Source organism: Amycolatopsis sp. TNS106 (assembly GCF_019330265.1).
GTDB lineage: Bacteria > Actinomycetota > Actinomycetes > Mycobacteriales > Pseudonocardiaceae > Amycolatopsis > Amycolatopsis lurida.
This window is the reverse complement of record NZ_CP024972.1, coordinates 8429669-8485402: the sequence shown is the minus strand read 5'-3', so window position 1 is coordinate 8485402 and position 55734 is coordinate 8429669. Positions and strand designations below refer to the sequence as shown.

The following is a 55734-nucleotide window of genomic DNA, read 5'->3' as shown; positions in this document are numbered from 1 at the left end:
ATCCTCTGGTGGATCGGGTTCGCCGTGCTGGCGGCCTGGCTGCTCGTGAGGACCCGGTTCGGCAACTGGATCTTCGCCGTCGGCGGGTCCGCGCAGAGCTCGCGCGCGGTCGGGGTCCCGGTGGTGCGCACCAAGATCCTGCTGTTCATGACCACCGCGCTCGCCGCGTGGCTGGTCGGCTCGATCAACATCCTGCGGTTCGCGAGCGTCCAGGCGAACCAGGGCATCGGGCTGGAGTTCCAGTACATCATCGCGGCCGTGATCGGCGGCTGCCTGCTCACCGGCGGATTCGGTTCGGCGATCGGCGCCGCGATCGGCGCGCTGATCTTCGGGATGGCGCGCCAGGGCATCGTGTTCGCCCGCTGGGACAGCGACTGGTTCATGCTGTTCCTCGGGGTCATGCTGCTGTCCGCGGTCCTGGTCAACAACGCCTTCCGGCGGCGCGCGGAAAGGGTGCGGCGATGAGTCGTCTTCTCGAGGTCAAGGACGTCGGCAAGACCTACGGCAGCGTGATCGCGCTCCGCGACGTCTCCACCGTGGTCGGCGCGGGTGAGGTCACCTGCGTGCTCGGCGACAACGGCGCCGGCAAATCCACCCTGATCAAGATCCTCGCCGGGGTCCACCGGCACGACCGGGGCGAGTTCCTGGTGGAGGGCGAGCCGGTCGAGTTCGCTTCGCCGCGTGAGGCGCTCGATCGCGGAATCGCGACGGTGTACCAGGATCTGGCGGTCGTCCCCCTGATGAGCGTGTGGCGGAACTTCTTCCTCGGCTCCGAACCGACGGTCGGTTTCGGCCCGTTCCGCGCGCTGGACCGGAAGAAAGGCCGGGAGACGACCAAGAAGGCGTTGTCCGACATGGGCATCGACCTGCGTGACGTCGAGCAGCCGGTCGGCACGCTGTCCGGCGGGGAGCGGCAGTGCGTCGCCATCGCACGGGCCGTGTACTTCGGGGCGAAGGTCCTGATCCTCGACGAGCCGACGGCCGCGCTGGGTGTCAAACAGGCGGGTGTCGTGCTCAAGTACGTCGCGCAGGCCCGCGACCGCGGGCTCGGCGTCGTGCTGATCACGCACAACCCGCATCACGCGTACCCGGTGGCCGATCGCTTCCTGCTGCTGAAACGAGGCGTGTCGCTCGGCGCGTACGAGAAATCCGAGATCGATCTGGCCGAGCTGACCCGGCAGATGGCGGGCGGCGCGGAACTGGAAGCCCTCGAACACGAATTGCGAGCCGCGGAGTCCCCTTCATGACCGCTCTCGAAGCACTGACCGTCGGCCGGGTCGGGGTGGACCTCTACCCCGAACAGAGCGGCGTGCCGCTGTCCGGGGTCAGCACCTTCGCCAAGTCGCTCGGCGGCACCGCGACCAACGTCGCGGTCGCCGCCGCGCGGCTCGGCCGCTCGACGTCGGTGCTGACGAAGGTCGGCCCGGACGGCTTCGGCGAGTACGTGCGGCAGGCGCTGCGGGAGTTCGGCGTGTCCCCCGAGCACGTCGGGACCTCGGCCGGATTGCAGACGCCGGTGGTGTTCTGCTCGCTGGACCCGCCCGCGGATCCGCCGCTGCTGTTCTACCGGTCCCCCCTCGCCCCGGACCTGACCATCACCGAGAACGACGTGCCCTGGGACGTCGTGGAATCGGTTCCGCTGCTGTGGGTCACCGGCACCGGTGTCTCCGCCGAACCGGCGCGCGGCACCCAGCGCGAGATGCTCCAGCGGCGCGGACGCCGGTCGCATACCGTGCTGGACCTCGACTTCCGGCCGATGTTCTGGCCCGGCACCGAGAGCGCGCGGGAAGAGATCGGCTGGATGCTCGACCACGTCACGGTCGCCGTCGGGAACCGCACCGAGGCGGAGGTCGCCGTCGGCACGGCGGACCCCGACGAGGCCGCGTCCCGCATGCTGGCCAGGGGTGTCGAACTGGCCGTGATCAAGAAGGGCGCGGACGGGGTGCTGGTGGCCACCGCCGAAGGCCGCTGGACCGTGCCGCCCCAGCGGGTCGAGGTCGTCTGCGGGCTCGGCGCCGGGGACGGCTTCGGTGGCGCGCTGATCCACGGCCTGCTGTCCGGCTGGGATCCGGTGCGCATCGCCACCTACGCCAACGCGGCGGGCGCGCTCGTCGCCTCCCGGCTCGCCTGCGCCGACGCCATGCCCACCGCCGACGAGATCGAGGAGTTGCTGTGAGCAAGCTGCACCGTCCACTCGGGACGCTTTCGGACGAGCGCGACCCGGTCCGGCTCACCCCGGACTCGGCGGGCTGGAACTACAGCGGCCTGCGGGTTCTCTCGTTGGCCGCCGGGGAGTCCAGGGTGGTGCGCACGGGCGAGTACGAAGCGTTCGTCCTGCCCCTGTCCGGCGCGTGCACCGTCCGGGTCGACGGGCAGGTCTTCGCACTGGCCGGGCGGGATTCCGTGTTCACCCGCGTCACGGATTTCGCCTATGTGCCCCGGGACGCCGAAGTCGAGTTGTCGACGGTCGCGGGAATCGAGGTCGCACTGCCGATGGCGCGTTGCACCCGCCGCCTCGAACCCCGCTACGGGCCGGCCGAGAACGTGCCGGTCGAGGTGCGCGGGGCGGGACAGGCGACGAGGCAGGTCACCAACTTCGGCGTGCCCGGTGTCTGGGAGCACGCGGACAAACTGAACGCCTGCGAGCTGATCACCCCCGGCGGCAACTGGTCGTCGTATCCGCCGCACAAACACGACGAGGCTTCCGAATGCGAGGTCGTCAACGAGGAGATCTACTACTTCCGCGTCGCGGGCCGCGACGGCGTGACCCCTTCTCGGGAAGGGTTCGGCCTGCACCGGACGTACACCGCCGACGGTGAACTCGACGAGGACGTCGCGGTCCGGGACGGCGACGTCTTCCTGATCCCGCGCGGCTACCACGGTCCCTGTGTCGCCGCGCCCGGTTATCCGCTGTACTACCTGAACGTCCTGGCCGGGCCCGCCGACGAGCGGTCGATGGCCTTCTGTGACGACCCCGCGCACGGCTGGGTCCGCGAGACGTGGAACGACCAGGAGCTGGATCCGCGTTGCCCGGTCACGAGCCACGAAGGGCGGGTCTCATGAAGCTGACCATGGCTCAGGCCCTCGTGCGCTGGCTGCTGGCGCAGCGGTCGGAAACCCTGGATGGCCGGGAAGTCCCGTTGTTCCCCGGGGTGTTCGCGATCTTCGGGCACGGCAACGTCCTCGGTCTCGGCACCGCGCTGGAAGAACACCGCGACGAACTCCCCGTGTGGCGAGGGCAGACCGAGCAGGGCATGGCGCTCGCGGCGGTCGGTTACGCCAAGGCGACGCATCGGCGCCAGGTCGGCGTGGTGACGTCGTCGATCGGGCCCGGCGCGCTGAACATGGTCACCGCGGCCGGGGTCGCGCACGCGAACCGGTTGCCGGTCCTGCTGCTCCCCGGGGACACCTTCGTCGGCCGCGCCCCGGATCCCGTGTTGCAGCAGGTGGAGCATTTCGGCGATCCGACGGTCACGGTCAACGACGCCTTCCGGGCGGTGAGCCGGTATTTCGATCGCATCGTCCGGCCGGAGCAGCTGCTTTCGACACTGCCGCAGGTCGCCAGGGTGCTGACCGATCCGGCGGACGCGGGTCCGGTGACGCTGGCGCTCCCCCAGGACGTCCAGGCGGAGACCTACGACTTCCCGGAGGCGCTGTTCGCGCCGGTGACCCATCGTCCGCAGCGTCCGCGGCCCGATCGCCGGGCGCTCACCGAAGCGGCGGGCCTGCTCCGGGCGGCGCGGAAACCTTTGCTGCTGCTCGGCGGCGGCGTCCGGTATTCCGGCGCGGGTGGGCGCGCGCTCGCCTTCGCCGAACGGCACGGCATCCCGGTCACCGAGACCACGGCGGGGCGCACCCTGGTCCCGCACGGACATCCGCTGCACGCGGGCCCGCTCGGGGTCACCGGCTCGGCCTCGGCGAACGTCCTGGCCGCCGAGGCCGACGTGGTGCTGGCCGTCGGCACCCGCTTGCAGGACTTCACCACGGCGTCCTGGACGGTGTTCTCCCCGGACGTCCGGCTGGTCACCCTGAACGCCGCCCGGTTCGACGCCGTCAAGCACGGCGCGCTGGCCGTCGTGGCCGATGCCGACGCGGGTCTCGTGGATCTGGCCACCCAGCTGGAGAACTGGCGAGCCGATCCACTGTGGACGGAGCGCGCCTCGGCGGAGCGCGGCCGCTGGGACGCGCATATCGACAGCCTGCGTGCCGCTTCCGACGAGGTGCCGACGTACGCCCAGGTCGTCGGCGCGGTCAACGCTCTCTCCGAGCCGCACGATTACGTGATGACCGCGTCCGGCGGGATGCCGGGCGAACTGATCGGCGGCTGGCGCGGATCGGGCTCGATCAGCATGGACGTCGAGTACGGCTTCTCGTGCATGGGCTACGAACTCGCGGGCGCCTGGGGTGCGGCGATGGCGCATACCGAGGGCCTGGTCACCACGATGCTCGGTGACGGGTCGTACCTGATGCTGAACTCCGAGCTGTTCTCGGCCGCCTTCGCCGGACATCCCTTCGTCGCGGTGGTCTGCGACAACGACGGCTACGCGGTCATCGCCCGGCTGCAGGAGGGGCAGGGCGGCAAGCCGTTCAACAACTTCCTCGGTGACTGCCGGAGCGCGCACGCCACTCCCCCTCGGGTCGACTTCGCGCGGCATGCGGAATCGCTGGGTTGCGCGGTGTTCACGGCGTCCACTGTGGACGACATGCGGGCGGCGTACGCGAAGGCCCGGGAAGCCGCGGTGGCCGAACACCGGCCGGCGGTGGTCGTGGTGCGCACCCGGCCGGACTCGTGGACCGAAGCCGGCGCCTGGTGGGAGGTCGGCGTCCCGGAACACCTTTCCGGACGCGGAGACTTCGAGGAGAGCAAAGCCGGACAGGTCAGGTACTTGAAGAGCTGACGAGACGCACCGCCCGCACGAACGCTCCCACCAGCGGGCCGGTGCTCTCCTTCGGCCAAGCCAGCGCGATCCGCAGTGGCTCGATGTCGACGATCGGCCGCCACACCAGATCCGGATGCGCGTAGAACCTCGCCATCGACTCCGGCGAGATGCAGACCGCGTCGGTGGTGGCGACGAGTTCGAGCATCTCCTCCACGTTGCCGTTCTCCGGTCCCCATTTCGGGGCCGAGCCGTCGGGACGCGGGTTGACCGCCCACCAGTCGACCCACTCGGGCGGAGCGTTGCGGGTCCACAGCAAAGGCGCGTCGCGGAGATCGTGGATGACGACTTCTTCCTTGGCCGACAGGGGATGCGACGCATTCATGGCGACCCATCGCCGTTCGGTGGCGACGACTTCGGCGTGCAAACCGGTCAGATCGGCGGGTAGCCAGACGAACGCGATGTCCGCGAGTCCGTCACGCAAGGCCTGCGCCTCACCACCCCAGTCGAACCGCTTCGGTTCGATGGTCGCGTCGGTGTGGCGTTCGGTGAACAGGGTCCGCGCCCGCCGGGCGAGCGGACCGCCGCCGGTCGCGACGAAGCCGACCCGCAGGACGTTGCCCGCGGCCGCGGCGGCCGTGCGCACGAGACGGCCGGCGAGCTGCCAGTCGGCGAGAAGGCGGCGTGCGGCGGGCAGGAGTACCTCACCGGCGGCGGTCAACCGGATCTCCGGGTTCCCCCGGGTGAACAGGTCCGTGCCGAGCCGGGACTCCAGTTGCCGGATCTGGCGGCTCAGCGACGGCTGCGTGACGAACAGGGCTTCGGCGGCCCTGGTGAAGCTCAGATGTTCCGCGACGGCGACGAAATAGCGCAGCACCCTCGTGTCGACATCCATGTCCCGATCCTCCCGATGCCCAGAACGTATGGGTACGGGCATTGGACCGCCGTGAGGTTCCGGTGATTGCGTGGACGGCATCCACTTCTGGAGGGAAAAGACCGTGGAAGACCGAAGGACACCGATCGACCGGGCGACGTTCCTGCGGGCAGGCGGCGCCGGCGCCGCCGCGCTGCTGGCCACGTCCCTGACCGGCGGGACCGCCTCCGCCGTGCCGGAGCGGACCCGGGAGCACCCGAACGTCGCGCTGATCCGCCGTTACTACGAGGCGTACGGGTCCGGCGATCTCAATGCCCTCAAGCAGTTCTTCACACCGGACATCCGGTGGACGATCCCGGGACACCATCCGCTCGCCGGGACCAAGACCGGCGCGGACGAGGTGATCGCCTTCTTCGGCGAGCTCGCCCGTGCGGGATTCCGCGCGGACGTGCTGTACCTCGCCGCGGACGGCGACTGGGTGGTCGACCTGCACCGCGGCTGGAGCACCACGCCCGCCGGGCTGGACATCACCTGGGTGCTCGCCTATCGCATCCAGGGCAAACGGATCGCCGAGGCGATCAACTTCGCCTCCGACCAGCACGCCGCCGACGCGTTCTTCTGGCGGCGGTATCCGCTGGCACGGATTCCCGACCGTCTCGCCAAGGGCTGAGCGATGGACACCTCACGCAGGCGAGTGCTGACCGCGGGTGCCTTGGGGCTCGCGGCGACGGCCATGGCGCCGACCGGCGCGGCCACCGCCGCGGAACGGTCCCGAGGCCGGTTCGACGGCAAAGTCGTGCTGATCACCGGCGCGACCTCGGGTATCGGTGCCGCCACCGCGCGGGCGATGGCGGACGAGGGCGCGAAGGTGTTCTTCTGTGGCCGCCGCGAAAAGCTCGGCCAGGAGGTCGCGGCCGGAATCCGGGCGCGGGGCGGCGAGGCGACCTTCCGCCGCGCGGACGTCCGGGTGGAGGCCGACGTGCGCGGTCTGGTCGACCAGTGCGTGCGCCGTTACGGCCGCTTGGACATCGCCGTCAACAACGCGGGGATCGAAAGCCCGCGCGCGGTACCGCTCGCCGAGCAGACCCTGGCCGAGCTGGAGGACGTCTGGCGCACCAACACGGCCGGGGTCTTCCTCGGGATGAAGTACGAGATCCCGCGGATGCTCGCGCAGGGTGGTGGCGTCATCGTCAACACCGCCTCGATCTCCGCGGAGGTCGGGTTCGCCACCATCGCGCCCTACAACGCGAGCAAGCACGGTGTCACGTCACTGACCAAGGTCGCGGCACTCGAGTACGCGGACAAGAACATCCGGGTCAACGCGTTCGCTCCGGGCGCGGTGGACACCCCGATGCTCCGCCGCGCCGCGGAGGCCTTCGGCCTGACCTACGAACAGATCGCGCAGGACTATCCGATCAAGCGCATCGTACGGCCGGAGGAGATGGTGACCGTGGTGATGTGGCTCAGCTCCCCGGATTCGAGCGCGGTGACCGGGACCGACGTCGACGCGAGCGGCGGTTACCTGACGGGCTGACTCACTTCACGAAGCTGGCGAAGTACCCGGCCGCCATGTCTTCGGCACCGTGTCCGGCCTCGGACGCACGGGCGAAACGGGCTCGCCCGGCTTCGACGACGTCCATCCGGACACCGGCACGGGCCGCGGCTTCCAGAACCAGCCGGGAGTCCTTCTCGGCGTTGTCGACGGAGAAGGCGGTGGTGTAGTCGTTCTTGAGGATCGCCGCGGATTTCGCCTGGAAGTAGCCGTTGTCCATCGGGCCGCCGGTGACGACGTCGACGAACTGCCGCGGGTCGACACCGAGCCCTTCGGCCAGCGCGAGTGCCTCGCCGACACCGTGGGTCAGCGCGATCACCCAGGTGTTCAGCACCAGTTTGAGCCTGCTCGCCGCGCCGGTGCGGCCGTCTTCACCGACCCACAGCGTGCGCTTGCCGATGGCGTCGAACAGCGGCTGGACCGTCTCGCGTGCCTCGGCGGCGCCCGCCGCCAGCACGATCAGCTGGCCGAGCTCGGCGGGCTGACGGGTGCCCTGCACCGGGGCGTCGACGAAGACGAGGCCGTGCTCGCCCGCGTACGCGACCAGTTCGTCGACAGCGTCACCCACGGTGCTGAGCTGGACCCAGATCGTTCCGGCGGCCGGGGCGGCCGCGCGGATCGCCTCCAGCACCGCCGGGCCGTCGGTGAGGACGGTGATCACGACCGGCGCGCCCGCGACGGCTTCCGTGGCGCTCGCCGCGACCTCGACGCCGTCCTCGGACAGGGCTTCGGCCTTGGCCGCGGTGCGGTTCCAGGCACGGACCGCGAACCCTGCCTTGCTCAGGTTGCGCGCGACCGGCGCCCCGATGATTCCGGTGCCGAGCACCGCGACGGTCTTCGTCATGACTTGGTTTGCTCCCTGCCAGTAGTGGAATGGTCGTTAAAGAACGAGGACGCGCCGTCCGGTCACGAAACCTGGAACATCACAACGCCTGGACGGTGGTTTCGACGACCTGGGTGAGCGCCTGCCGGTCCGCGGTCTTTCCCAGCACCCGCAGGCCGTACATCGCGGCGAGCGTGAACCGCGCCAGCGCCCGCGGGTCCCGGTCCGGGCCGATCTCACCCGACTCCCTCGCGGCGGCGAACTCGGCGTGGAAAGCGTTCTCCGCCCGTTCGAAGTTGTGCCGGACGCGGGCGGTGACCTCGTCGTCGATCCCGCCGAGCTCGAGGGCGGCGTTGACGGCGAGACAGCCGCGATGCCCGGCCGAAGTGTCCAGCTCGTCGTCGACGACGTCCATCAGGACACGCCTGACCCGCGCCCGGATGGACCCCGGCGCGGCCAGCATCTCCTCGACGCGGGTCGCGGACGTCTCCTCGTAGCGGCGCAGCGCCTCACCGAACAGCTGCCGCTTGCCCGAAAACGCGTGGTACAGGCTTCCCCGTCCCAGCCCGGTGCCGTCGACGAGGTCCTGGGCCGACGTGGCGGCGTATCCCTTGCGCCAGAACGTGCCGACGGCGGCGTCGAGCACTTCGGTGGGATCGAATCCCTTGGGGCGAGGCATACCGCCAGCATTCCAGATTCTGTAACGATCGGTCAAATACCGACCGGTCGTTCCTACTTCGCCGCCCTTTGGGGCAAGGGCTCTTCCGGAGCCGCCCGGACGCGCCACACTCGGAACCATGGACCCCACTTTCGTCTTCGTGCACGGTTCGGGAAGCTCAGGACACGCCTGGTCGGCCACCCAGCGGGAGATGGCGTCACGCGGACATCGGACGCTCGCGATCGATCTCCCCGGCCGGGGAGCGGGTTTCACCACGGCCTACCACGAACAAGACCTCGAAGCCTTCGCGGCGGAGCCGTCGGTGATGAGCGGCCTGACCGCGGACGACTTCGCCCGGCCGGTGATCGACACGGTCCAGCGCGTGCGCCACCACGGCCCGGTCGTCCTGGTGGCGCACAGTTTCGGCGGGCTCCCGGTCACCGCCGCCGCCAACGCGATCCCGGAGCTGATCGACCGGGTCGTCTACCTCGCCGCGCAGTGCCCGGTGGACCGCGCGCCCGGCGAATACCCTGCGCTGCCCGGGTGGTCGTCGTCCGATCTCTTCCCCGCGACGGCGCCGCTCCTCGTCGGCGATCCGTCGCGCCAGGGTTTCCTCCGGGTCAACTGGCGTGGCGCCGACCGCGCCCAGCGTGACGCGCTGCGGAAGGCCATCGCCGGCGAACTCACCGAGGAGGAGTTCCTCCAGGTCGTCGTGACGAGCCAGCCGGACGAGGTGTTCTGGCTGACCGGGCAGGAATGGGACCTTCGCGCCGACAAGGACTCCTGGGGCCGGATCCCGCGCACGTTCGTCCGGCTGACCGAGGACCGGTCGATGCCGCTCGCCGCGCAGGACCTCTACATCGCCGAGGGCGACGCGCTGACCCCGGACAACCCGTTCGACGTCCGCGACCTCGCGAGCAGCCACGCCGGGTTCTTCCGGCGGCCCGCCGAACTGGCCGGGATCCTCGACGACCTCAGCGTCCGAGCAGGCGCCGGATCTCGGTGACGGCCGCGCGGCCCGCCCTGTTCGCGCCCACCGTGCTGGCGGACGGGCCGTAGCCGACCAGGTGCAGCCGCGGTTCGGCGACGACGCGGGTGCCGTCCATCCGGATGCCCCCGCCTGCCCCGCGCAGGCGCAGCGGCGCGAGATGGTCGATCGCGGCACGGAACCCGGTGGCCCACAGGATGACGTCGGCGGGCTCGAAGGTGCCATCAGCCCACTCCACGCCCTCCGGCGTGATCCGCTGGAACATCGGGTGACGGTCGAGGATCCCCGCGTCGAGGCCGGCGCGCACTTCGGGCGTCACCGCCAAATCGGTCACGCTCACGACGCTCTTCGGCGGCAGGCCCTCGCGGACGCGCCGATCGACCTTCGCGACGGCCTCCCGGCCCCAGTCCTCGCTGAACGGCTCGTCGCGCCAGACCGGCGGGCGCCGGGTCACCCAGCGCGTCGAGCGGGTGAAGGGCGCGATCTCCAGCACCAGCTGGACGGCCGACGAACCGCCGCCGACCACGACGACGCGTTTCCCGCGGAAGTCCTCGGCGCCGGTGTAGTCGGCGGTGTGCAGCTGACGGCCGCGGAAGGTCTCCTGCCCCGGGTAGTGCGGCCAGAACGGCCGGTCCCAGGTGCCGGTCGCGCTGATCACCGCACGCGCGGCCCAGGTTTCCGCCGCGCTGTGCTGATTCGCTCTCGGCGGGAAAACGTACCTCGAGCTTGCCACGACCAGCCGATCACCGTCGGCGCTCACCGACAGGACGTCGACGGGCCGGTGGACCGGGAGATCGTAGGTGCGTTCGAAGCGGCCGAAGTAGTCGGAAACGACCTCGGCCGCGGGTAGCTTCGGATCCGGAGTGCCGAAGGCCATCCCCGGGAGATCGTGGATGCCGTGGACCTTCCCCACGACCAGCGAGGGCCAGCGGTACTGCCAGGCGCCGCCGGGCCGTTTGCCGTGGTCGAGCACGACAAAGCCCGCCTCGTTGGCGAATCCCGCGCGGCGCAGGTGATATGCCGCCGACAGACCGGCCTGCCCCGCCCCGATCACCGCCACGTCGACTTCGTGATCCGCCTTCATACCGGGTTCAACGGCCGACGGAGGCGACTATTTCCTTCCGTGTCACTGTGTCCGGTGCGTCACAGCCCGCACGATCGCGACGACTACGAGCACCCCGGCGAGGACCACCAGCACCGGGGCCGCGCGTTTCACCACGGATCCACCCGCGTACTCCATCAGGTCGATGGCTTCGCCCTCCGTGACCTGCTTGACCGCTTGCAACGGCGGGCGGTCCCGGGGTTTCCCGGGATCGGGCGTGGTGGCGAGCTTGCCGGACAGGCAGTCCGCGAACGAGTCGAGGATCTTGCCGCCGACCTCGGAGATCATCCCGCGCCCGAACTGCGCGGGTTTACCGGTGACCGCCAGCTCCGTGGCGACGGCGCCGTGGGTGACGCCGTCCTTTTCGGTCAAGGTGAGCGTCACGGTCGCCGAAGCCGTGCCCGCCCCGCGGGCGTCCTTCCCGGCGGCCTTGATCACCACCTTCCTGGCGTCGCCGTCCTTCTCGACGAACTGGCCGGTTCCCTTGTAGAGCAGGGAGATCGGCCCGAGCTTGACCTTCACCGTGCCTTTGAAGGCGTCCCCGTCGACTTCGGTGAGGGTGGCGCCCGGCATGCACGGCGCCACCCGTTCCGGATCGACGACGGCCTTCCAGACCTCGTCGACCGGGGCGGGAACGGTGAATTCGTGGTCGAGCCGCACGGGCCGACCTCCCTTCTGGACGTGCTCAAGAACCTGCCGCGGCGAGGACCGCCCGGCCGGTCAGCACCCGCGCGAGGTGCTGCCGGTATTCGACGTCGGAGTTGCCGTCGGCCGTGGGGTTCGTGCCCTCGGCCGCGCGTTCGGCCGCGCCGCGGATCGCCTCGGCGGTGGCCGCGCAGCCGACCAGCGCCTCCTCGACCCCGGCGGCCCGCATCGGGGTCGAGCCCATGTTGGTCAGCGCGACCCGCGCCTCCTCGATGGTGCCCGCCTCGGTGCGGACACAGGCCGCGACCGCGACCATCGACCACGCCTGCGCGACCCGGTTGAACTTCTCGTAGTGGGCGTGCCAGCCGGTGTGCTTCGGCACCCGGACCTCGATCAGGAGTTCGTCCGCGGCGAGCGCGGTGGTGAACATGTCCTGGAAGAAGTCCGCCGCGGCCACTGTCCGCCGCCCGCCCGGCCCGGCGACGACGAGTTCGCAGCCGAGCGCGAGGACGGGGGCGAGCAGGTCACCGGCGGGATCGGCGTGCGCGAGGGCACCGCCGAACGTGCCGCGATGGCGGATCTGCGGATCGGCCACCGTGTCGGTGGCGGCCTTGAGCAACGCGGCGTGCTCGGCGACCAGCGCGTCCCGCTGGACGTCGTAATGCGTGGTCATCGAGCCGATCACCAGCGCGTCGCCGTCCTCACGGACGCCGCGCAGCCCGGCGACCTTCCCGAGGTCCACCAGCGTGGTCGGCGTGGCGAGCCGCATCCGCAGCACCGGCAGCAGGCTTTGCCCGCCCGCCAGCACCTTGGCGTCCTCACCCGCCTCGGCGAGCGCGCTGATCGCTTCGTCCACTGTGGACGGGGCGACGTACTCGAACGGGGCCGGGATCACTGGGCACCTCCGGTGGCGTCGATCGAACCGAGACCGCCACCGGCTTCGGAGCCGAGCCCGCCCGCGGCGGCCGACCCGTGCTGGATGGCGTGCCAGACCCGCATCGGGGTCAACGGCATTTCGATGTCGTTCACCCCGAAGTGCCGGACGGCGTCGACCACGGCGTTGACCACCGCCGGGGTCGAGGCGATCGTGCCCGCCTCCCCGACTCCCTTGGCGCCCAACGGGTTCGTCGTCGACGGGGTCTCGGTGCGATCGGTGGTGAAACTGGGCAGATCCGCCGCCGACGGGAGCAGGTAGTCGGCGAAGGTCCCGGTGGTCAGCGTGCCGCCTTCGTCGTGGACGGCCTCCTCGAACAACGCCTGCGCGATGCCCTGCGCGAGCCCGCCGTGTACCTGGCCTTCGACGATCAGCGGGTTGACGGCCACGCCGACGTCGTCGACGCAGACGTAGGAGCGCAACCGCACGCGCCCGGTCTCGGTGTCGACCTCGGCCGCGCACAGATGCGTGCCATGCGGGAACGAGAAGTTCTCCGGATCGAACGTGTCCGCCGAATCCAGCGACGGTTCGACCCCGTCCGGCAGGTTGTGCGCCGAGAACACGGCCCACGCGATGTCCTGGATGGACGTCGAGGAATCCGTGCCCTTGACCGAGAACTTGCCCGCCGAGAATTCGAGGTCGTCCTCGGAGCATTCCATCAGGTGCGCCGCGATCGGTTTGGCCTTGGCCAGCACCTTGTCCGCCGCGTTGACCACCGCGATCCCGCCGACCACCAGCGACCGGGAACCGTAGGTGTCCATACCCTTGTGCGAGGACTGGGTGTCGCCGTGGATGACCTCGATGTCCTCGAACGGGACGCCTAGTTTGTCGGCGACGATCTGGCTCCACGCCGTCTCGTGGCCCTGTCCGTGCGCGGAGGCGCCGGTGATGACCTCGATCTTGCCGGTGGGCAGCACGCGAATCTCCGCGTGTTCCCAGCCGCCCGCCGCGTAGTCCAGTGAGCCGAGGACCCGCGACGGCGCGAGACCGCACATCTCGGTGAACGTCGAGATGCCGATGCCGAGCTGGACCGGGTCGCCCGATTCCCGCCTTTCCTTCTGCTCGCGGCGGAGCCCGTCGTAGTCGAAGAGTTCCTTGGCCTTGGCGGTGGCGGCCTCGTAGTTGCCCGAGTCGTAGGTCAGCCCGGCCACCGTGGTGAACGGGAACTCCTCGTGCTTGATCCAGTTCTTCTCGCGGATCTCCATCGGGTCCATGCCCAGTTCGACGGCGAGTTCGTCCATCATGCGCTCGATCCCGAACGTGGCCTCCGGCCGCCCGGCGCCGCGGTACGCGTCGGTGAGCGTGGTGTTGGTGAACACGTTGGTGCAGGCGAAGTGGTATGCCGGGAACTTGTAGATCGCGTTGAACATGAACGCGCCGAGGATCGGCACGCCGGGGCCGACGAGACCGAGGTACGCGCCCATGTCGGCGAGCAGTTCGACCTTGAGGCCGGTCACCGTGCCGTCGCGGTTCGCGGTGAGGGTGATGTCCTGGATCTGGTCACGGCCGTGGTGCGCGGCGACCATCGTCTCCGAGCGGGACTCGTTCCACTTGACGGGTTTGCCGAGCCGCTTGGCGATGAGCGTCGCCATCATCTCTTCGGGCAGCACGGCGATCTTGCCGCCGAACCCGCCGCCGACGTCCGGCGCGATCACCCGCACCTTGTGCTCGGGAAGACCGAGCGTGGCGGCGGTCATCGTCTTGAGGATGTGCGGGACCTGGGTGGCCGACCACATGACCAGCTGATTGCCCGTCGGGTCGACGACGCACGCCCGCGGTTCCATGAACGCCGGCACCAGCCGCTGCTGGCGGAACCGCCGCTTGAGCACGACTTCGGAACTCGAAATCGCGTCTTCGACGTGGGAACCCGTTCCCGCGTCGGCGGAATCGAAGACCCAGACCGCGTTCTGGTTCGTGCCGAACTCCTCGTGCACCAGCGGCGCGCCCTCGGCGAGCGCGTTTTCCAGCCCGAGGACGACCGGGAGTTCGTCGTAGTCGACGTCGATCAGTTCGAGGGCGTCGTGCGCCTCGGCCGAGGTGCGGGCGACGACCACCGCGACACCCTCACCGGCGAAGTTCACCGTGTCCGAGGCGAGGATCGGCCGCCTCGGCGATTTCATGTCCGGCGTGATCGGCCACGCGCACGGCATGCCGATGGCGCCCTCGGGATCGAGGTCCTTCCCGGTGAAGACCGCGACCACACCGGGCGCGGATTTGGCCTCCGTGACGTCGATCGAGACGATCTTGGCGTGCGCGAACGGGCTGCGGAGCACCGCGAGGTGCAGCATGCCGGGCAGGGTCAGGTTGTCGGTCCAGCGGGTCCTGCCGGTGATGAGGCGCTCGTCCTCCTTGCGGCGACGGGACTTGCCGACCTCCGGTTCGATCGTGGAGGTCATCACTCACCACCCGCGCCGACACGGGAAGCGGTGTCCGAAGCGAGCCGCTCGGCTTCGGGGCCGGCCCCGGGCCGCATCTCGTGGGCGGCGTCGCGCACCGCGCGGACGATGTTCTGGTAACCCGTGCAGCGGCACAGGTTGCCTTCGAGCCCTTCGCGGACCGCCTTCTCGTCCGGATCGGGATTGTCGGCGAGCAGGTCGATCGACTGCATGATCATGCCGGGAGTGCAGAAACCGCACTGGAGCGCGTGATTCTCGTGGAAGGCCTTCTGCACCGGATGCAGTTCGCCGTCGCGGGCGAGTCCCTCGATCGTGGTGACCTCGCAGCCGTCGGCCTGGACCGCGAGTACCGAACAGGATTTCACGCTGTGCCCGTCGAGGTGGACGGTGCAGGCGCCGCAGTTGCTGGTGTCGCAACCGACCACGGTGCCTACCTTCCCGAGCCGTTCGCGCAGATGGTGCACGAGGAGGGTGCGGGGCTCGACGTCGTCTGTGTAGCTGGTGCCGTCGACGGTGACGGTGATGCGCATCAGGCCTCCAAAAGCAAGAGAAACCCCGCGCGGGTCCGGGGTCGTTCGGGAGCGGCCGGTCATTCGGTTGTCACGGACCGACCCCGGAGTGACCGTGATCGGACTCACAGTCGAGCGTGCTACTCAGGGCCTGCCAGGGCAACCCCCACCAGGGGGTGACTCGCGGACGGCTCCGCAAATGCGGTCGCGCAGATCAAGACCTTGCGCATATGCGACCCAGCGCGAGTCCGTGAAGGCCTCCTTGAGGGACCCAGAGTCCCTCAAGGAGGCCTTCACGGACAGGGCTCAGAACCGTCCTCACCACTCACGAGGCCAGTCGGCGTTCGCCCCGGTGACCACGGTGGCGACCCGGTCGCCGGGGATGTCGTGCACGGTCAGCGCGGCCAGGCCGGCGGCCCCCGCGGGTTCCGGCAGGACACCGAGGGTTTCCGCGCCCAGGCGCATGGCCGCACGCAGATCGTCGTCCTGGACCAGCACGAAGTCGTCCACGAGCGACCGCAGGCGCCGGACGGATTCGGGTTCCGGGGTGCGGATCGAGATGCCACCGGCGAACGAGTTCACCCGGTCGACGGTGACCGGCTCACCGGCCCGCCAGCTGGTCGCCATCGCCCGCGCCGACGTGGTCCCGACGCCGACGACCCGGACGTCCGGCGTATGCGCCTTGAGCCAGAGCGCGACGCCGGCGATCAGCGCGCCGTCGCCGACCGGGAGCACGACCGTGTCGATCGCGCCCGCCGCCGCCAGTTCCAGCCCGATCGTGCCCGCCCCTTCGGAGATCGCGGGTTCACGGCCGTCGACCACGAAGACACGGTCCGGCGCTTCCGCGGCGAAGGCGGCCGCGGCGACCTTCACCTCGCCCTCGGTTCTCCGCACCCGCGCCCCCAGGGTCTTGATCCGCCGCAGCTTGACCGGGGAGACGTCGGCCGGGACGAACACCTCGGCCCGCAATCCGCGTTTCCTGGCGGCGTACGCGACGGCCTGCCCGAAGTTGCCGCTGGTCCCGCACACCATCATGGTGCCCGGCTCCAGCCCGGCCGCGAAGTAGTCCGCGCCCCGGCCTTTGAAGCTGCGCAACGGATTCAGTGTCTCGATCTTCACCAGCACGTGCCGCCCGAGCCGGTCGTTCAGCTGTTCGTCGGAGTACTGCGGGGAGTCCAGGAAAACGGGATCGATCACCTTCGCCGCCTCGGCGACGTTGTCCGGATTCAGGTCCATGTCGGTCATGACGCCCAAGCTAAGACGGGAGCCGATCATGGCGATTGTAAATTTTCCCGCCCGCGTGCAAAAATCTTGCGTGACTCTCGACGAGATCGACCATCGGCTGCTCGACCTCGTCCAGGCCGACGCCGCCCGCCCCCTGCACGAACTGGGCGACGCCATCGGCCTCTCGCCCAGCGCGGTCCAGCGAAGGCTGACCCGGCTGCGCGCCGCGGGCGTGATCCGCGCCGAGGTCGCCGTGCTCGATCCGGAGACGCTCGGCGCGGGGATGACGTCGGTCATCCTGGTCGCGCTGATCGACGACGACGAAAAGCACCACACGGGCTTCCGCGAGCGCATGCTGGCCGAGCACCGTGTCCAGCACTGCTACAGCATCGTCGGGCACTGGGATTACGTCGTCGTCCTGCTCACCCCGGACCTCAAGGCGAACCGGCACCTGTCGAGACGGCTCTTCGACAAGCACGTCAAACGATTCGAAACCCTGCCCGCCTTCGAGGTGATCAAGTCGAGCCAGGCGGTCCCGGTACCCGGCGTCAGCCGTGGATCCGGCCGCTGAGTTCGGCGAGCCGCGATCCCGAACCACTCCACCGCAGCGCGATGATCTCCGCCGCGATCGACACCGCGGTCTCCTCGGGGGTCCGCGCGCCGAGGTCGAGACCGATCGGCGAGGACAGCCGTTCGAGTTCCGCCTCGGTGACCCCGGCTTCACGCAGCCGCGCGAACCGGTCGTCGTGCGTCTTGCGTGAGCCCATCGCCCCGACGTAGCCGACGTCGAGCCGCAAAGCGACCTCCAGCAGCGGCACGTCGAACTTCGGGTCGTGGGTGAGCACGGCGATCGCGGTCCGGCCGTCGACCCGGCCCGCTTCGGCTTCGGCCTTGAGATAGCGATGCGGCCAGTCGACGACGACCTCGTCGGCGTCCGGGAACCGGCTCTTCGTCGCGAACACGGGCCGCGCGTCGCAGACCGTGACCTGGTAGCCGAGGTACGCGCCCATCTTCGCCATCGCGGCGGCGAAGTCGATCGCGCCGAAGACCAGCAGGCGCGCGGGCGGTTCGAAGGAGTTGACGAAGACCGTCATCCCCTCGCCGCGGCGCTGCCCGTCCGGGCCGTAGTGCAAGGTGCCCGTGCGGCCGCCCGCGAGCATGCCACGCGCGTCGTCGACGACGGCGTCGTCCATCCGCGACGAGCCGAGCGACCCCGCGACGCGATCCGGCCAGACGATCAGATGCTCGCCGACCAGGCCGTCCCGCTCGTGCTCGATCACCGTGACCACGGCGACCGGCTGTCCATTGTGGACCGATTCGACGACGTCGCCGAGCTCGGGCATCGAGTCGCGGTCGAGGTGCTGGACGTAGATGTCGATGATCCCGCCGCAGGTCAGCCCGACCGCGAACGCGTCGTCGTCGCTGACGCCGTAACGCTGCAGCACGGGCGCGCGTTCGGCGACCACCTGCTGGGCGAGCTCGTAGACGGCGCCCTCGACGCAGCCACCGGAGACGCTGCCGGTGACCGTGCCGTCCGGGGCGACGAGCATCGCCGCTCCCGGGCTCCGCGGCGCCGACGAGAACGTCGCCACCACGGTGCCGACTCCCACCGTCTCGCCTGCCGCCCAGCGGCGGTGCAGTTCGTCCAGTACGTCACGCATCGGCGATCTCCACCAGCAGTCGTTCCAATGTGGCCAAGCTGTGCCCGGCGAGCAGCCGATCGAGGTACGGGAGCGCGGCCACGATGCCGGACTGCACGGGAGCGTAACCCGCCCGCCCCGCGTGCGGATTCACCCAGAATACGACGTGTGCGAGCCGCCGCAGCCTGGCGAGCTGCTCGCCGAGCAGGCCGGGGTCGCCCCGTTCCCAGCCGTCGGAGAACACGGTGACCACGGACCGCCTGGCCACACCTCGTTGTCCCCACCGGTCGAGGAACGCCCGCAGGGTCTCGCCGAGCCTCGTCCCGCCCGCGAAGTCGGGGACCGCGGCGGCCGCGGCGAGCATCGCGTGTTCGGGATCGCGCAGCCGGAGCTGACGGGAGACCCTGGTGAGCCGGGTGCCCAAGGTGAACACCTCGACCCGGCCCGGGGCGTGCCGCGCCACGACGTGCGCGAACCGCAACAGGGAGTCTGCGTACGGCCCCATCGAGCCGGAGACGTCGATCAGGAGGACGACGCGGCGCGGTTTGACACCCTTCCGCCGGTACGCCAGCCGCACGGGCTCGCCGCCCCCGGCCAGCATCGCGCGGAGCGTGCGCGACGGATCGAGCGTGCCGCGCCGGGCCGCGCGACGGCGCGAAGACGACCGTGGCGGGAGCGCCGGGCGCAGTTTCGCGAGCAGTTCCCGCAGGTGAGCGCGTTCGGCGACACTCAGCTCGGCGAGATCGCGGTGCCGCAGGATTTCTTCCTCGCTTGCCGCCACGCGGAGTTCGTCGGGATCCGCGCCGGACTCGCCTTGGCCCGCCTGCGCGAGCGTGGCGATCCTGGCGCGCTTCGGGGTCGCTTCCCGGCCGCGCCGCCGTGACCCGGTTTCCTTTTCGGTGAACCAGCCGTCGAACGCGGCGTCGTAGCGCGGAAGGTCGTCGGGATCCGCGCACAGCGTCAACCGTCCGGCCCAGTACAGCTGGTCCGGATCGGCGAGATCGATCTCGCCGACGGCTTCGAGGTACGCCCGCACTCGGTGCGCGTCGCACGGCAAACCGGCTTCGCGCAAGGCCTGCGCGAAGCCGACAAAGCCCGCCAGTGGATCGCTCACTCCTCCATTGTGCGCGCGTTTCGTCATCCGGATGCGGTACCTGCGCGAAACGCGGGAGTCAGCGGCGGGCGAAGGCCGGGGTTTTCTCGCGCAGGGGACCGATGCCGCCCAAGAAAGCGGCGAGTGCGGTGAGCTGCGGGAACCGGTCCGAGAGCCGGAAGAGCAGCGGCACGGTCCGCTCGTTCAACGTCCCGTCGAGAGCGGGCTCGACGAGTATCCTGTGCTCCTCCAGCTGCTGTTTCCGGGCGAGCGCGACGGGCACGGACCGCCGCCGCTGCACGCGGGCGAGGTCCCGTGCGGCCGGCGTCCCGCGCAGCAGCGGGGCGGCGAGGATCCGCGCGGCCGCCACCGCGTCCTGCACCGCGATGTTGACTCCCATACCGCCGGCCGGTGACATCGCGTGCGCGGCATCGCCGATGCAGAGCACCCGGCCGGAGTACCAGCGCGGGAGCTTGGACATCCGGACCTTCAGCAGTTTGACGTCGCCCCAGTCCCGGATCTCGTTCACCTGCTCGTCTTTCCAGCCGAACAGGCGCCGATCCGTTCCCGGAACTTCTCGATCCCTTCGGCGCGCTGCGCGGCGTCCTGCCCCTTCCGGATCAGGTACGAGGTCTGGAAGTAGTCGCCGCGGTCCATGGTCATACCGGCGAGCCCGCCCTCGAACCGGCCGAACACCTGCGCCTCCTTGCCGGTGTCTTCGAGTTTCGGCACCCGTACCCACCAGACGTCCATCGGCACCTCGTACTCCTTCGGCACGAGTCCCGCCTCGGCGCGGATCAGCGAGTCCCGGCCGTCACAACCGACCACGAGCGGCGCGGCCAGTTCCCGCTCCTCTCCGCCGGAATCGCGATAGCGCACACCGCCACCGTCGCGCAGGCCGAGCACCTCGGCCCCCATGCGCAGGGTGAAGGTGGGTTCCTCGGCCGCGGCTTCGGCGAGCAGGTTCAGGAAATCCCATTGCGGGACCATCGCGATGTATTTGTGCGGCCCGGGAATACGGCTGAAATCGGCGGCGACGATGCTCGCGTCGCCGATCATCATCCGCATCTTCTCCAGCCGTCGCGCCGGCAATTCCGCGAAGCGGTCACCGAGCCCGAGTTCGTCGAGCAACATCAGCGTCGGCGGGTGCACGGTGTCACCGCGGAAATCGCGGAAGAAATCCTTGTGTTTCTCGAGAACGGTGACCTCGACCCCGGCTCGCGCCAACAGGAGTCCGAGCACCATCCCCGCCGGACCGCCCCCCACCACACAACACTGTGTACGTTCCATGACCGAGTTGTAGCGCGCGGAAGGGGGCCACCGCCATGTATTCGGCCTTGAAGAGGACCTAGGTCCTGTCGAGCGGCCGCCTCATGGACGAGGCGTGTCGCGAAAGCCATTTTCGCGACGTCTGATGTCCCGAAAGTGGCTTTCGCGACGCCGGCGCGGCGAGAGTCCCCTGCACACCGGCCTTTGCCTTACCTCTTGAGAAGTCCGGCGATGAGGACCCCGACCATTTTGCGCGCGTTGTAGCGCGGATCGCTTTCGGCGCCGATGCAGAGGTTCCCGACACCGCGCATGACTTCGAGCGCCTGCAGATCGGAGCGGATCTCGCCCGCCTCGGCCGCCGCGTCGAGAAGCCGTGCGCACACCGGCAGAAGGGTGTCGAGGAAGTAGGTGTGCAGCGTCTCGAACCCGGCGTTGTCGGATTGCAGCACCGCCGCCAGACCGTGTTTGGTGACCAGGAAATCGACGAAGAGATCGATCCAGCGTCGCAGCGCCTCATACGGGGAATCGCTGGACGCCAGCAGTTCCGGCCCGGCTTCGGCGCACGCGTCGACCTGATGCCGGTAGACGGCGACGATGAGGTCGGCCCTGGTCGGAAAATGCCGGTAGATCGTGCCCATCCCGACGCCCGCCTTGGCCGCGATGTCGCGGACCGGCGCCTCGACGCCCGAGGTGACGAAGACCGCGGCGGCGGCGTCGAGCAAGGTCTTCTCGTTGCGGCGGGCGTCCGCGCGTTTGGCCTTGGTGCCCTCTTCCCTCATCACACCACTCCTCTGCCGCCGGGGCTGCCAAGCGGGACACTGCTCCGTATCGTTAGCGGAGCAACGTTCCGCTTGCTCATTTTGCCATGGCGGGCATCGTCATGCAGTACCGCACGCCCTGCTCGACGCGTCCCTGCTGCACCGCTGAACTCAGGCGAGCAGTTTGTCCAGCTTGGCCCGGACCCTGTCCAGGTCTTCGCTGTACTTGAGCACCGAACCGAGGGTCCGGGCGGCGGTCGCGGCATCCAGTTCGGACATTCCGAGCGCGAGGAGCGCCTGAGCCCAATCGAGGGATTCCGCCACCCCGGGCGGTTTCAGCAACTCCATCGCGCGAAGCCGCTGGACCGCCGTCGCGACCTGTGTCGCGAGCGCCTCGCCAAGGTCCGGGATCTTGCGGCGCAGGATCTCGATCTCGCGGCCGAGGTCCGGATGTTCGAGCCAGTGATAGAGACAGCGGCGTTTGAGCGCGTCGTGCACCTCCCGCGTCCGGTTGGAGGTGAGCACCACGAGCGGCGGATGGCCGGCGCGCACCTCGCCGAACTCGGGGATCGTCACCGCGTTCTCGTCGAGCAGTTGCAGCAGGAAGGCTTCGAACTCGTCGTCGGCCCGGTCGATCTCGTCGACCAGCAGGACACACGGAGCGGTCTGCAACGCTTTCAGCAGCGGCCGGGAGAGCAGGAAACGTTCGGTGTAGAGGGACTGTTCGGCGGCCTCGACGTCGAGGCCGCCGTCACCCGCGGCTTCCAGCGCCCGCAAATGCAGCAACTGGCGGGGGAAGTCCCATTCGTACAGTGCCTGCGCCGCGTCGATCCCCTCGTGACACTGGAGCCGGATGAGCGGCATGCCGAGCGCTTCGGCCAGCCCCAGGGCGAGCGAGGTCTTGCCGGTGCCCGGTTCGCCCTCGCAGAACAGCGGACGGCCGAGCGCCACGGCGAGGAACCCGGCCGTGGCGATGCCGTCATCGGCGAGGTAGCCGACCGTTTCGAGGGCTTCGGCCAGTTTCTCGGGCGATTCGACGGTCACCTGCCGATCGTAGGCCTCGGTGAGCCGGAGATCAGCCCGGAAGATCCTCGCGGCGGTCCACGTCGTTCCCGGTACCGAGGTCACCGCATTCGACGAACCGCAGGTCCTGGCGGCCCTTGAGCCAGTCTCGGGCGCCCTTGTCGCCGGACGCGCCCGCCACTATCTCCGGCCACCATCGGCGGCCGAGTACGACGGGGTGGCCGGGAACACCTTTGTAGGTGGCACGCGCGACGGTGCTCTCATCTGCCCCGGCGACGACCCGGCGGACCACTTCGGCGCCGACGCCGGGCAGATCCACGAGATGCACGACGGCGGCTTCGGCATCGGTTCCGGTGAGTGCCCGCAGGCCCGCGCGCAAGGACGCGCCCATGCCGGACTGCCAGTCTTCGGCGACGACCGCGGCATCGGGATCGGGCAGGAGCGTGCGGACTTCCGCGGCCGACGCACCCAGCACCACCCGGACCGGCGCGCAGCCCGCGTCGGCGAGTACCCGTGAAGCCCGCACGACGAACGGCTCGCCGTCGAGGACGGCCAGCGCCTTCGGCCCGCCGAACCGGCGGCCGGCTCCGGCCGCGAGCAACAGCCCGGCGACCTCAGCCATGCCGCGCTTTGGTGGGCGGCGCCGAGGCGAGATCGGTTTCGATGGCGCGCGCCGCCGCGAGCAGGGGCGGCAGCAGTTCCTGCTCGACCGACTCGCGCGTGGTGCGGCTGGCGTGGGTGGAGAGGTTGACCGCGGCCACGACCCTGCCCCGCCGGTCGTGGATCGGCGCGGCGATCGAGCGGAGGCCCTCTTCGAGTTCCTGGTCAACCATCGCGTAGCCCTGCTCGTAGACCCTGACCAGTTCCGCGAGCAGTTGCTCCGGCCGGCTCTTGGTCCGCGCGGTGAGCTTGTCGAGCGGCGCTTCGGCGAGGTAGTCCCGCAGGTCGGAGTCATCGAGACCGGCCAGCAGGACATGCCCCATCGACGTCGCGTGCGCCGGGAAGCGGGTGCCGACGTTGATGCTGACGGTCATGATCCGCGAAACGGCCACGCGCGCGACGTAGACGATGTCCCTGCCTTCGAGCACAGAGACCGAACTCGACTCGTGCACCTCGGCGGAGAGCCGCTCCAGATGCGGCTGGGCGACCTCAGGCAGCGACAGGCTCGACAGGTACGAGTAGCCCAGTTCGAGGACCCGCGCGGTGAGCGAGAAGTATTTGCCGTCCGTGCGCACGTACCCCAGGTCGACGAGGGTGAGCAGGAACCGGCGGGCGGCCGCCCTGGTCAGCCCGGTCGAGCGGGCGACGTCGCTCAGGGTGAGTTCCGCCGCGTCCGCGTTGAACGCCTTGATCACGGCCAGCCCGCGCTCCAGCGACTGGACATGATGCGCCCCGCGCTCGGTCACCTCGCCTTCGTCCATATGAGAACCCTAACGGCCTCCCTTTTCCTGGGCGGCAGGCTCACCGAGTTCGGCCAGTACCCGCTGCGCGACGGCGAACGCCGTGTTGGCCGCCGGGGCACCCGTGTAGACGGCCGTGTGCAGCAGAACCTCGGAGATCTCCTGCGCAGTGAGTCCATTGTGGACGGCGGCGCGGACGTGCATCGCGAGCTCGTCGTGGGCGTGCAACGCGGTGAGCGCAGCCAGGGTGACGCAGCTGCGGGTCTTGCGGTCGAGCCCGTCACGCGACCAGACCGATCCCCAGGCGCCCCGGGTGATGTAGTCCTGGAACGGGCGGCTGAACTCGGTGGTGCGGGCGACCGCCCGATCGACGTGCGCGTCCCCGAGGACCTCACGGCGCACCTTCATGCCGGTCTCGTAGGTGTCGTCGGTCATCGGACGGCCTCCAGGTGTTCGAGGATCAACGCGGTGAACCGCTCGGGCTGTTCGAAGCTGCCCAGATGCGCGGCGCCTTCGACCACTTCGAGCCGCGCGTCCGGGATACCGCCCGCGATCACCTCGGCGTGCTCGACCGGGGTGGCCGGGTCCTCGGCGCCCGCGATCACCAGGGTCCGCGCCGCGATCTTGGGCAGATCGCCGACGAGGTCCATCCTTTCGATGGCCTGGCAGGACGACGCGTAGCCCTCGGCGGGGACGCTCGCGATCATCTCGCGCAGGTATCCGGCCCGCTCGGGGTGGGCGGCCGCGTGACCGGCGGTCAGCCAGCGGCCGACCCCGGCCTCGGCGACCGCGGCGGTGCCCTTCTCCCGGACCGTCTTGGCCCTGTCCGCCCACATGCTCGGCGGCCCGAGCTTCGCGGACGTGCAGCACAACACGAGGCTGACGATCCGGTCCGGCGCGTTCACGCCCAGCCACATCCCGGTCATCCCGCCGAGCGAGAGCCCGACGACGTGGGCACGTTCGGCGCCGTGCTCGTCGAGCAGCGCGAGCAGGTCGCCGCCGAGATCCGCGAGGGTGTACGGCCCCGGCGGGACGGGCGACGCGCCATGCCCGCGGCTGTCGTACCGGATCACCCGGAAACCCTGCTCTGCCAAGGGTTTCACCTGCGGTTCCCACATGCGGTGATCGCTGCCGAGCGATCCGCTGAACACCACGACAGGACCGTCCGCCGGCCCTTCCGCGACGCTGTGCACCTTGACCGAACTGTGCACTTTTACCGAACTGTGCACCTTCACCGGCTCAGACATCGAAGAACACCGTCTCTCCCTCGCCCTGCAACCGGATGTCGAACCGGTAGCCGTCGCCGTCCTTGGTGGCGACCAAGGTCCCCCGGCGGGCCTCCGGAACCGACGCCAGCACCGGATCCCCGGAGTTGTCGTTGTCCTCGAAGTAGATCCGGGTGACCACCCGGTGCAGGAGTCCGCGGGCGAACACCGAGACGTCGATATGCGGGGCCTGCGTGCTGCCCGCCGGGCCGGGCAGCGAACCGGGCAGGATCGTCCGGATCTGATAGTTGCCACCCGGATCGGTGGGGCAGCGGCCGAAGCCACGGAACCCGCCGGCGACGGCTCCGCGCGGGTCGTCGGGATGATCGAACCGGCCGTCGGCGTCGGCCTGCCAGGTCTCGATCATCGCGTCCGGGACGGGCTCGCCCGCGCCGTCGAGGACGCGGCCGTGGATCCGGACCGCGGCGGGCTCGTCCGCGGGGACGACGTCCGGCCCGTCCGGCCAGGGCAGGCCGATGGACAGGTACGGGCCGACGGTCTGGGAAGGCGTCGTCTCCGGCATCAGTGCTCGTCCTCCTCGTCTTCGAAGACCGAAGCCTCGCGGCCGCGCACGACGATGTCGAACTGGAAGGCCAGCGCCCACTCGGCTTCCGTGCGGTCGAGGTCGAAGCGGGCGATCATCCGCTGCCGGGCCTTCTCGTCCGGGATGGAGTTGAAGATCGGGTCCTGCGAGAACAGCGGATCTTCCGGGAAGTACATCTGGGTGACCAGCCGCTGGGTGAACGCGCTGCCGAACACCGAGAAGTGGATATGCGCCGGCCGCCAGGCGTTGTCGTGGTTCTTCCACGGGTACGCGCCCGGTTTGATCGTGGTGAAGGTGTAGCGCCCTTCGGAGTCGGTGAGCGTCCGGCCCGCGCCGTCGAAGTTGGGGTCCAGCGGCGACGGCCAGCGGTCGCCGGTGTGCCGGTACCGGCCGCCCGCGTTCGCCTGCCAGATCTCCACCAGCGAATCGCGGATCGGCCGGCCGTCGCCGTCGAGCAGCCGTCCGGTGACGATGATCCGCTGCCCCTGTGGCTCCCCCGCGTGTCCCTTGGTGAGGTCGTTGTCGAATTCGCCGATCCGGCCCGGTCCCAGCGCGGGACCGGTGACCTCGGTCAGCAGATGCGGGAGCACGATCAACGGCTCTTTCGGGTGCCGCAGCGCAGTCGACCGGTAGCCGGCGTGGTCGAGCGGCGGATGCGTGCCCTCCGGATCGCGCCGGTAGCGCGGGAGCCTCAGTTCTGCGGGTGCGGACATGGTTTCCCTCCAGCGCGGGTCAGCGGGTCACTGGGCTTCGAGGACGACGGCCAGCCCCTGGCCGACGCCGATGCAGATGGCGGCCAGGCCCCACCGGCCGCCGGTGCGGCGCAGGTGGTGGGCCAGCGTGCCGAGGATCCGGCCGCCGGAGGCGCCCAGCGGATGCCCGATCGCGATCGCGCCACCGTTCACGTTGACGATCTCCGGGTCGAGCTTCGACCAGTCCCGCAGGCAGGCCAGCGACTGCGCGGCGAAGGCCTCGTTCAGTTCGACGGCCGCCAGGTCTTCCCAGCCGATTCCGGCCCGCTCCAAGGCGATCTCGGCCGCGCGCACCGGGCCGATGCCGAAGACGTCCGGGTCGACGCCCGCCGCGCCCCGGCCGGCGATCCGGGCGAGCGGCGCCTTGCCGAGCCGCTTGCCCGCCGCCTCGTCACCGAGCAGCAGCGCGGAGGCGCCGTCGTTCAGCGGCGACGCGTTCGCGGCCGTGACCGTCCCTTGTGGACGGAAGACCGGTTTGAGCTTCGCTAGCTTCTCCGGGCTGGAATCCGGCCGGATGCCTTCGTCGCGGGTGAGTTCGACTCCTTCGACGGGGACGACGTGGTCGTCGTAGAACCCCTCGTCCCAGGCGCGGGCGGCGTTGACGTGGCTGCGGACGGCGAACGCGTCCTGCTCGTCGCGGCCGATGCCGTAGCGCTCGGCGAGCTGCTCGGTGGACTCGCCGAGCGAGACCGTCCATTGCTCGGGCATCTTCGGGTTGACCATCCGCCAGCCCAGCGCGGTGGAGTACAGCGTCTGGTTGCCCGCCGGGAAGGCCTTCTCCGGTTTCTGCATGACCAGCGGCGAACGGCTCATCGACTCGACTCCGCCCGCGACGGCGAGCGAGGCGTCGCCGACCTGGACCGACCTGCTGGCCTGCATGACGGCGTCGAGACCGGATCCGCACAGGCGGTTGACCGTGGCACCGGGCACGGTCGTGGGCCAGCCCGCGAGCAGCGCCGCCATCCGCGCGACGTTCCGGTTGTCCTCGCCGGCGCCGTTGGCGTCGCCGAGCACGACCTCGTCGACGGTGGCCGGGTCGAGGTCGTTGCGCTCGGCCAGCGCCCGCAGGACGGTGGCGGCGAGGTCGTCCGGGCGGACGCCGGACAGGGCGCCGCCGTACTTGCCGAACGGGGTACGGATGGCGTCGAACAGGAAGACGTCGGTCATGCGCTCGCCCTTGTGAGGTCTCGGAGGATGCGGAGTTCTGCCTCGGTCGGCGCCGGGGTGGTTCCCAGGTCGCCTGCCACCTTCAGTTTCCACCCGGTCGCCGCGACGACCTGATCGACCTCGACCCCGGGGTGCAGTTCGGTCAGCGTGAGCTCGGCGGTCTCCGGATCGGGCCGCATCAGGCCGAGGTCGGTGACCACCAGCGTCGGCCCGGCGCCGGGGAGGCCGAGGCGCTCGCGATCGCCCTTGCCGGTGCCGTGACCGAACGAGGTCACGAAGTCGACCTTCTCGACGAACGTGCGCGTGCTCTGCCGGAGCACCACGAACACCTCGCGGCAGGAGGCGGCGATCTCCGGGGCACCGCCCGCCCCGGGGAGACGCACCTTGGGATTGGCGTAGTCCGGGCCGATGACGGTGGTGTTGATGTTGCCGAACTTGTCCAGCTGGGCGGCGCCGAGGAAACCGACGTCGATCCGGCCCGGCTGGAGCCAGTAGTTGAAGACCTCGGGAACGCTGACCACGGCGTCCGCGGTGTCGGCGAGTTCGCCGTCGCCGATGGACAACGGGAGCCTGCTCGGTTTGGCCCCGAGGCAACCGGATTCGTAGATGAGCGTCAGGTTCGGCGCGTGGCCCCGGCGGGCCAGGTTGGCGGCCGTGCTCGGCAGGCCGATGCCCACGAAACAGGACATCCCGTCACCGAGCGCGCGAGCGGCGGCGACGCTCATCATCTCGTCGGCGGTGTATTCGGTCATGCCTTCACTCCCGTCAGCTCGCCGAGCCAGCGGGTGAAGCTCTCCCTGTCCCGGCCGATCGCGTCCCATGCCTGGTAGGCGTCGTTGTCCCGTTCGTAGTACCCCGCCGCGTACGACGGCCTCGCGCCGCCGGGCACCTCGGCCACGGCGGTGACGGCCCACGACGGCAGCACGATCGCGCCCGGCCGGGGCTCCAGTTCCGCCACGATCTCCTCGACGGTGACCAAGGATCGCTTCGCCGCGAGCACCGCCTCCTTCTGCACGCCGGTGATACCCCAGATCTGGACGTTGCCGAACCGGTCCGCGCGCTGGGCGTGGACGATCGTGACGTCCGGGTTGAGGGCGGGCACGGCGGCCAGCCGCTCACCGGTGAACGGGCAGGTGATGGGTTTGATCGTGTCGGTGTGCGCGGCGAGATCGGTGCCGGTGTATCCGCGCAGGACGGCGAACGGCAGGCCCGACGCGCCGGCGACGTACCGGTTCGCCATGCCCGCGTGACTGTGTTCCTCTATCTCCAGTGGCACCGGCCAGGAATGCTGGACGGCGTCACGGAACCGGTGCAGCGAGCCGACTCCGGGGTTGCCACCCCACGAGAAGATCAGCTTGCTCGCGCAACCGGCGCCGATGAGCTGGTCGTAGACGATGTCCGGAGTCATGCGGACCAACGTCAGGCCGGTGCGGCGCTGGCGGATGATCTCGTGCCCGGCGGCCACGGGAATGAGGTGCGTGAAGCCCTCGAGCGCGACGGTGTCCCCGTCGTGCACCAGCCGTGCCACGGCTTCCTTCAACGACAGCAGCTCAGCCATCCCCACTCCCGGCTCGTCGTGCTCGTTCGCGCGTTGTTCGTATTGCGCACACATGTTCTGCATATGAACATAGCACAGCCAGACCGATCATGGCACTGCTTCGACCCGGTGAATCCGGATCAGCCGGCGCGACCGCGCAGCCAGGTGCGGTACCGGCGAGCTGCCCTTCGTCTCCTACGCGGTGGTCGACGGCAACCTCGTCACCGGCCAGAACCCGGGGTCCGCCAAGGAGACCGCGAAGAAGGTGGCCGATCTCTTGTGATCAGCCGATCCCACTGCCGGACGGGAACCACTCGACGGCCTTGTAGTCCCCCGTCTCGACGGTCTCGAACGGAGCAGTGCCCAGACAGGGCGGCACGATCTGCTTCTGCTCGGGATCGGGGCCCCAGCTGTAGCCGACCCGGTCGCGCCTGCCGTTGTCGTACACCGTCATCCCGACCCGCCGGTCCTTGAGGCCGGGGACGTCCGTGTCCTCGACGATGCCGGTGACCACGGCGACCGGGCCGCCGACGACCAAGCAGTCGATCCCGCCTCGGAAGTAGGCGGAAAACCCCTCGCCCGCGTGGCTCACCCGGAACGTCCCCCGGCTCTCCGGGAAGAGACCGTGCGCGTCGAAGGCGAACCGGACGTCCTGGCCGTCTTCGCGCAGCATCTTCGCGCTGCCGACCAGACTCGGTTCGGACGGCTTGCCCTCTTCCGCGGCGGACACCGGGCCGGCCGCGACGAGTGTCGCGGCGAGGACCATCGCGGCACCGACGGCCGCGAGTTCTCGTGATCGTTTCCTGTTCCACCCCTGGATTCCCTGCTCGCGGAGCTTTTCCGCACTCCTCACCATCCCGCCGCGCCCCGCGGTGACGACTCCCCCGCGCAGGGGAAGCGCCTCCCTCATGGCGGTGATTTCCACATTTGGGATACCAACCGTCGCCCACTAGGCTGACGACGTGACCTCGAAGATCGCGGTGACCCGGTGGATCCCCGACGAAGCGCTGAAAGTGCTCGCCGAAGCCGGGGAGGTGGAACTTTCGCGCGCCGACCGGCCGCTGACGCGGGACGAACTGCTCGAGTTCGTCCGGGGCGCGTCCGCGATCGTCGGCATGCTGCACGACCGGCTCGACGGCGAGGTCGCCGACGCGGCGGGCCCGGGACTGAAGGTCGTGGCGAACGTGGCGGTCGGCCACGACAACGTCGACGTCACGGCACTGTCGGAACGCGGGATCACCGTCACCAATACCCCCGGTGTGCTCACCGACGCCACCGCCGATCTGGCGTTCGGGCTGATCCTCGCGGTCACGCGGCGGCTCGGCGAGGGCGAACGGCTCATCCGCTCGCGTACCCCGTGGTCGTTCCATCTGGGTTTCCTGCTCGGATCCTCGCTGCGGGACAAGACACTCGGGATCGTCGGACTCGGCCAGATCGGGCAGGCGGTGGCGCGGCGGGCGCTCGGTTTCGGCATGCGGATCGTCTACTCAGGACGGTCACGGGCCGCCGAAGACGTCGAAAAGACCCTGGGTGCGAAGTACGTGTCCTTCGGCGAACTGCTGGAGAGTTCCGACGTCGTATCGCTCCACTGCCCCCTGACGCCGGAGACCCGGCACCTCGTCGGAGCGGACGCGCTGAAATCGATGAAGCCGGGCGCGTACCTGATCAACACCACCCGCGGCCCCGTCGTCCACGAGGCCGCGCTGGCGGACGCGCTCGAAGCCGGCGAGATCGCCGGAGCGGCCCTCGACGTGTTCGAAGCCGAACCCGAGGTCGAACCGCGCCTGCTGGACCGCGAAAACGTCGTCTTGACGCCGCATCTGGGATCGGCGACGGTCGAGACCCGTACCGCCATGGCCGTGCTCGCGGCCGAAAACGTCGCGTCGGTGCTCACCGGCGGAAACCCGCTGACGGAGGTTCGTCCATGACTCGTGTGGTCATCGCGCCCGACAAGTTCAAGGGAAGCCTGACCGCGGTCGAGGCCGCGGAGGCGATCGCCCACGGCGTCCGCGACGCGCTGCCCGACGCCGAGGTCTCCTCCTGCCCGGTCGCCGACGGCGGCGAAGGGACGCTGGACGTCCTCGTCGCGGCGGGTGGCCGTCTCGTGGAACTCCCGGTCCGCGGCCCGCTCGACGACACCGTCGACGCGCGCTACGTGGTGCTCGACGGAACGGCCTACATCGAGTCGGCCCGCGCGTGCGGCATCGAATTCGTGGAGCCGAGCCCGGAAGTGGCGCTGGCCGCGCACACGTGGGGCGTCGGCGAACTCCTCGCGCACGCGCTCGACAACGGCGCGCGTCGCCTGGTGCTGACCGTCGGCGGAACGGCGAGCACCGACGGCGGCGCCGGGATGCTGGCGGCATTGGGCGGCGGGGTCTTCGACGCGTTCGGCGCGCCGGTGGGGCTCGGCGGCGGCACACTGGGCCGCGTCGCGCTGGCCGAACTCGGCCCGGTACGCGAACGGCTCGGCTCCGTCGAGGTCGCCGTCGCCACCGACGTGACGAACCCGTTGCTGGGACCCCGTGGCGCGGCCGCGATCTTCGGCCCGCAGAAAGGCGCGGGCCCTCGCGAGGTCGAACAACTGGACGCGTCCCTGTCCCGCTGGGCGCAGGCCTTGCGGAACGCCGGAACTCCCGATGTCTCCGATCTTCCCGGAGCGGGCGCGGGCGGCGGGGTCGCCGCGGGGGCGATCGCGGGACTCGGCGCGAGCGTCGAATCCGGTTTCCAGCTCATCGCCGGGCTCACCGGGGTCGCCGCCGCCATCGAACACGCCGACCTCGTCATCACCGGCGAGGGTTCACTGGACGAGCAGAGCCTCGACGGCAAGGCCCCGGCGGGTATCGCGGCCCGCGCGCAGGAGCACGCGGTGCCGCTGATGGTGCTGGCCGGACGGATCCAGCTGGACCAGAGCCAGCTCGCCGGCCTCGGTGTCGTGGGCAGCGCCGCCCTGATCGACCACGCGCCTTCGCTCGACCACGCGCGTGCGCACGCGGCGGAACTCCTGCGCGAGCGGGCCGGCGAGCTGGTCCGCGCCTGGGCCCGGACTTAACTGCCAGGCTGGGGCTGAGCCTGCGGGAGTACGGCGAAGGCGACTTCGCCGGTCTCGTCCTGCTGGACGTCGAGGACCTTGTCGTCGAGCAACGCGGCCGCTTCCGGCTCCAAGAACACCTTCGGGCCGCCGTCGGCGCCGAGGACCTTGTCGCCGCTTTCCGGTTCGGGGGCGACGGAAACCGCGAGCTGGGGACTGTCCCCCTGCTGGGAATGCATCGCGAACCGCAGGCCTCCATCCTGGCCGTTCTCCTGGCCGGTCAGTGCGGTGATCGCCTCGGCGGCGGCTTCGGTGACTGTCAGCATCTCTGCCCTTCCTTCGTCGCGGTCTTGTACTTGACCGACCACGCTAGGGGCTGTCGGCATGGCCCGCCGTCTGAGTGAAGATCATTTCTCGCCGACGTCCGGCTCCTCTTCGGCGAGCCGCATGGCGTGCGACTCCCCTTCGCGGATCTCCGCGGGCGTGGTCCCGAAGCGGTCTGCCCCGCTCCAGTGCTCGGGCGGTTCGACACCTTCCTCGAGCGGGTCGACGCGGAGTTCGTCCTCGTCTAGTGCCTCGCTGGGATCCAACGTTTCCGGCTCCGCGGTCTCACGGTCGCTCATCGGCCGCTCCCTCCTGGTCGGACGTTGGCCGGGGCGTGCTGTACTCGACCCGGTCCCTGTGGCTTACCCGGCGTCTCCGCAGGCCAAACGGCGGTGCTGTCGCGGGGATCACAGTTTCTCAGGTGGTTCATTACCTTCACAAGTTTGTGAAACAAGGAGTAGCGTCGTCGGTATGACCACCACCAGGTGGGCGCCAGGGCACCGGATCATCCGGCGCGCGCCGGAGCGGCATCACGAACTCGGCAACCATGCCGCTTGGTACGTCGTCGCGGGCGTCGCCGCCACCGGTCTGCAGGCGGTGCTGTTCCTTCTCCTGCAGCCGCTCCTCGGCCCCCAGTTCGCCAACCTGGTCGCGCTCGCGGTCACGACCGTCGGGAACACCGAATTCCATCGCCGGGTCACCTTCGCCACCCGGAAGAGCAACGCGGGCAAGCGGCATTTCCAGGATCTGGTGACGTTCGCCTTCTATGCCGCGTACGGGTCGATCGTGCTCGCGTCGCTCGACGCGGTGATCTCCGAGCCGACCGCGCTGGAACAGACAGGCGCCCTGCTCGCCGCCAGCGTCGCGGGTGGCGTCGCGCGCTTCGCGGTCCTTCGCTGGTGGGTCTTCGCACGCCGGAACGCCTAGTCTCCTTCGAGTGGCAGAGATCAACGGCCCGCACGACGGCGGCTCCGAACCCGACTACCGCTTCACGCTCGCCAACGAACGGACCTTCCTCGCCTGGCTCCGGACGGCGCTGGGACTGCTGGCCGGTGGCGTCGCCGTCCATCAGCTGGTTCCCGACCCGAGCGCGCTGAGCACCACCCTGGCGGGACTGTGCGTCCTGCTGGCCGCCGTCGTCGCGGCGAGCGCTTATCCCCGCTGGCGGCAGGTGCAGACGGCGATGCGCGCGGGACGGCCGCTGCCGAAAAGCGGGATGCTGATCCTCCTGACCGCCGGAATCCTCGCGATCACCCTGACGGCGGCGGCACTGGTGGTCTTTTCGTGAGCCCGCGCGATCACGGAGCGCAAGCGGAACGAACCGGGCTGGCCTGGCGCCGGACCGCGCTCGCGGCTACTGCCTGCACACTCCTGCTCTTGCACAGCGCGGCCCGGAGAGGCTGGGGGACGGCGATCGTCCCGGTCGCGTTCGCGGGAGCCATGGTGATCACCCTGGTCGCCACCGGCGCGATCCGTGAACGAGCACTGCGCCGCCCCGGAACCCCGAAACCTCTTAACGCATTCCTTGCTGTCACAGCATCGGCACTCGTCGTAGCGACGGCGGTCGCCCTGATCGCGGTACGCTAAGCGCCGAGCACGTCCAGCGACGGCGAAGCCCGTTTTTCCGGCCCAGAGTCTCGGTTGTATTAAGCCGACTCCGGCGAATGGGCTATCTCTAGTTGAAATCTTTACTGCCGCCCGACCGACGCCTACGATTACGCTGCGTCGCAACGGCGGCAGATGAATCTGATCTTACGGAGCATCTGCCGCCCTCAATCGTTACGGAGTGTTGACCCCTCGACAGCGACGGTCGCAGGGTCGGCCGGGGAGGACGACCATGCAAGCAACTTCCAGCGCGTCCAGAACCGTCACCCCCGATGCGGTCCCCGGATACACGACTCCGGAGAACCTGCCTCGACCGGGCGGACGGCTGACGAAGGAGGACCTCGATCCCCTCGTCAAGGACGCGGGCGACGGGAATCCCGCCGCGATCCAGTCGCTCCTGCGGATGATCGGCCCCGTCGTGGTCCGCTACTGCCGCGCCAGAATGGGCGGCCGTGACCTGTCCTACCTGTCGGCGGACGACGTCGCGCAGGAAGTGTGCATGGCGGTGCTGAAGGCGCTGCCCGGCTATCAGGATCGCGGCGGTTCGTTCCTCTACCTCGTGCACGCCATCGCCGCCAACAAGGTCGCGGACGCCTACCGCGCGGTCTCGCGCGACCGGTCGGAACCGGTCCCGGAACTGCCGGAACGGCCCATCGGCGACAACGAACCCGAAACACACGCCCTGCACCTGGACCTCGGTGCCCGCCTCAACCGCCTGCTCTCCACCCTCCCGCGGGTGCAGCAGGAGATCCTCGCCCTCCGCATCGCCGTCGGCCTTTCCGCCGCCGAAACGGCCGAGGCGCTCGGGATCTCCGCCGGCAACGTGCGCGTGACGCAGCACCGCGCACTGGCCCGCCTGCGGACGATGGTCAAGCAGGACGAGTTCTGATCTTTTCTCCCCCTGCCGCAGGTCGTCGATCGGTGGCTCTCAGGCGCCCGGTCCCCGCGCCGCCCACTTCCTCCCTTCCCGGTTACCAGCCGGGTTTTCGTCGTGTCTCGTGAGTGGTCAGGACGGTTCTGACCGTCCTTGCCACTCACGAGAGGTGGTAGGCCCGCCGCGCCGTCCCGTCGAAGAACTCCAGCCGTTCACTGTCGCTCAGCGAGCCCGTCAGCGAAAAGGCGGTGTCCACGACGACTTCGTACGCGGCCGCGAGCTCGCAGACCGGCCAGTCCGAGCCGAACATCAGTCGCGAAGCCCCGAAGGACTCCAGCACGTGCTCGGCCCAGCGCGCCAGCTGCCCGACCTTCCACCGCGCCCAGTCCGCTTCGGTCACCAGCCCGGAAAGCTTGCAGTACACGTTGTCCAGCTCCCCCAACGCCGCGACCCCGTCCGCCCACGGCCGCCATTCGCCCGAGGCGATCGGCGGCTTCGCGGCGTGGTCGAGCACGAAAACCTGGTCCGGCAACGCCTTCGCGGCGGCGAGCGCGGCGGGGAGCTGCGGTGGCTTCACCAGCAGGTCGTACGCCAGCCCTGCCTTGCCGAGAGCGGCGAGACCGCGCAGGACCTCGGGCCGCGTCAGCCACGACGGGTCCGCCTCGTCCTCTACCTGATGCCGGATCCCCACCAACGGCCCCGAAAACGAGGCCACGCGCTCGGTGACATCGGGCGCGGTGAGGTCGGTCCAGCCGACGACGCCCACGATGAGCGGTTCGGCCTGAGCCGCCGCGAGGAACTCTCGCGTCTCCTCTTCCGACGAGACCGTCTGCACCAGCACGGTCCCCTTCACCCCGGCCGCCTTGGTCACCGCGCGAAGGTCGTCCACTGTGTACGGACGGCGGATCGGATCCAGTGCCGTACCGGCCATCCACGGGTAGTCCCGCCGCGAGGGATCCCAAAGATGATGGTGCGCGTCGATCACGCCCGTTCCTCCTGTCGCAGCACGGTGTCCTCACGCAACAGTCCCGCACGGATCAGGTCCGTCCACAACTCGCGCGGCACCGGACGCCGGAACCGTTCCGCGTTGAGCCGGACCTGGCCGCGGTCGTGCGCGCCGACGACGACGGAAACCACCGACGGATGCGCGGCGGGCAACGCCAGCGCGGCTTGCGGGAGTTCGACACCGTGCCGCGCGCAGACATCGGCGATCCGCTGGGCGCGTTCCACCAGCTCGGCCGGGGCCTCGGCGTAGTCGTACATCGTGCCCGGCGACGCGGTGGCGAGGATTCCGGCGTTGAACACCCCGCCCGCCACCACGTCCACGCCGCGTTCCCCGCACAGCGGGAGAAGGTCGTCGAGCGCGGGCTGGTCGAGCAGGGTGTACCGGCCCGCCAGCAGGATCACGTCGAGATCGAACCGGCGGACGAACTCGGTGAGCATCGGCGCCTGGTTCATCCCGGCCCCGATGGCGTCGACGACACCCTGCTCACGCAGTTCGAGCAGCGCGGGGAACGCGCCGTCGACGGTGTCCTCGAAGTGTTCGTCCGGGTCGTGCACGTAGACGACATCGACGCGGTCGAGCCCCAGCCGCTCCAGACTGTCCTCAAGCGACCGGAGGATCCCGTCGCGGCTGAAGTCCCACCTTCGTTCGTACGCGGCGGGAACGACGAACCCCTGCGAGTCGGTGCGCGAAGCGCCGCCGGGATCGGGTTCCAGCACGCGGCCGACCTTCGTCGAGACCACGAAATCCGCGCGGGGATACGCCGAAAGCGCCGCGCCCAGCCGTCGTTCCGAGAGCCCGAGGCCGTAGTGCGGGGCGGTGTCGAAGTAGCGGATGCCTTCGTCCCACGCCTGCCGGACGGTCGCTTCGGCCGTCTCGTCGGTGATGGCGTGGTACAGGTTGCCCAGCTGCGCGCAGCCGAGCCCCAGCGGGGACAGGGGGATCTTCACGGAAGCTCCCAGACGAGGCCGAGCCCCGAATCGCCGCCCGAGTAGTCGTCTTCGACGTCGAGCAGCTCCGACATCCGCGCCTGCCAGGGGATGTTGGCCGGATGATCGCGCAGGATCGCGCGCATCTTCGCGTAGTCCTCGACCTCCACGACGTGGAACAGGTCGAGCCCGTCCCGCCAGATCCGCCACGAACGGACGCCCGCACCGCGCAGGGCTTCGTCCAGCTCAGGCGGGATGACGGCGTGGACCGACTCGTATTCGGCCTCCTTGCCCGGCTTCAGCCGGGTGTGGAGTGCCACTCTTTGTAGTGCGACACCGTGGGTCACCGCGTCTCCTCAACTCGAAACATGGCACTCTGTCAACTGACACTCAAACATCCGAGGTCTTCGGGGAGGGCGGTGGAACATGCCGGTCACCGATGTCGCGATCGACAAGATCAAGGACATGATCATCTCCGGCGAGCTTGCTCCGGGCGACCGGCTGCCGAAAGAGGCCGAACTGGCCCAGCGGCTCGGTCTGTCCCGCAGTTCGCTGCGCGAAGCGGTGAAGGCGTTGTGCCTGATCCGCGTGCTCGACGTCCGCCAGGGCGACGGGACGTACGTCACCAGCCTCGAACCGAATCTCCTCCTCGACGCGATGACGTTCGTGGTGGACTTCCACCGCGACGACACCGTGCTGGACTTCCTCGCCGTGCGCCGGATCCTCGAACCGGCGGCGACGGCGCTGGCCGCGATGCACATGAGCGACGAGGACATCGAGGAACTAGGCCGCCTGCTCGACGAACTGGCCGACTCGCCGACGGTGGAGGCACTGGTCGCGAACGACCTTCAGTTCCACCGCAAGATCGCCGACGGCTCCGGCAATCCGGTGCTGTGCTCGCTGCTGGACAGCCTGTCGGGCCCCACCGCGCGGGCCCGCATCTGGCGCGGGCTCACCCAAGAGGGCGCCGTCGCCAAAACCCGCGAGCAGCACACGGCTATCTACGAGGCCATCGCGGCCCGCGAGCCCGAACTCGCGCGTTCGTGGGCGACCGTGCACGTGGCCGGTGTGGAGCAGTGGCTCCGCAACGCGCTCGGCACCGCCGACGACCCCACCTCGGCCGCCGAAGCTTCCTGACACCGCTCTCTCCTCCGTTCGTCCCGTGAAGGCCCCCTTCCCTCGGCTGAGCCGAGGGAAGGGGGCCTTCACGCGCTCGACTGCTAGGTCTGGGCCTTCCCGCCGGCATAGCGGGAGATGATCAACGCGACCAGGATGATCACGCCGTAGATCGCCTTCAGCCATTCCGGCGGCACCTGCGCCACCTGCAGCAGGTTCGTGACCGTCTGCAGGAGCAGCACGCCGGTGAGCGCCCCGACCAGAGTGCCCTTCCCACCGTCCAGTGAGACACCGCCGATCACCGCAGCCGCGAACACCTGAAGGATCAATCCGTCACCCTGATCCGCGCCGAGCGCGCCGACGTAACCCGTGTACGCGAGCCCGCCGAGCGCGGCCAGCACCCCGGCGACCACGAAGACACCCCACGAGATTCGGTCGACGCGGATACCGGCGGCCCGCGCGGCCTCGCGGTTACCGCCGATGGCGTACAGCGACCGGCCGATCCGGTGATACCGCAGCCCCAGCCCGAACACGGTGAACAGCGCCGCGGCCAGCCACACCGACATCGGCAGCCCGATGAACGTCGTCGTGGCCAGCGCGGTGAACACGTCCAGCTGATCGAAGAGCGTCTTCCCCTGGGTGGACCCGATCTGCGTGCCGCGCAGCACCGTCAGCATCGCCAGCGTGACGATGAAGGCGTTCAGCTTCAGCTTGACGATCAGGAAGCCGTTCACGAACCCGACCGCGGCCCCGGCCACCAATACGGCGAGGATGCCCGCGAAGCCGGGGATCTCGGTGCCGAAGCCCGAGGACGCCACCGGGATGACCAGCATCGCGCCCAGCGCGGGCGCCATGCCCATGGTGGATTCCAGCGACAGGTCGAACTTCCCGGTCAGCAGCACGAGCGACTCGCCCAGCACCACCATCGACAGCGCGGCCGAGGCGGACAGGATCCCGACGATGCTGCCGAAGGTCAGGAACGTGTCACTGATCAGTCCTCCGATGATCAGCACCACGATGAGCGCGGGCACCAGGGCGAGTTCGCGCAGCCAGCGGAACTTCCGGCGTTTCGGCGGTGCCGCGAGCGTCGAAGTCTTCGGATCGGTCATCAGCTCGGTCACCGTTCGACTCCTTCGATGTCGGCCACCAGGTCGCCGTCGGACCAGCCCGCCCGGTGTTCGGCGACCACGGCACCGGCGCGCAGCACCAGCACCCGGTCGCTCAGGCGAAGATCGTCCAGCTCGTCGCTGACGATCAGCACCGCCTTGCCCTCCGCGCGCACCCGGTCGACGACCGCGAGCAGCGCTTCCTTCGATTTCACGTCCACGCCCGCGGTCGGGTTGATCAGCACCACCAGGCGCGGATCGCCGGCCAGTGCCCGGGCGAGGACGACCTTCTGCTGGTTGCCACCGGAAAGGTCGGACACCGGCTGGTCCGCGTCGGCCGCGACGATGTCGTAGTCCTGCAAGGCCTGGGCGGCACGGCCGTAGCGCGCGCCCGGTGACGCCAGGCCCGCCTTCCCCATGCGGTCCAAAATGGACAGTGTGGCGTTGTCCGCGATGGAATGCTCCAGCACCAGCCCCTCGTGATGCCGGTCCCTCGGCACACAGCCGATCCCGGCGCGGATCGCGGCGGGGATGTCGCCGGGTTTCAGCGGTTTCCCGTCCACCCGTACCGTGCCGGAGGACGGTGAACGCAGTCCGTACACGGTTTCGGCGACCTGGTGCTTGCCGCTGGCGTTGCTGCCCGCGAGCCCGACCACCTCGCCGCGGTGGATCCGGAAGGTCACGTCGTCGAACCCGTCACCGGAGAGCCCGTCGACGGTCAGCACCTCGTCGGCGTCCTCGTCCAACGCCTCGCGCGTGGCGGCGTCACGGACGGAAAGGCCCCCCTGCTCACCGGTCATCGCGTCGATCAGCTCGGCACGGCCGACCTCGGAGACCGGCGCGGTCAGGATGTGCTCGGCGTCGCGCAGTACGGTGACCGCCTGGCAGACTTCGTACACCTCGTGGAGGTGATGGGAGATGAACAGGAACGTCACCCCGCTGTCCTGCATCTGGCGCATCCGCGCGAAGAGCCGTTCGATCGCCTGGCTGTCCAGCTGAGCCGTCGGTTCGTCGAGGACGATGAACCTGGCACCGTAGGACAACGCCCGCGCGATCTCGACGAACTGCCGATCCTCGACGGAAAGCTCCCCGGCCGGGGTGTCGACGTCGACCCGCACGTCCCAGGAGTCGAGCAGTTCCCGTGCCTGACGGCGCAACCGCTGCCAGCCGATCGCGAAACCCTTGCCGGACTGGCGGTTCAGGAACAGGTTCTCCGCGACGGTCAGCTGCGGGACGACCATCGCGTGCTGGTAGACGCAGGCGACCGCGCGTTTCCAGTCGTCCTGCCTGGACAGGGGCGGCGCGGGGACGCCGCCGAACTCGACGTGGCCGGTGTCCGTTTTGGACAGTCCGGTGAGGATGGCGACGAGGGTCGACTTCCCGGCACCGTTGCGGCCGACGAGCGCGTGCGACTCGCCGGGGTGCACGGTGAGGCTGACGTCGGACAGCGCCACGGTCGGGCCGTAGCGTTTGCCGACGCCCTGTGCGCTGACCACCGGTACGGCGGCGGATCCGGCGGGCAGCGCGCTCACAGGTTGTTCCCCCACAGGGCCTTGTCGTCCACGTTCTCCTTGGTGACGACGGGCGCGGGGAGCTGGTCTTCCAGGATGCCGGGGCGGATCTCGACGACGGTGCTGCCGTGGTCGGTCGGCCCTGCCTTGAAGGTCTCCCCCGCCATGGCCTTCTTGATCCAGTACATGCCGTACTTGGCGTAGTCGTCGGCGGGCTGCGAGACGGTGGCGTCGAGTTCGCCGGCGCGGATCGCGGCGAGTTCCTGCGGGATACCGTCGTTGCTGACCAGCACGACATGCTTCGGGTCGCCGACCGGGAAGTAAAGGTTCTTGCGCTTGAGCGCCTGCTGCGTCGGCGCCAGGTACACGCCGCCCGCCTGCATGTACACGGCCTTGATGTCCGGGTTCGCGGTCAGCAGACTGTCCAAACCGGACGAAGCCTTGTCCGCCTTCCACTCGGCGGCGATCTCCAGCACCTGCACGTCCGGGTACTTCGTCTTCATGCACTGCCGGAACGCCTCGGAGCGGTCGCGGCCGTTGACCGAGGCCAGATCACCCATGACCTGCACGACCTTGCCCGAGGTGACCTTCGCGCCGATCGCCTCGCACGCCTTGGTGCCGTACGCCTTGTTGTCCGCGCGCACCACCATCGCGACCTTGCCGCTCTCCGGCGCGACGTCGACGGCGACCACCGGGACACCCTTGTTCTCCGCCGCCTTGAGTCCCGCGACGACGGCGGCGGAGTCCAGCGGCGTCACGACCAGGCCCTTGACGCCCTGGTTGAGCAGGGTGTTGATGTCGGTGATCTGCTTCGCCGAGTCGCTGTCCGCGTTGACCGTCGGCAGCGCCTCGACGCCCTGTTCCTTCGCCTTCAGCGGTACGTAGTTGTTGTAGGCCTGCCAGAACGGCGAGGTCAGCAACGGGATCGTCGCGCCGACCTTACCGCCTCCGCCCGCGCCCTGGGGAGCATTGGCAGCGTTGTTCTTAGTGGACCCACACGCCGACAGGGTCAGCCCGAGCACGGTGGCCGCGGCGGCCACCTTGATCACCCTCGTACGCACCGCATCCTCCTTGATGGCAGCGAAACTACTGGTGGTGGACCGGGCCGCGCGGACGCAGCCCGTACATACCTCCGTCGACAGCGAGCGCCGTGCCGGTGGTCGAAGCCGACAGCGGGCTGGCCAGGTACACGACCGCGTTCGCGACCTCGTCCGCGGTGACCAGCCTGCCCATGGGCTGACGGGCGGCGAGCGCGGCCCGTTCGGCCTCCGGATCGCCCGCGGCGTCGAGCAGCCTGCCGACCCACGGGGTGTCCGCGGTTCCCGGGCAGACGCAGTTGACCCGGATCCCGTCGGCGAGATGGTCGGTCGCCATCGCCAGGGTCAGCGAGAGCACCGCGCCCTTGCTGGCCGAGTACAGCGCGCGGTTGGGCAGGCCCGCCCACGCGGCGATCGAACAGGTGTTGACGATCGCGGCCGACGGCGAGTTCTTCAGCTGCGGCAACGCCGCCCGTGCCAGCCGCACCATGCCGACGACGTTGATGTCGAGCACGCGGTGCCATTCGTCGTCGCTGTTGGCGGTGACGTCACCCTGCGCGCCGATCCCCGCGTTGTTGACCAGGACGTCGAGCCTGCCGAACCGGTCCGCGACCGCGTCGATCGCCGACCGGACCTCTTCGTCGGAGCCGACGTCGCAGCGGAATCCGGCGAGACCCCCGGGAAGGTCGCCGGGATTCAGGTCGAGGACCGCGACCTTCGCCCCGCGCGAGGCGAGCAGATCCGCGGTGGCCCTGCCGATTCCCGACGCGCCTCCGGTGACCGCCGCGACGAGGCCTTCGAACTCACTCACTTGCTTGTCTCCGTCCATTCCGGACCGTCGGGGAAGGTGAACCGGCGCAGCGTCGCGTCGTGCATCCGGGCCGAGAAACCCGGCGCGGACGGGGCGACGTAGCGGCCGTCGACGACGGCGGCCGGATCGGTGAAGTGCTCGTGGAGATGGTCGACCCATTCGATGGACCGGTCGGTGTCGGAGCCGGACACCGCCACGAAGTCGAACATCGACAGGTGCCGGACGAGTTCGCACAGGCCGACGCCGCCGGCGTGCGGGCACACCGGGATCCCGAATTTGGCGGCCAGCAACAGGATCGCCAGGTTCTCGGTGAACCCGCCGACCCTGGCGGCGTCCAGCTGCAGCACCGAGATCGCGCCCGCCTGCAACAGCTGCTTGAACACCACGCGGTTCTGGACGTGCTCGCCGGTGGCCACCCGGATCGGCGCGAGCGCCTTGGCGATCGCGGCGTGCCCGAGCACGTCGTCCGGCGAGGTGGGCTCTTCGATCCAGTACGGGTCGTACGGAGCCAGCGCGGTCATCCAGGTGATCGCGGTCGAGACGTCCCAGCGCTGGTTCGCGTCGACGGCGACCCGGATGTCCGGGCCGACGGTCTCGCGGGCGAGCTTCATCCGGCGGACGTCGTCCTCCAGATTCCCGCCGACCTTCAGCTTGATCATCTCGAAGCCGTCCGCCACCGCCTGCTCGGCGAGCCGGACCAGTTTCGCGTCCGAGTAGCCGAGCCAACCGGGAGAAGTGCTGTACGCGCGGTAGCCGTCACGCTCGATCCGGGCGACGCGTTCGGCGCGGCCCGGTTCGGCGGCGCGGAGGATGTCGAGCGCCTCCTGCTCGGTGAGCGCGTCGGTCAGGTAGCGGAAGTCGACGAGGGAGACCAGGTCCTCCGGCGACATCTCGGCGGCGAAACGCCAGACCGGGAGCCCGGCGATCCGTGCGGCGAGATCCCAGGCGGCGTTGACCACCGCGCCGATCGCCATATGCGCGACACCTTTTTCCGGGCCGAGCCAGCGCAGCTGCGAGTCGCCGACCAGTGTCCTCGACAGATCGCCGAGTGCGGCGGCGTCGGTCGGCACGTCCCTGCCGACGACGTGCGGTTCCAGCGCGCGGATCGCCGCGGCCTGGACGTCGTTGCCGCGTCCGATGGTGAAGGCGAGCCCGTAGCCGTCCGGACCGCCATCGGTGTGCAGCACTACGTACGCGGCCGAGTAGTCCGGGTCCGGGTTCATGGCGTCCGAACCGTCGAGCTCCCGCGAGGTGGGGAACCGGACGTCGAGCACCTCCATGCCCACGATCTTCGCCATCACGCCTGCCTGACGTTCTGGCGCTGACGGCCGAGGCCGTCGATTTCCAGCTCGATGACGTCCCCTTCGCGCAGGTACGGCTTGGGGTCCGGCTGCCCGAGGGCGACACCCTGCGGAGTGCCGGTGTTGATGAGGTCGCCGGGGCGCAGCACCATGTACTGGCTCACATAGTGCACGATCTCCGCGACCGAAAAGATCATGTCCTTGGTCGACGAGTCCTGCTTCTTCTCACCGTTGACCCACAACCGCAGGCCGAGGTCCTGCGGGTCGGGCACCTCGTCGGCGGTGACCAGCCACGGGCCGAGCGGGTTGAAGTTCTCGCACGACTTGCCCTTGTCCCAGGTGCCGCCGCGTTCGAGCTGGAACTCGCGCTCGGACACGTCGTTCGAAACGGTGTAGCCGGCGACGTACCCGAGGGCCTCTTCGGCGCTTTCGAGGTAGCGCGCGGTCTTGCCGATCACGACGCCGAGCTCGACCTCCCAGTCGGTCTTGGTCGAACCGCGCGGCACGAGCACGTCGTCCTGCGGGCCCACGACGACGTCGGGGGCCTTCATGAACACGACCGGCTCGGCCGGGACCTCGGCGCCGGACTCCTCGGCGTGCTGCCGGTAGTTGAGGCCGATGCAGACGACCTTGCCGGGCCGCGCGATCGGCGCGCCCACCCTGGCCCGCGCGGCTTCGGGACCGGCTTCGGGCAGCTCACCGGCGGCCAGCGCGGCCGCGACCCTGGCCACTCCGTCACTCGCGAAGAAGCCGCCATCGATGTCGGCGGTCAGCGCCGAGAGATCGCGCAGCGTGCCGTCCCCGGCACGTACGAACGGACGCTCACTTCCCGGCTCCCCGAGTCGCAACAGCTGCACGGATTTTCCCTTCAAGCCGAACCGCCAACAAGCAACGGATCCACCAGCAACGAACAGACATCCGATGTATACCCGACGACCTTCGGCAAGATCTAGGGGGCGTTGGCATTTGGATCGAAAATTGATCGGATCAGTCTTGCGAAGTGTGAGTGGCGAGACTCACAGCGGGAATAGTTACCTACTCTAAGCAAGTTGTTCCTCGCGGAACCATCACTGGGGAAGGAACGAGCATGACCATCGCGCCCGAGCGAGTGGAAGAACCCGTCGCGCGGCCCGTCACGACCGGACGCGCCCGATTCGTCCTGATCCTCGGCGGCCTGTCCGCCTTCGGGCCCCTGTCCATCGACATGTACCTGCCCGCGCTGCCGCAGATGGCGGGGGAACTGCGCGCGGCGGACGCGACCGTGCAGCTCACGCTGAGCGCGTTCATCATCGGGCTCGCCCTCGGCCAGCTGATCCTCGGACCGCTGTCCGACGCGATCGGCCGCCGCAAACCGCTCGTCGCCGGCCTCGCGCTCTACATGGTCGGCTCGATCCTGTGCGCCGTCGCCCCGACCGCCGAACTGCTCATCGCCGCACGAGGCGTCCAGGCCTTCGGCGCCGCGGCGGGCATCGTCATCGCCAGGGCGACCGTGCGCGACCTCTACTCCGGCACCGCGATGACGAAGTTCTTCTCGCTGCTCATGCTGGTCAACGGGCTCGCCCCGATCCTGGCGCCGATCATCGGCGGCCAGATCCTGAACTGGACCTCGTGGCGCGGTGTGTTCGTCTGCCTGACCGTGTTCGGCGCGATCCTGCTCGCCGTCGTCTTCTTCCTGCTGCCGGAACCGCTGCCCGAGGAACGCCGTACGCCCGCGCGGTTCGGCTCGGTGCTGCGGAAGTACGCGAGCCTTCTCGGCGACCGGGGTTTCCTCGGCTACGCGCTGGCCTCCGGGCTCATGTTCGGGAGCCTCTTCGCCTACATCTCCGGCTCGTCCTTCGCGCTGCAAGGTGTCTACGGGCTCAGCCCGCAGGCGTACAGCCTGGTGTTCGGGCTCAACGGCATCGGCATCGTGGCCGTCGGCCAGCTGAACGGGCGTATCGTCGGCCGCTTCCCGGAACGGACCCTGCTGACCGTCGGTCTCGTCATCGCGGCGGTCGCCGGATTCGGCGTCCTGGCCGCGGCGGTGCTGGACCTCGGCCTGATCGGGCTGCTGATCCCGCTGTTCATCCTGGTGTCGAGCATCGGCATGGTCGCGCCGAACGCGAGTTCGCTGGCACTCGCCGAGCAGGCGCGGTCCGCCGGTTCCGCGTCGGCCCTGCTGGGCGTGCTGCAGTTCGTCGTCGGCGGGCTGGCGACGCCGCTGGTCGGGTTGGGCGGCGCGGGCACCGCGGTCCCGATGGGGATCGTGATGGCGGCCTTCGGCGTGCTGGCGCTTCTGGCCTTCGGGACCATGACGCGGCCTGCCACGGCAACGGCACCGGAAGCCCTGGCGCTCTCGCAGGCGTAGGTACTCGTGAGTGGTTAGGACGGTTCTAACCGTCCTAACCACTCACGAGTCCCTTGAGTTCAGCGGTCTTCAACTGCTCCGCTGTCACCGCGGCGCGTCCCTCGACGAGGGCCTTCAAGGCGTCCCCGTCGTCCCATTGGTTGACGTTCATCGCGGCGGTCACCTGGCCGTCCCGCAGCCAGAACGCCGTGAAGTCGCGTGACGCGAGGTCGCCCCGCACCACGAGTTCGTCGCTTTCGGGGTCGGCGAGACCCCGGTATTCGCAACCCAGGTCGTACTGGTCCGAGAAGAAATAAGGGCTCCGCAGGTACGGCTCGTTCTCGCCGAGCAGGTTCCCGGCGACGTGCTCGCCCTGCCACTTCGCGTTCGACCAGTGCTCGACGCGGACCCGTTTTCCGTAGCGGGGATGGAAATGCGCGGCGATGTCGCCGATGGCGTAGACGTCGGGTGCCGCCGTCCGCAGGCCGGCGTCGGCGCAGACACCGCCGTCGTCGGACAGTTCCAGCCCGGCGGCGTGCGCGAGGCCGGCCCGAGGCGCGGCGCCGACGGCCACCAGCACGACGTCCGCGGGAAGCTCGTCACCACTCTGGAGACGGACGCCGGTCACCCCGCCGGGACCGCCGGTGAAGCCGGCGACGCCTTCACCCAGACGCCAGTTCACGCCGTGCTCGGCGTGCAGGTCCTTGAAGACTCCGGACACCTGCTCGCCCAGTACCGCGAGCAGCGGTGAGCCGACCTGGTCGACCACGGTCACCTCGGCGCCGTGTTCCCTGGCGGCCGCCGCGGCCTCGGTGCCGATCCAGCCCGCGCCGACGATCACCACCCGTCCGGCGTCCTTGAACGCCGAACGCAGCGCCAACGCGTCGTCGAGGGTGCGCAGACTGCGCAGTCCGGGCAGGTCCCCGCCGGGCACCGGCAGCGCACGCGGCCGCGAGCCGGTCGCGAGCACGAGCCGGTCGAACCGGTGTTCACCGCCCGCGTCGTCGTGCACGAGCCGGGCGCCGAGTTCGACCTTGGTCGCGGTCGCACCGCTCTTGAAGGCGATGTCCTTCTCCGCGTAGAAGCCGTCGTCGTGCACCCAGTCGGGTTCATCGGTCTTGCCCATCAGCAGCCCTTTGGACAAGGGCGGTAATTCGTACGGACGACGCGTGTCGGTGCCGAGCAGCAGGATTTCCCCCGCGTAGCCGCGTTCTCGCAGCGCCCCGGCCGCCGACGCTCCGGCGAGGCCGGCTCCGACGATGACGATCTTCCTGGGTTCGGACATCGATGACCTCCCAAGCAGTCCTCACTCGGACGCTACTCCGGTTCCTTCTCGTCCGGCCTAGCGAAACCGGAAGTCGATCACGATCCGCAGGATCGGTTAACCCATCAGTAGGAATGTGGCGTAACCGGCGTCACGCCCCCGAAAGCGCCTCGTCCCAGCCTCGAACGAGAAAGGGAGATCATGGGATACGGGAGGATGAGGACGTTGGCACCCCGGGACGAATGGTCGGTCGGCTGCCGGGATCTCGCGGGCAGGCGCAGGGACGTGACGGTGTTCGTGAGCAGCGACAAGATCGTGCTCGTGGCGCCTCCCGGAGAGGCCGCCGTACTCGGGCCGCTGGACGTGGGGCGCCTGCGCGCCGCGCTCCGCGACGCCGTGGTCGCGGTGGCCGAACATCCGGACCACAGTGAGTGACAACTACCGTTCCTACTTCTGAGTAGGTAGAGTCGGTTCCGTTCGGAAGGAGCCGGCCATGACCACCTACTTCGTGACGGGCGCGACGGGTTTTCTGGGCAAACGCCTGGTCGCGCGCCTACTACGGCGACCTGAGACCGTAGCCGTCCATGTTCTCGTGAGGGAGACCTCGCGCGGGAAGCTCCCGAGCCACGAGAAGCTCGTTCCCGTCACCGGCGATCTGACCGAACCCCTGCTGGGCATCGATCCCGCCCATCTGGCGCCCCTCGACCACATCGTGCATCTCGGCGCGATCTACGACCTCACCGCGGACGAAGCGGCGAACCGCGCGGCCAACGTCGACGGCACCCGCAACGTCCTGGAGTTCGCGGCCGCCGCGAAGGCCGGGCTCTTCCACCACGTCTCGTCGATCGCGGTCGCCGGGCAGTACGCCGGGCGTTTCACCGAAGCCGATTTCGACCTCGGCCAGAGCTTCGCGTCGCCGTACCACGCGACGAAGTTCGAAGCGGAGAAACTCGTGCGAGAGCACGGGAAAACGCCGTTCCGCGTGTACCGGCCGTCCGCCGTGGCCGGGGATTCGCGCACCGGCGAGATGGACAAGATCGACGGTCCGTACTACTTCCTCCCGGCCATTTCACGGCTCGCCGCGTTGCCCCGCCGCGTCCCGCTGGCCGCCCCGGATCTCGGCGCCACGAACATCGTTCCGGTCGACTACGTCGTCGAAGCGATGGAGCACCTCATGCACGTCGACGCGCCCTCCGGCAGCACGTACCACCTCGCGTCGCCCCGGCCACAGCCGCTTCACGAGGTCTACAACGCCTTCGCGCGGGCCGCGGGCGGGCCGAAGATCTCCGCGGTCCTGCCTCCCGGACCGTCCGGAGCGCTGAAGCGCGCCGGAACCCGGCTGGCGAAATCCGCTGCCGCCGCATTCGATCGCGTCCCCGGCGGGCGTCCGGCCCGCGCGGCGGTGCTGACCGAACTCGGCATCCCGCTCGAAGTCCTGCCGCATCTGAGCATGGAGGTCGACTTCGACACGAGCGCGACGACGGCCGCGCTCGAAGGCAGCGGGATCACCTTGCCGCCGTTGAAGGAGTACGCCGGTCCGCTCTACCGGTACTGGCTGGAGCACCTGGATCTCGACCGCGGCCGCCGCCGTCCGGGGCCGGAACCCCTCGCCGGTCGCAAGGTGCTGATCACCGGGGCCTCCTCGGGCATCGGTCGCGCGTCCGCGCTGGCCGTCGCCGCGAAGGGCGGCGAAGTGATCCTCGTGGCCAGGCGCGCCGACGAACTCGAACAGGTCCGCGAGCAGATCGTCGCGGCGGGCGGGAAGGCGTCGGCGTATCCGTGCGACCTCACCGACGGCGGTGCCGTCGACGCGCTGGTCAAGGACGTGCTCGCCGCGCACGGCGCCGTCGACATGCTGGTCAACAACGCGGGCCGGTCGATCCGGCGGTCGCTTTCGCTGTCCACCGAACGGTTCCACGACTTCGAACGCACGATGGCGATCAACTACTTCGGCCCCGTGCGGCTGACGCTCGGCTTGCTGCCGTCGATGACCGCGCGCGGATTCGGGCACGTCGTCAACGTGACCACCCAAGGGCTGCAAACGGACACCCCGAGGTTTTCCGCTTACCTGGCCTCGAAGGCCGCGCTGGAGGAGTTCGGGCTGACCGCGGGACGGGAAACGCTTTCCGACGGCGTCACCTTCACCTCGGTCCGGATGCCGCTGGTGCGCACCGACATGATCGCCCCCACCGGCTCCTATCGGGGCATGCCGTCGAGCTCCCCCGAACGCGCCGCCGCGCTCGTGGTGAAGGCACTGGAGAAACGGCCCGAGATCCTGAATCTGCCCGAAGGCACCGCCGCCGAACTCGTGACGCTCGTCGCACCCAGGACGGCGCGATTCTTCGCCCATCTCGTCTACCGCGCCATGCCCGAGTCCGCGCCGGAATCCCGTGGCCTGCCCCGGAAGGCTCCGCTCGCCTCGGTGGCGGGCGCGGTCACCCGGCTGGTCTGGCGCCGTCGTCCCTGACGTCCCGCCGCCGGGGCTCGATCGGGGGACGCCCCCGGCCGCTACCATCGGTTTCCGATACGCCGGGGGGTCGGCGGGCACGGGCCGAGGCAGGACGACCGGGAAGGGGCAGTGTGGACGTCGCCAGTCCCCGGCTGTCGACCGGACCGGACGCGGCAGAGACGTCAGCGGTACGTCCGTCCAGGACGGTGCTGCGCCTTTCCCTGCACGCGGCCTGGGTGCTGGCGCTCGCCGTCGTCACCGAACTCCGGGTGGGGCGCTTCGGTTTCCACCCGTCGGACCAGGGATTCATCCTCGCCCAGGCGTGGCGGGTGCGGCACGGCGAAGTCCCGCACTCCGACATCATCTCCGCGCGGCCGCTGGGTTCGGCGTACCTGCACATCGTCGACTTCATGCTGCCGGGGCCGCTGTTCTTCGTCTCCAGCGTGCTCAGCATGCTGGAGATCATCCTGGCGACCATCGCGTTCGCCGTACTGGTCACCCGGCGCCGCGTCCGTGACTGGGGTCCGGGGCTCACCGGGCTGACGGCGGCCGCGGCGTTGCTGAACCTCAACGCCTTCCCGCTGATGGCCTGGCACACGATCGACGGGATCTTCCTGACCGCGTGCGGCGCCTGGGCACTGGATTCGGGGCTGCGTAACGGCAAGGCGTGGCCGCGGCGGCTCGGCCTGGCGCTGCTGGGCACCGCGGTGTTCGTCAAGCAGAGTTTCGCGCCGGTGCCGCTGATCGCGCTGTGCTGGCTGCTGCTGCACCCGTCGCTGCGGGAAGGCTCGTTCCGCACCGGCCGCTGGTGGGCGCGGCGGGCCTGGGATCTGCTGGCGCTGGGCGCTTTCCTGGTGTTCTACATCGGAATCGTCGCACTCGACGGCGGGCTCGGCGCGATGGCCGAGCAGCTCACCGGTGGCCTTCCCGCATACGGCCAGCGCCTTCTCGGGCTGTGGCTGGAAGATCCCGCGTCCCTGGTGCGGCCACCGGTGCGGGGCTTGACCTTCTTCGCGATCGCCGGAGTGCTCCTGGCCCTGCTGGGGATCTTCCGCGACCGCGCGGGTTTCGCCGGCGCGGTCCTCGCACGGCTGCTGCTCCTGGCCGGCGTGGCGATCGTGGTCGGCACCGTCGTCGACGGGCACTTCACCGGCGCGTCGCGCTGGGCGGACGTCCTCTGGTGGATCCTCGGTGTCGCGCTCCTGGTGAACTGGGTCACGACGCGGCGCTTCCCGAGAATGGGCGCTCTGGTCTTCGCGACCGGCTTCATGACCAGCCTGTCGTGGGGGAACGACACTCCGACGCTGTTCACCGGAACACTGGCGCTGACGGCGATCCTGCTGCTGTCGGACGCGCTGCCGCCGCTGCCGGAGCCGTCCCGCCGGATCGGGCTGGCAGGCGCCACGGCGATGGGCCTGGTCGCGGTGCTCGCGTCGGGCTGGGCCGTCGTCGCGCACCACGACGAAGCCGCGTACCTAGACATGGCGCACGAGAAGCTGACCGGTGACCTCGGCGAGGTGACGCCGTCGATGCGCGGGATCCGGACCAACCCGGGCACCTTCACCTACATCTCCCAGATCCAGGACTGCGTCACGCGATTCCCCGCGGGCCGCACGGCCGTCCTGCCGGACAACCCGTTCGCCTATCCCGCCTTCGGCCTGCGCAACCCGTTCCCGCTGGAATGGCCGCTGCCGCTGGAGATCGTCGCCGACGCTCCGGAACGCATGCTCTCGACGGCCGACGAGCTCAACCGCGAAGGCGACTACCTGGTGCTGTTCCAGACCGTGAGCATGCCCGTGCTGGCCAAGGGCGGGCCGGTGCCCGCCGAGGTCGCCGGGGACGCGCCGATCTTCGACTACCTGGGGCTGGAGAACGCGTTGCGTTCACGGCTCACCGGGCAGACCGTCACCTGCGGCAGCTTCATCGGCAAGTGGGCGCCGCGCCCCTGACGCAATTCGTCATCTGAATGCGGTCCTTGCACACGCAAGGACCGCATTCAGATGACGAATTGCAGGGTCAGTCGACGCCGGCGTCCTCGGGACGACCGGAAGCGAGTCCGGCGAGGACGTCCAAAGCGGCCGCGAGAGTTTCGAGCGGTGGTGACGAGACGGCGAGGCGGACCGCGTTCGGCGCGTGGCCGGGGACGACGGCGAACGCGGCCGCCGGGGTGACCGCGATTCCGCGGCGCGCGGCCGCGGCGACGAAGGTCTCGGCGCGCCAGTGTTCGGGGAGTTCCCACCAGCAGTGGTACGCCCGCGGATCGGCACGCAGGGTGAACCCGGCCAGCCGCGCCGCCGTCACCCGCTGGCGTTCCGCGGCGTCGAGCCGTTTCGCCCGCTCGACGGTTTCCAGGGTCCCGTCGGTGATCCACCGGGTGGCGGCTTCGACGGCGAACCGGGGCGCGACCCACCCGCCCGAGCGCACGGCCGAGGCCAGCCGTTCCTTCAGTTCCGCGGGGACGGCGAGGAATCCGGTGGTCAGCCCCGGGGCGAGCCGTTTGGACAAGCTGTCGGTGAACACCGTGCGTTCCGGCGCGTACGCCGCGAACGGGCGGACCTCGGGCCGGAGGAAGGTGTAGATACCGTCCTCGATCACCGGGATGTCCATCCGGCGCACCGTTTTCGCCAGCTCGACGCGCCGCGCATCGTCCATTGTGGACCCGAGCGGGTTGTGCAGCGTCGGCTGGACGTACAGCGCGCGGACGGACGCGGCTTCGAGCGCCTCGGGAATGAGACCCCTGCCGTCGGTCTCGACGGGCACCAACTGGACGCCGAGCCGTCCGGCGAGCGCCTTGACCACGGGATAGGTGATGGCTTCGACGGCCAGGCGCTCCCCCATCGGCACGAAGGCGGCGATGGCGGCCGCGATGGCCTGGCGCCCGCTTCCGGCGAAGAGGATTTCCGGCGTCCAGCCGTCCTTCGCGAGCAGCCCGGCGACGGCGTCACGTGCCTGCTTCGAGCCGGAGACGCTTCCCGGCCGCAGCGAGGCCGTCAGGACGTCGTCGCGCAGCAACGGCTCCAGCGCCTTCCCGACCAGCGCCGACTGTTCCGGGAGGACGGCGAAGTTGAGCTCGAGGTCGACCGTCGCGCCACCCGGTTCGGCGAGCGCGGTCTCCAGCGGCGGCCTTCCGGCGCGGACGAACGTGCCCCGGCCGACCTCGCCGACCACGACACCTCTCCGGACGAGTTCGCCGTAGACCCTGGCGGCGGTCGAGTTCGCGATGCCGCGTTCGCGGGCGAACCGCCGCTGCGGGGGCAGCCGGTCGCCAGGACGGAGCCTGCCCGCCTCGACGTCGGCGGAGATCTCGTCCGCGACTATCCGGTAATCCTCCATGATGTTCCTTCGATCGCACCGAGACCGCTCGCGGGATTGCACTGCGATAGTGCACTGCGGATGATGCCATCGACGAGCGTCGTGAGCCGACTGCGACCTACGGAACACCACAACGGCGGACTCCTAGGTTAGCCTAACCTGCGTGGAGACCGTGGAAACCCTCACCGAGCAGAGTACGACGTCCCGCCTGCACGCGGACGCGCTCACGCTCGCCTACGACGGCCGGACCGTGGCCGAAGACCTCGGGGTGGTCATCCCCGACCGGTCGTTCACCGTCATCGTCGGCCCGAACGCCTGCGGCAAGACGACGCTGCTGCGCGCGCTCGCGCGGATGCTCAAACCCCGCCAGGGTTCGGTGTTCCTCGACGGACAGGTGATCAGCTCCTTCCCCGCCAAAGAGGTCGCCCGGCGGCTCGGCCTGCTTCCGCAGAGCTCGATCGCGCCCGACGGCATCACCGTCGCGGACCTCGTCGCGCGCGGCCGGTACCCGCACCAGCGCCTGCTGCGCCAGTGGTCGCGCGAGGACGCCACCGTGGTCGCGGAGTCCATGCGCGCCACCGGGGTCGACGACCTGGCCGAGCGGCTGGTCGACGAACTGTCGGGCGGCCAGCGGCAGCGCGTGTGGATGGCGATGGCGCTCGCGCAGGAGACCGATCTCCTGCTGCTCGACGAGCCGACGACCTACCTGGACATCGCGCACCAGATGGACATCCTCGACCTGTGCGCGCAACTGCACCGGGAACAGGGCCGGACACTGGTCGCGGTCCTGCACGACCTCAACCACGCCGCCCGCTACGCCACGCACATGATCGCGATGCGCGGCGGCGAGGTCCTGGCGACCGGCTCACCCGAAGAGGTCGTGACCGCGGCCAACGTCGAGAAGATCTTCGAGCTGCCCTGCCGGGTGATGCCGTGCCCCGAAACCGGGACCCCGCTGGTGATCCCGAAGGCCGGGCGCCGCGCCGCGTGATCATCCCGGAGTAGGTTGGCGGCGGAGGTGCCATGACACAGCAGCTGTGGTCCGAAGTGGACGACTACTTGTCCGGGGTGCTCATCCCGTCCGATCCAGCCCTCGAAGGCACGCGGCAGGCGTCGGACGAGGCCGGGCTGCCGTCGATCGCCGTCGCGCCGAACCAGGGCAAACTGCTCAACCTGATGGCGAGGATGATCGGCGCCCGGTCCATCCTGGAGATCGGCACGCTCGGCGGGTACAGCACGATCTGGCTCGCCCGCGCCCTGCCGCCGGAGGGCAGGCTCGTCACCCTCGAATTCGACCCGAAGCACGCCGAGGTCGCGCGCGGCAACATCGAAGCGGCCGGGCTCGGCGGGCTGGTCGACGTCCGCGTCGGCAAGGCACTCGACCTGCTGCCGTCGGTCGAGGGCCCGATCGATCTGGCGTTCATCGACGCCGACAAGGTCAACAACCCGGCCTACTTCGAGGCGTCGCTGGAGCTCGTCCGGCCCGGCGGCGTGATCGTGGTCGACAACGTCGTCCGAGGCGGCGCGGTGACCGACGCCGCCAGCGAAGACCCCAACATCCAAGGGATCAGGCGGCTGCACGAGATGATCGCCGCCGAACCCCGCGTCGACGCGACGGCCGTCCAGACGGTCGGCAGCAAGGGCTATGACGGGCTCACCGTCGTACTCGTGAAGCCCTGACGGAACCGCTCGGCCGGCTGGGTCGTGAGTGGTAAGTGTCGTTAGAACGCGACTTACCACTCACGACCAGCTGGACCGATGCCTCACCGCGGCGCCGTCGTCAAGGGGCGCGGGGCGGAGCCGTCCGGCCACCGCACCGGCAGTCCCTGGTGGAAGCCGGTCATGAAACGCTGCCACATCTCGGCCGGGATCGTCCTGCCGGTCAGTTTCTCCCCGGCGGCGTCCCGCATCCGGCGCGGCTCGTCGGAGCCGACCCAGACCGCGGTCGCGAGCTGCGGCGTGTACCCGACCGCCCAGCCGCCGGCGTTGTCGTCCGTCTCATTGAACTGGAAGTCGCCGGTCTTCAGCGCCGCCGGGCGGTCCTTCAGGCCGGTGGCCAGCACCTGGTTCATCGTGCCCGCGATCCGGCGGCTCAGCGCCTCGTCGCCCTTGAACGCGGGTGTCCTGTCCGACGGCCGTTCCCACACGATTTCGCCGTTCTCGTCCCGGATCTTCGACACCAGATGCGGGGTCGCACGCAGGCCGTCGGCGGCGAAGGTCGCGTAGGCGCCGGCCATGTCGCTGGGGCGCAAGGGATACCGGCCGACCGCGATCCCCGGGCCGATCAGGAAACCGTCCTTCTCCCGCAACGTCACCGCGCCGTCGACGGTCTCGGGGATCCCGGCCGCACGGGCGCCTTCGCGGACCGTTTCCGCGCCGAGCTTCTTCGCCAGGTCGACGAACGGGCCCCGGGCACCTCGTCCCATCGCCTCGCGCAGCGTGCATTTCCCGGCTTCGCCGCATTGGTCCTGGAACTCGAAGGTCTCGCCGAGGAAGTCGACCGCCGCGGGCGCCTTGAGCGGTTCGTCCACGCCGATGCCCCGTTCGAGGCCGGCGGCGAGGATGAACGGCTGGAAGGCGGTGCCGGTGCCGTACGGGGTGCCGGCGTAGTCGTGCACGCTCCAGCCACCGCCGTTGTAGGCGCGGATGGCGCCGGTCCCGGGTTCGACGGCGACCAGCGACGCCCGGAAGTGCTCCGGCTGTCCTCG

Annotated in this window: 57 protein-coding genes and 2 pseudogenes (2 of these 59 only partly in view); 21 read left to right on the top strand and 38 right to left on the bottom strand. The window is 69.8% G+C overall.

Translation table 11 applies throughout. From position 1 onward, the window contains the following. The 5 genes in view from CVV72_RS39430 to iolD are tightly spaced (each overlapping or abutting the next) and all read left to right on the top strand, a layout consistent with a single transcriptional unit that may run on beyond the window. A protein-coding gene (locus tag CVV72_RS39430; RefSeq protein WP_219149703.1) for an ABC transporter permease crosses the window boundary here: on the top strand, window positions 1–465 show its 3' portion. Its footprint begins 570 nt before the window's first position; 465 of the gene's 1035 nt are visible here — the last part of the coding sequence; the start codon falls outside the window, past its left edge; the stop codon is at window positions 463–465. Then, window positions 462–1247: an ATP-binding cassette domain-containing protein gene (locus CVV72_RS39425; protein WP_219149701.1), complete on the top strand. Its 786-nt coding sequence runs from the start codon at window positions 462–464 to the stop codon at window positions 1245–1247. Before CVV72_RS39430 ends, CVV72_RS39425 begins: the two co-directional genes overlap by 4 nt. Continuing rightward, window positions 1244–2176 (top strand): 5-dehydro-2-deoxygluconokinase, encoded by a 933-nt coding sequence (iolC, locus tag CVV72_RS39420; RefSeq protein WP_219149699.1) that lies wholly within the window; start codon window positions 1244–1246, stop codon window positions 2174–2176. Before CVV72_RS39425 ends, iolC begins: the two co-directional genes overlap by 4 nt. Beyond that, window positions 2173–3063, top strand: a complete 891-nt coding sequence (gene iolB, locus CVV72_RS39415) for a 5-deoxy-glucuronate isomerase (RefSeq protein WP_219149697.1) — start codon at window positions 2173–2175, stop codon at window positions 3061–3063. Before iolC ends, iolB begins: the two co-directional genes overlap by 4 nt. After that, the gene (iolD, locus tag CVV72_RS39410; RefSeq protein WP_219149695.1) at window positions 3060–4898 is read left to right on the top strand and encodes a 3D-(3,5/4)-trihydroxycyclohexane-1,2-dione acylhydrolase (decyclizing); all 1839 of its coding nucleotides are present in this window, start codon (window positions 3060–3062) and stop codon (window positions 4896–4898) included. Before iolB ends, iolD begins: the two co-directional genes overlap by 4 nt. On the opposite strand, the gene CVV72_RS39405 is transcribed toward iolD, so the two are convergent. After that, on the bottom strand, window positions 4879–5772 hold the full coding sequence (locus CVV72_RS39405) for a LysR family transcriptional regulator (protein ID WP_219149693.1): 894 nt from the start codon (window positions 5770–5772) through the stop codon (window positions 4879–4881). The two genes, iolD and CVV72_RS39405, sit on opposite strands and share 20 nt — an antisense overlap. Window positions 5773–5875: 103 nt before the next feature. Here CVV72_RS39405 and CVV72_RS39400 point away from each other — a divergent pair, with 103 nt between their 5' ends. Together CVV72_RS39400 and CVV72_RS39395 are read left to right on the top strand one after the other, a co-directional pair. Then, the gene (locus CVV72_RS39400) at window positions 5876–6421 is read left to right on the top strand and encodes a nuclear transport factor 2 family protein (protein ID WP_255632405.1); all 546 of its coding nucleotides are present in this window, start codon (window positions 5876–5878) and stop codon (window positions 6419–6421) included. Window positions 6422–6424: 3 nt separating this feature from the next. Beyond that, window positions 6425–7285 (top strand): SDR family NAD(P)-dependent oxidoreductase, encoded by an 861-nt coding sequence (locus CVV72_RS39395; RefSeq protein WP_219149691.1) that lies wholly within the window; start codon window positions 6425–6427, stop codon window positions 7283–7285. 1 nt (window position 7286) lies between these two features. On the opposite strand, the gene CVV72_RS39390 is transcribed toward CVV72_RS39395, so the two are convergent. After that, window positions 7287–8147, bottom strand: coding sequence for an NAD(P)-dependent oxidoreductase (locus CVV72_RS39390; RefSeq protein WP_219149689.1), 861 nt, complete (start codon window positions 8145–8147; stop codon window positions 7287–7289). A gap of 79 nt (window positions 8148–8226) precedes the next feature. After that, window positions 8227–8805, bottom strand: coding sequence for a TetR/AcrR family transcriptional regulator (locus CVV72_RS39385; RefSeq protein ID WP_219149687.1), 579 nt, complete (start codon window positions 8803–8805; stop codon window positions 8227–8229). 118 nt (window positions 8806–8923) lie between these two features. Between CVV72_RS39385 and CVV72_RS39380 the strand changes: the two genes are divergently transcribed. Further along, window positions 8924–9790, top strand: a complete 867-nt coding sequence (locus CVV72_RS39380; protein WP_219149685.1) for an alpha/beta fold hydrolase — start codon at window positions 8924–8926, stop codon at window positions 9788–9790. Here CVV72_RS39380 and CVV72_RS39375 read toward each other — a convergent pair. The 6 genes from CVV72_RS39375 to CVV72_RS39350 form a co-directional block, all read right to left on the bottom strand. Further along, the gene (locus tag CVV72_RS39375) at window positions 9759–10856 is read right to left on the bottom strand and encodes an NAD(P)-binding domain-containing protein (protein ID WP_219149683.1); all 1098 of its coding nucleotides are present in this window, start codon (window positions 10854–10856) and stop codon (window positions 9759–9761) included. The genes CVV72_RS39380 and CVV72_RS39375 overlap by 32 nt on opposite strands. Before the next feature lie 42 nt (window positions 10857–10898). Continuing rightward, window positions 10899–11534, bottom strand: a complete 636-nt coding sequence (locus CVV72_RS39370) for an SRPBCC family protein (protein WP_219149681.1) — start codon at window positions 11532–11534, stop codon at window positions 10899–10901. Between the two features lie 25 nt (window positions 11535–11559). After that, window positions 11560–12414 (bottom strand): xanthine dehydrogenase family protein subunit M, encoded by an 855-nt coding sequence (locus CVV72_RS39365; RefSeq protein ID WP_219149679.1) that lies wholly within the window; start codon window positions 12412–12414, stop codon window positions 11560–11562. Beyond that, window positions 12411–14849: a xanthine dehydrogenase family protein molybdopterin-binding subunit gene (locus CVV72_RS39360; RefSeq protein ID WP_219149677.1), complete on the bottom strand. Its 2439-nt coding sequence runs from the start codon at window positions 14847–14849 to the stop codon at window positions 12411–12413. Before CVV72_RS39360 ends, CVV72_RS39365 begins: the two co-directional genes overlap by 4 nt. After that, the gene (locus CVV72_RS39355) at window positions 14849–15379 is read right to left on the bottom strand and encodes a (2Fe-2S)-binding protein (RefSeq protein ID WP_016336316.1); all 531 of its coding nucleotides are present in this window, start codon (window positions 15377–15379) and stop codon (window positions 14849–14851) included. Before CVV72_RS39355 ends, CVV72_RS39360 begins: the two co-directional genes overlap by 1 nt. Window positions 15380–15676: 297 nt before the next feature. Then, the gene (locus CVV72_RS39350; RefSeq protein WP_255632820.1) at window positions 15677–16594 is read right to left on the bottom strand and encodes a threonine/serine dehydratase; all 918 of its coding nucleotides are present in this window, start codon (window positions 16592–16594) and stop codon (window positions 15677–15679) included. Between the two features lie 79 nt (window positions 16595–16673). Here CVV72_RS39350 and CVV72_RS39345 point away from each other — a divergent pair, with 79 nt between their 5' ends. After that, window positions 16674–17153, top strand: a complete 480-nt coding sequence (locus CVV72_RS39345; RefSeq protein ID WP_219149673.1) for an Lrp/AsnC family transcriptional regulator — start codon at window positions 16674–16676, stop codon at window positions 17151–17153. Here CVV72_RS39345 and CVV72_RS39340 read toward each other — a convergent pair. The 15 genes and pseudogenes from CVV72_RS39340 to CVV72_RS39270 all read right to left on the bottom strand — a co-directional run bounded on the left by CVV72_RS39340 (window position 17131) and on the right by CVV72_RS39270 (window position 29940). After that, on the bottom strand, window positions 17131–18243 hold the full coding sequence (locus CVV72_RS39340; RefSeq protein ID WP_219149671.1) for an XdhC/CoxI family protein: 1113 nt from the start codon (window positions 18241–18243) through the stop codon (window positions 17131–17133). The genes CVV72_RS39345 and CVV72_RS39340 overlap by 23 nt on opposite strands. Next, on the bottom strand, window positions 18236–19336 hold the full coding sequence (locus CVV72_RS39335; RefSeq protein WP_255632404.1) for a VWA domain-containing protein: 1101 nt from the start codon (window positions 19334–19336) through the stop codon (window positions 18236–18238). The genes CVV72_RS39340 and CVV72_RS39335 overlap by 8 nt, the downstream gene beginning before the upstream one ends. Window positions 19337–19394: 58 nt before the next feature. Next, window positions 19395–20560 (bottom strand): annotated as a pseudogene (locus CVV72_RS39330) (FAD-dependent oxidoreductase). A gap of 233 nt (window positions 20561–20793) precedes the next feature. Beyond that, entirely contained in the window at window positions 20794–21363 is a 570-nt protein-coding gene (locus CVV72_RS39325; RefSeq protein WP_219149667.1) for a TetR/AcrR family transcriptional regulator, read from the bottom strand. Window positions 21364–21513: 150 nt separating this feature from the next. Next, complete coding sequence (locus CVV72_RS39320) at window positions 21514–22386, bottom strand: MoxR family ATPase (protein WP_219149665.1); 873 nt, start codon at window positions 22384–22386, stop codon at window positions 21514–21516. 31 nt (window positions 22387–22417) lie between these two features. Then, window positions 22418–22987 (bottom strand): NTP transferase domain-containing protein, encoded by a 570-nt coding sequence (locus tag CVV72_RS39315; RefSeq protein ID WP_219149663.1) that lies wholly within the window; start codon window positions 22985–22987, stop codon window positions 22418–22420. Continuing rightward, complete coding sequence (locus tag CVV72_RS39310; protein ID WP_219149661.1) at window positions 22980–23786, bottom strand: IclR family transcriptional regulator C-terminal domain-containing protein; 807 nt, start codon at window positions 23784–23786, stop codon at window positions 22980–22982. The genes CVV72_RS39315 and CVV72_RS39310 overlap by 8 nt, the downstream gene beginning before the upstream one ends. A gap of 9 nt (window positions 23787–23795) precedes the next feature. Then, window positions 23796–24200: a 4-carboxymuconolactone decarboxylase gene (gene pcaC, locus CVV72_RS39305; protein WP_034321155.1), complete on the bottom strand. Its 405-nt coding sequence runs from the start codon at window positions 24198–24200 to the stop codon at window positions 23796–23798. Then, a complete protein-coding gene (gene pcaD / locus CVV72_RS39300; protein WP_219149659.1) occupies window positions 24197–25012 on the bottom strand; it encodes a 3-oxoadipate enol-lactonase in 816 nt (271 codons plus the stop codon). The genes pcaC and pcaD overlap by 4 nt, the downstream gene beginning before the upstream one ends. Further along, window positions 25005–25553, bottom strand: a complete 549-nt coding sequence (gene pcaG, locus CVV72_RS39295; protein ID WP_219149657.1) for a protocatechuate 3,4-dioxygenase subunit alpha — start codon at window positions 25551–25553, stop codon at window positions 25005–25007. Before pcaG ends, pcaD begins: the two co-directional genes overlap by 8 nt. Beyond that, a complete protein-coding gene (gene pcaH, locus CVV72_RS39290; RefSeq protein ID WP_219149654.1) occupies window positions 25553–26287 on the bottom strand; it encodes a protocatechuate 3,4-dioxygenase subunit beta in 735 nt (244 codons plus the stop codon). Before pcaH ends, pcaG begins: the two co-directional genes overlap by 1 nt. Before the next feature lie 27 nt (window positions 26288–26314). Next, window positions 26315–27493 carry a thiolase family protein gene (locus CVV72_RS39285; protein WP_219149652.1) on the bottom strand — a complete coding sequence of 393 codons (1179 nt, stop codon included), beginning with the start codon at window positions 27491–27493 and terminating at the stop codon, window positions 26315–26317. Then, window positions 27490–28245: a CoA-transferase subunit beta gene (locus tag CVV72_RS39280; RefSeq protein WP_034321169.1), complete on the bottom strand. Its 756-nt coding sequence runs from the start codon at window positions 28243–28245 to the stop codon at window positions 27490–27492. Before CVV72_RS39280 ends, CVV72_RS39285 begins: the two co-directional genes overlap by 4 nt. Beyond that, window positions 28242–29051, bottom strand: coding sequence for a CoA transferase subunit A (locus tag CVV72_RS39275; protein WP_219149650.1), 810 nt, complete (start codon window positions 29049–29051; stop codon window positions 28242–28244). Before CVV72_RS39275 ends, CVV72_RS39280 begins: the two co-directional genes overlap by 4 nt. A gap of 262 nt (window positions 29052–29313) precedes the next feature. Next, a complete protein-coding gene (locus CVV72_RS39270; RefSeq protein ID WP_255632403.1) occupies window positions 29314–29940 on the bottom strand; it encodes a hypothetical protein in 627 nt (208 codons plus the stop codon). Between the two features lie 52 nt (window positions 29941–29992). Here CVV72_RS39270 and CVV72_RS39265 point away from each other — a divergent pair, with 52 nt between their 5' ends. Together CVV72_RS39265 and CVV72_RS39260 are read left to right on the top strand one after the other, a co-directional pair. Next, window positions 29993–30958 (top strand): D-glycerate dehydrogenase, encoded by a 966-nt coding sequence (locus tag CVV72_RS39265; RefSeq protein ID WP_219149648.1) that lies wholly within the window; start codon window positions 29993–29995, stop codon window positions 30956–30958. Continuing rightward, on the top strand, window positions 30955–32079 hold the full coding sequence (locus CVV72_RS39260; protein ID WP_219149646.1) for a glycerate kinase: 1125 nt from the start codon (window positions 30955–30957) through the stop codon (window positions 32077–32079). The genes CVV72_RS39265 and CVV72_RS39260 overlap by 4 nt, the downstream gene beginning before the upstream one ends. Here CVV72_RS39260 and CVV72_RS39255 read toward each other — a convergent pair. Both CVV72_RS39255 and CVV72_RS39250 read right to left on the bottom strand, forming a co-directional pair. Continuing rightward, window positions 32076–32384: an iron-sulfur cluster biosynthesis protein gene (locus tag CVV72_RS39255; protein ID WP_219149644.1), complete on the bottom strand. Its 309-nt coding sequence runs from the start codon at window positions 32382–32384 to the stop codon at window positions 32076–32078. The two genes, CVV72_RS39260 and CVV72_RS39255, sit on opposite strands and share 4 nt — an antisense overlap. A gap of 96 nt (window positions 32385–32480) precedes the next feature. After that, window positions 32481–32681: pseudogene (locus CVV72_RS39250) on the bottom strand (hypothetical protein); the annotation flags it as partial. Between the two features lie 172 nt (window positions 32682–32853). On the opposite strand from CVV72_RS39250, the gene CVV72_RS39245 reads away from it, so the two are divergent. The 3 genes from CVV72_RS39245 to shbA all read left to right on the top strand — a co-directional run bounded on the left by CVV72_RS39245 (window position 32854) and on the right by shbA (window position 34876). Next, window positions 32854–33309, top strand: coding sequence for a GtrA family protein (locus CVV72_RS39245; RefSeq protein WP_219149642.1), 456 nt, complete (start codon window positions 32854–32856; stop codon window positions 33307–33309). A gap of 10 nt (window positions 33310–33319) precedes the next feature. Next, window positions 33320–33670 (top strand): YidH family protein, encoded by a 351-nt coding sequence (locus tag CVV72_RS39240; protein ID WP_219149640.1) that lies wholly within the window; start codon window positions 33320–33322, stop codon window positions 33668–33670. A gap of 549 nt (window positions 33671–34219) precedes the next feature. Beyond that, on the top strand, window positions 34220–34876 hold the full coding sequence (shbA, locus tag CVV72_RS39235) for an RNA polymerase sigma factor ShbA (protein ID WP_034321212.1): 657 nt from the start codon (window positions 34220–34222) through the stop codon (window positions 34874–34876). A 145-nt stretch (window positions 34877–35021) separates the two neighbouring features. On the opposite strand, the gene CVV72_RS39230 is transcribed toward shbA, so the two are convergent. From CVV72_RS39230 to CVV72_RS39220, 3 genes are read right to left on the bottom strand one after another with little or no spacing between them, the layout of a single operon-like run. Continuing rightward, window positions 35022–35846: an amidohydrolase gene (locus tag CVV72_RS39230; protein ID WP_219149638.1), complete on the bottom strand. Its 825-nt coding sequence runs from the start codon at window positions 35844–35846 to the stop codon at window positions 35022–35024. After that, window positions 35843–36814, bottom strand: a complete 972-nt coding sequence (locus CVV72_RS39225; RefSeq protein ID WP_219149636.1) for an aldo/keto reductase — start codon at window positions 36812–36814, stop codon at window positions 35843–35845. Before CVV72_RS39225 ends, CVV72_RS39230 begins: the two co-directional genes overlap by 4 nt. Beyond that, window positions 36811–37113, bottom strand: coding sequence for an L-rhamnose mutarotase (locus CVV72_RS39220; protein ID WP_034321220.1), 303 nt, complete (start codon window positions 37111–37113; stop codon window positions 36811–36813). Before CVV72_RS39220 ends, CVV72_RS39225 begins: the two co-directional genes overlap by 4 nt. 106 nt (window positions 37114–37219) lie before the next feature. Here CVV72_RS39220 and CVV72_RS39215 point away from each other — a divergent pair, with 106 nt between their 5' ends. Then, on the top strand, window positions 37220–37930 hold the full coding sequence (locus CVV72_RS39215) for a FadR/GntR family transcriptional regulator (protein WP_219149634.1): 711 nt from the start codon (window positions 37220–37222) through the stop codon (window positions 37928–37930). Between the two features lie 83 nt (window positions 37931–38013). Here CVV72_RS39215 and CVV72_RS39210 read toward each other — a convergent pair whose 3' ends face one another. The 6 genes from CVV72_RS39210 to CVV72_RS39185 are packed head-to-tail and all read right to left on the bottom strand — an operon-like array spanning window position 38014 to window position 44532. After that, window positions 38014–39030, bottom strand: coding sequence for an ABC transporter permease (locus tag CVV72_RS39210; RefSeq protein ID WP_219149632.1), 1017 nt, complete (start codon window positions 39028–39030; stop codon window positions 38014–38016). Continuing rightward, complete coding sequence (locus CVV72_RS39205; protein WP_219149630.1) at window positions 39027–40547, bottom strand: sugar ABC transporter ATP-binding protein; 1521 nt, start codon at window positions 40545–40547, stop codon at window positions 39027–39029. Before CVV72_RS39205 ends, CVV72_RS39210 begins: the two co-directional genes overlap by 4 nt. Beyond that, on the bottom strand, window positions 40544–41575 hold the full coding sequence (locus CVV72_RS39200; protein ID WP_219154406.1) for a sugar ABC transporter substrate-binding protein: 1032 nt from the start codon (window positions 41573–41575) through the stop codon (window positions 40544–40546). The genes CVV72_RS39205 and CVV72_RS39200 overlap by 4 nt, the downstream gene beginning before the upstream one ends. 37 nt (window positions 41576–41612) lie before the next feature. Continuing rightward, on the bottom strand, window positions 41613–42374 hold the full coding sequence (locus CVV72_RS39195) for an SDR family NAD(P)-dependent oxidoreductase (protein ID WP_219149629.1): 762 nt from the start codon (window positions 42372–42374) through the stop codon (window positions 41613–41615). Beyond that, a complete protein-coding gene (locus CVV72_RS39190; RefSeq protein WP_219149627.1) occupies window positions 42371–43672 on the bottom strand; it encodes an enolase C-terminal domain-like protein in 1302 nt (433 codons plus the stop codon). The genes CVV72_RS39195 and CVV72_RS39190 overlap by 4 nt, the downstream gene beginning before the upstream one ends. Continuing rightward, a complete protein-coding gene (locus CVV72_RS39185; protein ID WP_219149625.1) occupies window positions 43672–44532 on the bottom strand; it encodes a fumarylacetoacetate hydrolase family protein in 861 nt (286 codons plus the stop codon). The genes CVV72_RS39190 and CVV72_RS39185 overlap by 1 nt, the downstream gene beginning before the upstream one ends. A gap of 230 nt (window positions 44533–44762) precedes the next feature. Between CVV72_RS39185 and CVV72_RS39180 the strand changes: the two genes are divergently transcribed. Then, complete coding sequence (locus CVV72_RS39180; protein WP_219149624.1) at window positions 44763–46022, top strand: Bcr/CflA family multidrug efflux MFS transporter; 1260 nt, start codon at window positions 44763–44765, stop codon at window positions 46020–46022. Between the two features lie 34 nt (window positions 46023–46056). On the opposite strand, the gene CVV72_RS39175 is transcribed toward CVV72_RS39180, so the two are convergent. Continuing rightward, complete coding sequence (locus tag CVV72_RS39175) at window positions 46057–47286, bottom strand: NAD(P)/FAD-dependent oxidoreductase (protein ID WP_219149622.1); 1230 nt, start codon at window positions 47284–47286, stop codon at window positions 46057–46059. A gap of 195 nt (window positions 47287–47481) precedes the next feature. Here CVV72_RS39175 and CVV72_RS39170 point away from each other — a divergent pair, with 195 nt between their 5' ends. The 3 genes from CVV72_RS39170 (at window position 47482) to CVV72_RS39160 (ending at window position 51663) form a co-directional block, all read left to right on the top strand. Beyond that, window positions 47482–47700, top strand: a complete 219-nt coding sequence (locus tag CVV72_RS39170) for a hypothetical protein (protein ID WP_039922712.1) — start codon at window positions 47482–47484, stop codon at window positions 47698–47700. 58 nt (window positions 47701–47758) lie between these two features. Continuing rightward, complete coding sequence (locus CVV72_RS39165; protein WP_219149620.1) at window positions 47759–49732, top strand: SDR family oxidoreductase; 1974 nt, start codon at window positions 47759–47761, stop codon at window positions 49730–49732. Window positions 49733–49845: 113 nt separating this feature from the next. Further along, on the top strand, window positions 49846–51663 hold the full coding sequence (locus CVV72_RS39160) for a hypothetical protein (RefSeq protein ID WP_219149618.1): 1818 nt from the start codon (window positions 49846–49848) through the stop codon (window positions 51661–51663). Window positions 51664–51730: 67 nt separating this feature from the next. Here the strand turns inward: CVV72_RS39160 and CVV72_RS39155 are convergent, their stop codons facing one another. Beyond that, window positions 51731–53047: a PLP-dependent aminotransferase family protein gene (locus tag CVV72_RS39155; RefSeq protein WP_219149616.1), complete on the bottom strand. Its 1317-nt coding sequence runs from the start codon at window positions 53045–53047 to the stop codon at window positions 51731–51733. Between the two features lie 142 nt (window positions 53048–53189). Here CVV72_RS39155 and CVV72_RS39150 point away from each other — a divergent pair, with 142 nt between their 5' ends. Both CVV72_RS39150 and CVV72_RS39145 read left to right on the top strand, forming a co-directional pair. Beyond that, complete coding sequence (locus tag CVV72_RS39150) at window positions 53190–54017, top strand: ABC transporter ATP-binding protein (protein WP_219149614.1); 828 nt, start codon at window positions 53190–53192, stop codon at window positions 54015–54017. Between the two features lie 32 nt (window positions 54018–54049). Next, complete coding sequence (locus CVV72_RS39145) at window positions 54050–54706, top strand: O-methyltransferase (RefSeq protein WP_219149612.1); 657 nt, start codon at window positions 54050–54052, stop codon at window positions 54704–54706. 83 nt (window positions 54707–54789) lie between these two features. Here the strand turns inward: CVV72_RS39145 and CVV72_RS39140 are convergent, their stop codons facing one another. Next, on the bottom strand, window positions 54790–55734 hold the final stretch of the coding sequence (locus CVV72_RS39140; RefSeq protein WP_219149610.1) for a transglycosylase domain-containing protein. Its footprint extends 996 nt past the window's final position; 945 of the gene's 1941 nt are visible here — the last part of the coding sequence; the start codon falls outside the window, past its right edge; it ends in the stop codon at window positions 54790–54792.

Coding starts and splice junctions, on each gene's coding strand:
- CVV72_RS39425 (WP_219149701.1), top strand. CDS start 462: ATGAGTCGTCTTCTCGAGGTCAAGGACGTCGGCAAGACCTACGGCAGC.
- iolC (WP_219149699.1), top strand. CDS start 1,244: ATGACCGCTCTCGAAGCACTGACCGTCGGCCGGGTCGGGGTGGACCTC.
- iolD (WP_219149695.1), top strand. CDS start 3,060: ATGAAGCTGACCATGGCTCAGGCCCTCGTGCGCTGGCTGCTGGCGCAG.
- CVV72_RS39405 (WP_219149693.1), bottom strand. CDS start 5,772: ATGGATGTCGACACGAGGGTGCTGCGCTATTTCGTCGCCGTCGCGGAA.
- CVV72_RS39395 (WP_219149691.1), top strand. CDS start 6,425: ATGGACACCTCACGCAGGCGAGTGCTGACCGCGGGTGCCTTGGGGCTC.
- CVV72_RS39390 (WP_219149689.1), bottom strand. CDS start 8,147: ATGACGAAGACCGTCGCGGTGCTCGGCACCGGAATCATCGGGGCGCCG.
- CVV72_RS39385 (WP_219149687.1), bottom strand. CDS start 8,805: ATGCCTCGCCCCAAGGGATTCGATCCCACCGAAGTGCTCGACGCCGCC.
- CVV72_RS39380 (WP_219149685.1), top strand. CDS start 8,924: ATGGACCCCACTTTCGTCTTCGTGCACGGTTCGGGAAGCTCAGGACAC.
- CVV72_RS39375 (WP_219149683.1), bottom strand. CDS start 10,856: ATGAAGGCGGATCACGAAGTCGACGTGGCGGTGATCGGGGCGGGGCAG.
- CVV72_RS39360 (WP_219149677.1), bottom strand. CDS start 14,849: ATGACCTCCACGATCGAACCGGAGGTCGGCAAGTCCCGTCGCCGCAAG.
- CVV72_RS39355 (WP_016336316.1), bottom strand. CDS start 15,379: ATGCGCATCACCGTCACCGTCGACGGCACCAGCTACACAGACGACGTC.
- CVV72_RS39350 (WP_255632820.1), bottom strand. CDS start 16,594: ATGGACCTGAATCCGGACAACGTCGCCGAGGCGGCGAAGGTGATCGAT.
- CVV72_RS39340 (WP_219149671.1), bottom strand. CDS start 18,243: ATGCGTGACGTACTGGACGAACTGCACCGCCGCTGGGCGGCAGGCGAG.
- CVV72_RS39325 (WP_219149667.1), bottom strand. CDS start 21,363: ATGAGGGAAGAGGGCACCAAGGCCAAACGCGCGGACGCCCGCCGCAAC.
- CVV72_RS39315 (WP_219149663.1), bottom strand. CDS start 22,987: ATGGCTGAGGTCGCCGGGCTGTTGCTCGCGGCCGGAGCCGGCCGCCGG.
- CVV72_RS39310 (WP_219149661.1), bottom strand. CDS start 23,786: ATGGACGAAGGCGAGGTGACCGAGCGCGGGGCGCATCATGTCCAGTCG.
- pcaC (WP_034321155.1), bottom strand. CDS start 24,200: ATGACCGACGACACCTACGAGACCGGCATGAAGGTGCGCCGTGAGGTC.
- pcaD (WP_219149659.1), bottom strand. CDS start 25,012: ATGTCTGAGCCGGTGAAGGTGCACAGTTCGGTAAAAGTGCACAGTTCG.
- pcaG (WP_219149657.1), bottom strand. CDS start 25,553: ATGCCGGAGACGACGCCTTCCCAGACCGTCGGCCCGTACCTGTCCATC.
- pcaH (WP_219149654.1), bottom strand. CDS start 26,287: ATGTCCGCACCCGCAGAACTGAGGCTCCCGCGCTACCGGCGCGATCCG.
- CVV72_RS39285 (WP_219149652.1), bottom strand. CDS start 27,493: ATGACCGACGTCTTCCTGTTCGACGCCATCCGTACCCCGTTCGGCAAG.
- CVV72_RS39280 (WP_034321169.1), bottom strand. CDS start 28,245: ATGACCGAATACACCGCCGACGAGATGATGAGCGTCGCCGCCGCTCGC.
- CVV72_RS39275 (WP_219149650.1), bottom strand. CDS start 29,051: ATGGCTGAGCTGCTGTCGTTGAAGGAAGCCGTGGCACGGCTGGTGCAC.
- CVV72_RS39270 (WP_255632403.1), bottom strand. CDS start 29,940: ATGAGGGAGGCGCTTCCCCTGCGCGGGGGAGTCGTCACCGCGGGGCGC.
- CVV72_RS39260 (WP_219149646.1), top strand. CDS start 30,955: ATGACTCGTGTGGTCATCGCGCCCGACAAGTTCAAGGGAAGCCTGACC.
- CVV72_RS39255 (WP_219149644.1), bottom strand. CDS start 32,384: ATGCTGACAGTCACCGAAGCCGCCGCCGAGGCGATCACCGCACTGACC.
- CVV72_RS39245 (WP_219149642.1), top strand. CDS start 32,854: ATGACCACCACCAGGTGGGCGCCAGGGCACCGGATCATCCGGCGCGCG.
- shbA (WP_034321212.1), top strand. CDS start 34,220: ATGCAAGCAACTTCCAGCGCGTCCAGAACCGTCACCCCCGATGCGGTC.
- CVV72_RS39215 (WP_219149634.1), top strand. CDS start 37,220: ATGCCGGTCACCGATGTCGCGATCGACAAGATCAAGGACATGATCATC.
- CVV72_RS39190 (WP_219149627.1), bottom strand. CDS start 43,672: ATGGCGAAGATCGTGGGCATGGAGGTGCTCGACGTCCGGTTCCCCACC.
- CVV72_RS39180 (WP_219149624.1), top strand. CDS start 44,763: ATGACCATCGCGCCCGAGCGAGTGGAAGAACCCGTCGCGCGGCCCGTC.
- CVV72_RS39175 (WP_219149622.1), bottom strand. CDS start 47,286: ATGTCCGAACCCAGGAAGATCGTCATCGTCGGAGCCGGCCTCGCCGGA.
- CVV72_RS39170 (WP_039922712.1), top strand. CDS start 47,482: ATGAGGACGTTGGCACCCCGGGACGAATGGTCGGTCGGCTGCCGGGAT.
- CVV72_RS39165 (WP_219149620.1), top strand. CDS start 47,759: ATGACCACCTACTTCGTGACGGGCGCGACGGGTTTTCTGGGCAAACGC.
- CVV72_RS39155 (WP_219149616.1), bottom strand. CDS start 53,047: ATGGAGGATTACCGGATAGTCGCGGACGAGATCTCCGCCGACGTCGAG.
- CVV72_RS39145 (WP_219149612.1), top strand. CDS start 54,050: ATGACACAGCAGCTGTGGTCCGAAGTGGACGACTACTTGTCCGGGGTG.